This is a genomic window from Pseudomonas sp. 22526 (assembly GCF_052044735.1).
GTDB classification, from domain to species: Bacteria; Pseudomonadota; Gammaproteobacteria; order Pseudomonadales; family Pseudomonadaceae; genus Aquipseudomonas; species Aquipseudomonas piscium.
On record NZ_JBQENK010000008.1, the window covers coordinates 115,544 to 172,891 of the forward strand.

At 63.5% G+C, this 57,348-nt stretch carries 46 protein-coding genes and 1 pseudogene (2 of these 47 only partly in view); 23 read left to right on the forward strand and 24 right to left on the reverse strand.

Annotated features, from left to right (window positions below):
* From ACTJKT_RS14130 to ACTJKT_RS14180, 11 genes are all read right to left on the reverse strand, one after another.
* Nucleotides 1-188, reverse strand: the start of a protein-coding gene (locus ACTJKT_RS14130) for an outer membrane lipoprotein carrier protein LolA (protein ID WP_440787529.1). Its footprint begins 505 nt before the window's first position; the window shows 188 of its 693 coding nt (coding positions 1-188); it begins with the start codon at nt 186-188; the stop codon falls past the left edge of the window.
* On the reverse strand, nt 185-610 hold the full coding sequence (locus ACTJKT_RS14135) for an acyl-CoA thioesterase (RefSeq protein WP_440787530.1): 426 nt from the start codon (nt 608-610) through the stop codon (nt 185-187). Before ACTJKT_RS14135 ends, ACTJKT_RS14130 begins: the two co-directional genes overlap by 4 nt.
* Nucleotides 603-2,147: an HAL/PAL/TAL family ammonia-lyase gene (locus ACTJKT_RS14140; RefSeq protein WP_226305446.1), complete on the reverse strand. Its 1,545-nt coding sequence runs from the start codon at nt 2,145-2,147 to the stop codon at nt 603-605. Before ACTJKT_RS14140 ends, ACTJKT_RS14135 begins: the two co-directional genes overlap by 8 nt.
* Nucleotides 2,128-3,090 (reverse strand): LpxL/LpxP family acyltransferase, encoded by a 963-nt coding sequence (locus ACTJKT_RS14145; protein WP_210475647.1) that lies wholly within the window; start codon nt 3,088-3,090, stop codon nt 2,128-2,130. Before ACTJKT_RS14145 ends, ACTJKT_RS14140 begins: the two co-directional genes overlap by 20 nt.
* Nucleotides 3,087-3,821: a glycosyltransferase family 2 protein gene (locus tag ACTJKT_RS14150; RefSeq protein WP_097305898.1), complete on the reverse strand. Its 735-nt coding sequence runs from the start codon at nt 3,819-3,821 to the stop codon at nt 3,087-3,089. Before ACTJKT_RS14150 ends, ACTJKT_RS14145 begins: the two co-directional genes overlap by 4 nt.
* A gap of 140 nt (nt 3,822-3,961) precedes the next feature.
* The gene (locus tag ACTJKT_RS14155; protein ID WP_440787531.1) at nt 3,962-5,641 is read right to left on the reverse strand and encodes an AMP-binding protein; all 1,680 of its coding nucleotides are present in this window, start codon (nt 5,639-5,641) and stop codon (nt 3,962-3,964) included.
* Complete coding sequence (locus ACTJKT_RS14160) at nt 5,638-6,183, reverse strand: hypothetical protein (protein ID WP_440787532.1); 546 nt, start codon at nt 6,181-6,183, stop codon at nt 5,638-5,640. The genes ACTJKT_RS14155 and ACTJKT_RS14160 overlap by 4 nt, the downstream gene beginning before the upstream one ends.
* Nucleotides 6,180-6,434 (reverse strand): acyl carrier protein, encoded by a 255-nt coding sequence (locus tag ACTJKT_RS14165; RefSeq protein WP_007926835.1) that lies wholly within the window; start codon nt 6,432-6,434, stop codon nt 6,180-6,182. Before ACTJKT_RS14165 ends, ACTJKT_RS14160 begins: the two co-directional genes overlap by 4 nt.
* Nucleotides 6,435-6,443: 9 nt before the next feature.
* Nucleotides 6,444-6,704, reverse strand: a complete 261-nt coding sequence (locus ACTJKT_RS14170; RefSeq protein ID WP_025808152.1) for a phosphopantetheine-binding protein — start codon at nt 6,702-6,704, stop codon at nt 6,444-6,446.
* Nucleotides 6,679-7,494: a lysophospholipid acyltransferase family protein gene (locus tag ACTJKT_RS14175; RefSeq protein WP_440787533.1), complete on the reverse strand. Its 816-nt coding sequence runs from the start codon at nt 7,492-7,494 to the stop codon at nt 6,679-6,681. Before ACTJKT_RS14175 ends, ACTJKT_RS14170 begins: the two co-directional genes overlap by 26 nt.
* Entirely contained in the window at nt 7,470-8,201 is a 732-nt protein-coding gene (locus ACTJKT_RS14180; protein ID WP_440787534.1) for a beta-ketoacyl synthase chain length factor, read from the reverse strand. The genes ACTJKT_RS14175 and ACTJKT_RS14180 overlap by 25 nt, the downstream gene beginning before the upstream one ends.
* Nucleotides 8,202-8,533: 332 nt before the next feature.
* On the opposite strand from ACTJKT_RS14180, the gene ACTJKT_RS14185 reads away from it, so the two are divergent.
* Complete coding sequence (locus tag ACTJKT_RS14185; RefSeq protein WP_097305890.1) at nt 8,534-9,304, forward strand: ParA family protein; 771 nt, start codon at nt 8,534-8,536, stop codon at nt 9,302-9,304.
* Nucleotides 9,305-9,399: 95 nt separating this feature from the next.
* On the opposite strand, the gene trxC is transcribed toward ACTJKT_RS14185, so the two are convergent.
* Nucleotides 9,400-9,834: a thioredoxin TrxC gene (gene trxC, locus ACTJKT_RS14190; RefSeq protein WP_007926827.1), complete on the reverse strand. Its 435-nt coding sequence runs from the start codon at nt 9,832-9,834 to the stop codon at nt 9,400-9,402.
* Nucleotides 9,835-10,058: 224 nt separating this feature from the next.
* Between trxC and ACTJKT_RS14195 the strand changes: the two genes are divergently transcribed.
* Both ACTJKT_RS14195 and ACTJKT_RS14200 read left to right on the forward strand, forming a co-directional pair.
* Nucleotides 10,059-10,355, forward strand: coding sequence for a type II toxin-antitoxin system HigB family toxin (locus tag ACTJKT_RS14195; RefSeq protein WP_023970158.1), 297 nt, complete (start codon nt 10,059-10,061; stop codon nt 10,353-10,355).
* The gene (locus tag ACTJKT_RS14200) at nt 10,352-10,753 is read left to right on the forward strand and encodes a helix-turn-helix domain-containing protein (RefSeq protein ID WP_440787535.1); all 402 of its coding nucleotides are present in this window, start codon (nt 10,352-10,354) and stop codon (nt 10,751-10,753) included. The genes ACTJKT_RS14195 and ACTJKT_RS14200 overlap by 4 nt, the downstream gene beginning before the upstream one ends.
* Before the next feature lie 4 nt (nt 10,754-10,757).
* Here ACTJKT_RS14200 and selO read toward each other — a convergent pair whose 3' ends face one another.
* From selO to ACTJKT_RS14225, 5 genes and pseudogenes are all read right to left on the reverse strand, one after another.
* Complete coding sequence (selO, locus tag ACTJKT_RS14205) at nt 10,758-12,221, reverse strand: protein adenylyltransferase SelO (protein ID WP_440787536.1); 1,464 nt, start codon at nt 12,219-12,221, stop codon at nt 10,758-10,760.
* A gap of 48 nt (nt 12,222-12,269) precedes the next feature.
* A complete protein-coding gene (gene mscK / locus ACTJKT_RS14210) occupies nt 12,270-15,617 on the reverse strand; it encodes a mechanosensitive channel MscK (protein ID WP_440787537.1) in 3,348 nt (1,115 codons plus the stop codon).
* A gap of 35 nt (nt 15,618-15,652) precedes the next feature.
* Entirely contained in the window at nt 15,653-17,395 is a 1,743-nt protein-coding gene (locus ACTJKT_RS14215) for a potassium/proton antiporter (RefSeq protein ID WP_440787538.1), read from the reverse strand.
* Between the two features lie 208 nt (nt 17,396-17,603).
* On the reverse strand, nt 17,604-18,476 hold the full coding sequence (locus tag ACTJKT_RS14220; protein ID WP_440787632.1) for a methyl-accepting chemotaxis protein: 873 nt from the start codon (nt 18,474-18,476) through the stop codon (nt 17,604-17,606).
* Nucleotides 18,459-19,229: pseudogene (locus ACTJKT_RS14225) on the reverse strand (MCP four helix bundle domain-containing protein); the annotation flags it as partial. The pseudogene ACTJKT_RS14225 and the gene ACTJKT_RS14220, both read right to left, overlap by 18 nt.
* Before the next feature lie 281 nt (nt 19,230-19,510).
* On the opposite strand from ACTJKT_RS14225, the gene ACTJKT_RS14230 reads away from it, so the two are divergent.
* Together ACTJKT_RS14230 and ACTJKT_RS14235 are read left to right on the forward strand one after the other, a co-directional pair.
* Complete coding sequence (locus tag ACTJKT_RS14230; protein WP_440787539.1) at nt 19,511-19,741, forward strand: hypothetical protein; 231 nt, start codon at nt 19,511-19,513, stop codon at nt 19,739-19,741.
* On the forward strand, nt 19,738-20,040 hold the full coding sequence (locus ACTJKT_RS14235; RefSeq protein ID WP_009041856.1) for a cell division protein ZapA: 303 nt from the start codon (nt 19,738-19,740) through the stop codon (nt 20,038-20,040). The genes ACTJKT_RS14230 and ACTJKT_RS14235 overlap by 4 nt, the downstream gene beginning before the upstream one ends.
* Before the next feature lie 103 nt (nt 20,041-20,143).
* On the opposite strand, the gene ACTJKT_RS14240 is transcribed toward ACTJKT_RS14235, so the two are convergent.
* Complete coding sequence (locus ACTJKT_RS14240; protein ID WP_440787540.1) at nt 20,144-21,946, reverse strand: acyl-CoA dehydrogenase; 1,803 nt, start codon at nt 21,944-21,946, stop codon at nt 20,144-20,146.
* Nucleotides 21,947-22,285: 339 nt separating this feature from the next.
* On the reverse strand, nt 22,286-26,239 hold the full coding sequence (gene putA / locus ACTJKT_RS14245; protein WP_440787541.1) for a trifunctional transcriptional regulator/proline dehydrogenase/L-glutamate gamma-semialdehyde dehydrogenase: 3,954 nt from the start codon (nt 26,237-26,239) through the stop codon (nt 22,286-22,288).
* A gap of 461 nt (nt 26,240-26,700) precedes the next feature.
* On the opposite strand from putA, the gene putP reads away from it, so the two are divergent.
* Nucleotides 26,701-28,185, forward strand: coding sequence for a sodium/proline symporter PutP (putP, locus tag ACTJKT_RS14250; protein ID WP_440787542.1), 1,485 nt, complete (start codon nt 26,701-26,703; stop codon nt 28,183-28,185).
* Between the two features lie 161 nt (nt 28,186-28,346).
* Complete coding sequence (locus ACTJKT_RS14255) at nt 28,347-29,183, forward strand: 23S rRNA (adenine(2030)-N(6))-methyltransferase RlmJ (RefSeq protein WP_016704476.1); 837 nt, start codon at nt 28,347-28,349, stop codon at nt 29,181-29,183.
* A 58-nt stretch (nt 29,184-29,241) separates the two neighbouring features.
* Here ACTJKT_RS14255 and msrA read toward each other — a convergent pair whose 3' ends face one another.
* The 4 genes from msrA to aceE all read right to left on the reverse strand — a co-directional run bounded on the left by msrA (nt 29,242) and on the right by aceE (nt 37,570).
* A complete protein-coding gene (msrA, locus tag ACTJKT_RS14260; protein WP_097305871.1) occupies nt 29,242-29,889 on the reverse strand; it encodes a peptide-methionine (S)-S-oxide reductase MsrA in 648 nt (215 codons plus the stop codon).
* Between the two features lie 73 nt (nt 29,890-29,962).
* A complete protein-coding gene (locus tag ACTJKT_RS14265; RefSeq protein WP_440787543.1) occupies nt 29,963-32,656 on the reverse strand; it encodes a putative bifunctional diguanylate cyclase/phosphodiesterase in 2,694 nt (897 codons plus the stop codon).
* 310 nt (nt 32,657-32,966) lie between these two features.
* Nucleotides 32,967-34,913 (reverse strand): dihydrolipoyllysine-residue acetyltransferase, encoded by a 1,947-nt coding sequence (aceF, locus tag ACTJKT_RS14270; RefSeq protein WP_097305868.1) that lies wholly within the window; start codon nt 34,911-34,913, stop codon nt 32,967-32,969.
* 11 nt (nt 34,914-34,924) lie between these two features.
* Nucleotides 34,925-37,570, reverse strand: a complete 2,646-nt coding sequence (gene aceE / locus ACTJKT_RS14275; protein WP_025808132.1) for a pyruvate dehydrogenase (acetyl-transferring), homodimeric type — start codon at nt 37,568-37,570, stop codon at nt 34,925-34,927.
* A 381-nt stretch (nt 37,571-37,951) separates the two neighbouring features.
* Between aceE and glnE the strand changes: the two genes are divergently transcribed.
* From glnE to ACTJKT_RS14350, 15 genes are all read left to right on the forward strand, one after another.
* Nucleotides 37,952-40,891 (forward strand): bifunctional [glutamate--ammonia ligase]-adenylyl-L-tyrosine phosphorylase/[glutamate--ammonia-ligase] adenylyltransferase, encoded by a 2,940-nt coding sequence (gene glnE / locus ACTJKT_RS14280; RefSeq protein WP_440787544.1) that lies wholly within the window; start codon nt 37,952-37,954, stop codon nt 40,889-40,891.
* Between the two features lie 140 nt (nt 40,892-41,031).
* Entirely contained in the window at nt 41,032-42,066 is a 1,035-nt protein-coding gene (gene waaF, locus ACTJKT_RS14285) for a lipopolysaccharide heptosyltransferase II (RefSeq protein ID WP_440787545.1), read from the forward strand.
* Entirely contained in the window at nt 42,067-43,128 is a 1,062-nt protein-coding gene (gene waaC / locus ACTJKT_RS14290; protein ID WP_440787546.1) for a lipopolysaccharide heptosyltransferase I, read from the forward strand.
* Nucleotides 43,128-44,249, forward strand: coding sequence for a glycosyltransferase family 4 protein (locus ACTJKT_RS14295; protein ID WP_440787547.1), 1,122 nt, complete (start codon nt 43,128-43,130; stop codon nt 44,247-44,249). The genes waaC and ACTJKT_RS14295 overlap by 1 nt, the downstream gene beginning before the upstream one ends.
* Nucleotides 44,249-45,055: a lipopolysaccharide core heptose(I) kinase RfaP gene (gene rfaP / locus ACTJKT_RS14300; protein WP_009046648.1), complete on the forward strand. Its 807-nt coding sequence runs from the start codon at nt 44,249-44,251 to the stop codon at nt 45,053-45,055. Before ACTJKT_RS14295 ends, rfaP begins: the two co-directional genes overlap by 1 nt.
* A complete protein-coding gene (locus ACTJKT_RS14305) occupies nt 45,055-45,789 on the forward strand; it encodes a lipopolysaccharide kinase InaA family protein (RefSeq protein ID WP_063427959.1) in 735 nt (244 codons plus the stop codon). The genes rfaP and ACTJKT_RS14305 overlap by 1 nt, the downstream gene beginning before the upstream one ends.
* On the forward strand, nt 45,786-46,538 hold the full coding sequence (locus ACTJKT_RS14310) for a lipopolysaccharide kinase InaA family protein (protein WP_016704482.1): 753 nt from the start codon (nt 45,786-45,788) through the stop codon (nt 46,536-46,538). Before ACTJKT_RS14305 ends, ACTJKT_RS14310 begins: the two co-directional genes overlap by 4 nt.
* Complete coding sequence (locus tag ACTJKT_RS14315) at nt 46,538-47,992, forward strand: lipopolysaccharide kinase InaA family protein (RefSeq protein ID WP_440787548.1); 1,455 nt, start codon at nt 46,538-46,540, stop codon at nt 47,990-47,992. Before ACTJKT_RS14310 ends, ACTJKT_RS14315 begins: the two co-directional genes overlap by 1 nt.
* A 257-nt stretch (nt 47,993-48,249) precedes the next feature.
* On the forward strand, nt 48,250-50,007 hold the full coding sequence (locus ACTJKT_RS14320; protein ID WP_009041869.1) for a carbamoyltransferase family protein: 1,758 nt from the start codon (nt 48,250-48,252) through the stop codon (nt 50,005-50,007).
* Nucleotides 49,991-51,121: a glycosyltransferase gene (locus tag ACTJKT_RS14325; protein ID WP_440787549.1), complete on the forward strand. Its 1,131-nt coding sequence runs from the start codon at nt 49,991-49,993 to the stop codon at nt 51,119-51,121. The genes ACTJKT_RS14320 and ACTJKT_RS14325 overlap by 17 nt, the downstream gene beginning before the upstream one ends.
* Nucleotides 51,121-52,017, forward strand: a complete 897-nt coding sequence (locus ACTJKT_RS14330; protein WP_440787550.1) for an antimicrobial resistance protein Mig-14 — start codon at nt 51,121-51,123, stop codon at nt 52,015-52,017. The genes ACTJKT_RS14325 and ACTJKT_RS14330 overlap by 1 nt, the downstream gene beginning before the upstream one ends.
* On the forward strand, nt 52,014-53,420 hold the full coding sequence (locus ACTJKT_RS14335) for a PIG-L deacetylase family protein (protein WP_440787551.1): 1,407 nt from the start codon (nt 52,014-52,016) through the stop codon (nt 53,418-53,420). Before ACTJKT_RS14330 ends, ACTJKT_RS14335 begins: the two co-directional genes overlap by 4 nt.
* 84 nt (nt 53,421-53,504) lie before the next feature.
* Nucleotides 53,505-54,461: a glycosyltransferase family protein gene (locus tag ACTJKT_RS14340; protein WP_440787552.1), complete on the forward strand. Its 957-nt coding sequence runs from the start codon at nt 53,505-53,507 to the stop codon at nt 54,459-54,461.
* Between the two features lie 54 nt (nt 54,462-54,515).
* Nucleotides 54,516-55,277: a glycosyltransferase family 2 protein gene (locus tag ACTJKT_RS14345; RefSeq protein ID WP_440787553.1), complete on the forward strand. Its 762-nt coding sequence runs from the start codon at nt 54,516-54,518 to the stop codon at nt 55,275-55,277.
* 48 nt (nt 55,278-55,325) lie between these two features.
* Complete coding sequence (locus tag ACTJKT_RS14350; protein WP_440787554.1) at nt 55,326-56,429, forward strand: glycosyltransferase; 1,104 nt, start codon at nt 55,326-55,328, stop codon at nt 56,427-56,429.
* On the opposite strand, the gene ACTJKT_RS14355 is transcribed toward ACTJKT_RS14350, so the two are convergent.
* Nucleotides 56,415-57,020, reverse strand: a complete 606-nt coding sequence (locus ACTJKT_RS14355; RefSeq protein ID WP_009046658.1) for a hypothetical protein — start codon at nt 57,018-57,020, stop codon at nt 56,415-56,417. The genes ACTJKT_RS14350 and ACTJKT_RS14355 overlap by 15 nt on opposite strands.
* A 107-nt stretch (nt 57,021-57,127) precedes the next feature.
* On the opposite strand from ACTJKT_RS14355, the gene ACTJKT_RS14360 reads away from it, so the two are divergent.
* Nucleotides 57,128-57,348 carry the 5' portion of an O-antigen ligase family protein gene (locus tag ACTJKT_RS14360; protein WP_440787555.1) on the forward strand. 952 nt of this gene lie beyond the right edge of the window, so 221 of the gene's 1,173 nt are visible here — the first part of the coding sequence; its start codon is at nt 57,128-57,130; the stop codon falls past the right edge of the window.

Sequence of the window (57,348 nt, forward strand, 5' to 3'; positions counted from 1 at the left end):
GCCAACTGGTCGCTGAGCTGTTGCAGGTCGAAGGCATTGGCCAAGCCTGGAATGCCCAGCAGCACGAACACTGTAGGAGCGAGCTTGCTCGCGAAAAACCGCAGAGCGCCGTGACGTGTCAGGTAGCCCGCGCAATCGTTGACGATTTTCGCGAGCAAGCTCGCTCCTACAGGAAGCGGTCGGGTCATGGCAGAAGCCTCTCGACGGCGTCGGTGAACACCTTGGGCGAGGCCAGCTGCATCTCGCGGCTGGCGATTTCCACCGCCACCTGCACCGAGCTGGCGCGGGTCAGGCGTTCGCCGGTTTCCAGGTCGCTGATCAGGTAGTTGATCTTCAGGCGGTTTTCCCACTCCACCAGGCTGGCGCGGACATTGAGCTTCTGCCCGAATACCGCGCCGCGCACATAGCGCAGTTGCAGGTCGATCACCGGCCAGGCGTAGCCGGACTCGCGCATCTGGTTGTAGTTGTGGCCGAGCTTGTCGAGCAGGGCGCAGCGGGCCACTTCCAGGTATTTCACGTAATGCCCGTGCCAGACCACGTGCATGGTGTCGACGTCGAAAAACGGCACCTGGATCTCGGTGTCCGCGTGCAGCACGCCCTTACTACGCATGCAGCCTCCAGTGTTGCTCGGCAATGCGTTGCAGGCACAGGCGCAGTTCGCCTTCCAGGGCGCGGTCCTCGATCACCGGCGGGAAGTCCTTGGCCAGCTCTTGGTGCATGGCGGCCAGGGCCGGCGGCAATGGCCGTGCATCCTCGGCCTGGCCGCGCAGCCAGACGCCTTGATTGGCGGCCAGCAGGGTGGCGGCGGCGACCTGTTCGGTCAGCTCCAGCACGCGGATTGCATCGCGGGCGGCGATGGTGCCCATGCTCACCTTGTCCTGGTTGTGGCATTCGGTGGAGCGCGAGAACACGCTGGCCGGCATGGTGTTTTTCAGGGCTTCGGCGGTCCAGGCGCTGGTGCCGATCTGCACCGCCTTGAAGCCGTGGTTGATCATGGCGCGGTCCGCCGGGGCGCCGGACAGGTTGCTCGGCAGGCCGTGGTTGTAACGCTCGTCCACCAGCAGCGCGAGCTGGCGGTCCAGCAGGTCGGCGACGTTGGCCACCAGGTTCTTCAGGCTGTCCATGGCGAAGGCGATGTGCCCGCCGTAGAAATGCCCGCCGTGCAGCACGCGTTCGGCTTCGGCATCGATGATCGGGTTGTCGTTGGCGCTGTTCAGCTCGGTTTCGATGAAGCCGCGCAGCCAGCCCAGGCTGTCGGCCAGCACGCCCAGCACGTGGGGCGCACAACGCAGCGAGTAGCGGTCCTGCAGGCGGTGCAGCGGCGCGGTCGGTGCGTCGATGGCCAGGTCCTGGCGCAGCCAGGCGGCAACCTGCATCTGCCCCGGGTGCGGCTTGGCGGCGAACAGGCGCTCGTCGAAGTGCTCCGGGTTGCCCTGCAAGGCGACCACGTTCAGCGCGGTGATGCGCGTGGCCAGTTGCAGCAGGTAGTCGGCGCGGGCGAAGGCCAGGCAGGCCAGGCCGGTCATCACCGCGGTGCCGTTCATCAGCGCCAGGGCTTCTTTCGGTCGCAGTACCAGCGGTTCCCAGCCCAGCTCGCGGTGCACCTCGGCCGAGGTCCGGCGCTCGCCGCGGAACATCACTTCACGCTCGCCGGACAGGGTCGCGGCCACGTAGGACAGCGGCGTCAGGTCGCCACTGGCGCCCACCGAACCTTCTTCGGGGATCAGCGGCAGGATGTCGTGTTCGAGGAACGCCTGCAGGCGCTCCAGCAGCTCCACGCGCACCCCGGACACGCCATGGCACAGCGACTGCAAGCGCGCCGCCAGCACCGCGCGGGTGGCTTGCGCGTCCAGCAGCTTGCCCAGGCCGCAGCCGTGGAAGGTGTACAGATGACGGGGCAGCGCCTCGACGTGCTGCAGCGGCACCGCGACCACGCAGGAGTCGCCATAGCCGGTGGTCACGCCGTAGATCACGCCTTCCTTGTCCAGCAGCGAATCGAGGAATTGCGCGCCCTTGGCGATGCGCTGACGGAATGCGCTGTCGTCCTGCAGTCGGGTCGGCGCCTGACGGTTGGCCAGGGCCAGCACGTCTTCGATGCGCAAAGGGAGTTCGCCGAAGGTTACCGGCTCAAGCGGATGCGTCGTCATCGGTCTTCCAGAAAGGGTAAAAGTTGAACCATTGTTGGGGCGCTTCGAGGCAGTACTGGCCCAGGCGCTCGGCGTAGCGGGCAGTCCACTGGGCGATGACCTGTTCGCGGTCGCTGCGCTTCCACGCCACGGCCTCGGTGAAGGGTTCGAGGAACACTCGATAGCGGCCGTTGTTTTTCAGGCACAGCAGCAGGTTGACCGGGCATTTCAGCAGGCCCGCCAGCAGCCACGGCCCCTGGGGAAAGGGCGCCGGATGGCCGAGGAAGTCCACCCGCACGTTGCGCCCGCCATGCAGCGGCACGCGGTCGCCGGCAATCGCCAGCCACTCGCCGCGATCCAGGCGCTGGCTCAGTTGCAGCATGACCGCCGGATCCAGCTCGCTGACCTGGATCAGCCGCAGGTTGGTGGCCCCGGCCTCGCCCAGCAGGCGATTGAAACGTTCGGCGTGCTTGGTGTGCACCAGCACGTTCATGGTGACCTTCTCGCCCAGCTCGGCCAGGGCGCGGCAGACTTCGAGGTTGCCCAGGTGCGCACCCACCAGCATCTGTCCACGGGCGCCACGCAACTGGTCGCGCAGCCGGGCCGGGTCGACGATCTCGATCTGTTCCAGGCGCAGCTTGCCGTTCCACACGTCGAGCTTGTCCAGCAGGGAGTCGGCGAACGCCATGAACTGGCCGAAGACCCGCCAGTGGCTGGGGCGCAGCTCGGCCTTGCCGCTCCAATCGGCCAGGCGCTGCTGGTACAACCAGGCGCTGCGGCGGGCGCCGCGGCCGAACAGGAAAAAATAGAAAACGATGATGTACAGCACCGGGCTCAACACCCGGCGCCCGAGCACACGCACGCCGAAGGCGGTGAGTTTCATCAGCCAGAAGCTGCCGCGCTCTTTGTGCTCGGCCCAGTGTTGCTTGTCCTGCTTGTCCTGCTTGTCTGGTAGCGCCGTCATGCTTGCCACCGTCGCCAGAGGATCAGCGGCGCGCGCAGCAACATGCCGAAGAACAGCCGGGCGTGCATGCTGGAGATCAGCAGGTTGTCGTGGAACAGGCGAAAGTGCGACAGGCCATCCACCGGGTAACGGACCTTGGTCGGCAACCAGCGCATCGGCTGGTTGCGCCAGGACAGGCGCACCAGAATATCGGTGTCGAAGTCCATGCGCTGGCCGACCTTCACCGAGTCGATCAGCGCCAGGACTGGCGGCAGGGGGTAGACCCGGAAGCCGCACATGGAGTCGGGAATCTGCAACGACAGGGTATTGATCCAGACCCAGACGTGGGTCAGGTAGCGAGCGTAAAAGCGGCCCTTGGGCACGCTGGCGTCGTACTGTGGATAACCGCAGACCAGTGCTTCGGGGTGGGTGCGGGAGGTGGCGATAAAGTTATCCACATCGCGCAGGTCGTGCTGGCCGTCGGCATCCACTTGCAGGGCGTGGCTGAAGCCTTGGCGCGAGGCTTCGCGCAGCCCGGCCATGACCGCGCCGCCCTTGCCCTGGTTGACCGCGAGCTTGACCAGGAACACCTGTTCGCGCTCGGCCAGCTGCTCCAGCACGGCGGCGCAGGCCGGGCTGCTGGCGTCGTCCACCAGCACACAGGGCAGGCCGCTGGCGAGCAGGGCCTCGACCACCGCCGGCACGGCGGCTTCATGGTTGTAGACCGGGATCACGGCGCAGGGGTTATGCATCGGGGCTGTCTCCCAGGCGTCCGCTGTGCGGCCGATCGCAGCCTTCGGCAGCGGCTACAGGTATTGGCGTCGCTACGGGCTTTTGTAGCCGCTGCCGCAGGCTGCGATCGAGCGCGTAGCGCTCGCCGAGGGCCAATAACTTATCCACAGGCGTTCTCCAGCAGGATGCGGCCGCTGGAGCAGGCGGCGGTGTCATTGCGATAGGCAAAATAGAGTTTGCCGCGCTCATGATCGAAGCGCAGATGCAATTGCACCTGGTCTCCGGGGCGCACCAGTTGCTGGAACTTCAGCACTTCCATGCCGGCAAAGCGGCCCGGCAGGCCGAGGAACTGCTGGCCCAAGGCCAATGCCCAGTCCACCTGCACCACGCCCGGCAGCACCGGGGTCTGGGGGAAGTGGCCGCTGAAGTAGGCCAGGTCCGGCGGGATCGCCAGTTGCAGGCTCCATTCGCCGTCGGCCTCGAGCTGTTCCAGCACTTCCGGCGCCCGTGGACGCGGGGCCAGCAGCAGGGCTTCGACGTCGGCCTGGGGCAGCTTGCCCTGGCTGTTCAGGGGCAACTGGCGCAGCAGGCGCCAGCGGCGCGGCAGAGCCAGGGCCTCGCAATGCTGGCTCAGGTGCTGGCGCAGCGCTTGGGTGAGGGCCCGACGACCCTGATTGCGCAAGGCGTGCAGGCCTTGTTCGCTGAGGACCAGCAGCGCGCCGAGGGAGGCGCGGTTTTCCCGGACCACCCCAAGGCGCGCTTCGGCGACCCAGGCATGCCCGGCCAGGGCCTGTTCCAGCATCGGCAGGGAAATGCGTTTTTCTTCCAGCTTGACGATCCGGTCCAGGCGCCCGAGCAGCTCGAAACGCCCATCGGCGGCGATGCGCGCGGCATCGGCGGTATGTTCGACATGCCCGGCCGGCAGGTAGGGCGAGGCGATCAGCAAGGCACCGTCGCTGTCCTGGCTCAGTTCGACCCCGGCGAAGGCCTGCCACAGGCTGTCGCCCTGGCGCCAGGCGATGCCGCCGGTTTCCGAACTACCGAGGATCTCCGTTGGCCATTGTTGCAGGCGCTGGTGCAGGCCTAGCGCGGCGTCGGCGGGCAGCGCGCCGCCGGAGGAAAATACCCGGCGCACCGGGCTCAGGGCCGGCCAGTCGAGGTTGTCGCCCATGCGCTTGAGCAGCGCCGGGCTGGCGACCCAGGCAAAAGCCGGGTGTTCGCGGCTGGCGCGCTGCAGGTCTTCCGGGAACGGCAACTGCCGGCGGACGAAGGTGCGCCCGGCGCAGAGCGGCCAGAGCACACGGAACAGCAGGCCGTAGATATGTTGGGTGGCAACGCTGCCGATGATGCAGGCCTGGCCCAATCCCTCGCCCCACAATTGCTCCAGGGCCTCGACTTCGTTGGCCAGCTGGCGCAGGGATTTGTCGATGCGCTTGGGTTCGCCGCTGGAGCCGGAGGTGCACAGGCTCAGGCGACAGGTGTCGAGATCAAGTTCGGCGGCGGGCAATGGCGGCTGCTCGAAGTCGGCCAAGTGGGCGTCGCCGGGCTGGTCGGTCAGCCACAGATCGACCTGCGTCGACCAGCGTTGCCGGGTCTGGGGTTGCAGGTCGGCGGGCAGCAGCACGCTGACCCCGGCGCGCCAGGCGCCGAGCAGGGCGATGGCCAGCTCGGCGGCATCTTCCAGGTGCAGGGCCAGGCGCTGTACGCCCCTGGCCTGCAGGCCTGCGGCCAGGCTCAGGGCCTGGTGCTGCAGCTTGCTGTGATCGAGTGCCGGTTCGAGCGTGACGGCCCGTTCCGGCAGCGACTTGAGCAGCAGGTGCTCAAGTTTTATCCAATTCATGCGCGGCCTCGTACGCGTTGTCGTAACAGCCATTCAATGGCAAACAGCAAACCCATCAGCCCGTAGGCGATCAGGCCGTTGTACAACGTCCACCAGCTCAGCGGCGCCCACAGGGTCAGGGCGGCGGCGAGCAATCCGTTACAGAGGAAAAAAACACTCCAGGCGACCGTCACCTGGCGGGTGTAGCGAATCGCCTTTTCCGGCAGTTCCGGCTCACTCAGGCGGGCCAGGCGTTCGGCCACCGGCGGCCCGAATTTCAGGCTCAGGCCGAACAGCGTGAGCATGAAGCCGCTGACCAGTACCGGGTACCAGCGCAATAACGATGGGCTGTCGAACAGCGCCAGCAGCAGGCAGAAGACCAGGGCGGCGCCCGCCATCAACAGGCTGCCGGGGCGCCGTTCGCCAGTCAGGGCCCGTGCCAGCCACAGGCTGCCGAGCAGCAGGCCGAACTGCCACGGCGCGAAATGCTCCATGCCGAAATACACCGCAAAGGGATACAACAGGCCCGCCAGCAGCAGGCCAAGGCCGATCAGCCGGCTCATGCGGCCGGCTGGACCAGACGGTACACCGCCTCGACCACGTCATTGACGGTACGCACCGACTTGAATTCCTCGGCGGCGATTTTCTTGCCGGTCTTGCGCTTGATGTGATCAATCAGGTCGACGGCGTCGATGCTGTCGATTTCCAGGTCTTGATACAGGTTGGATTCCAGGCTTACGCGTTCCGGTTCCAGTTCGAAGAGTTCCACCAGGGCATCACGCAAGGTGTTGAAGATGTCGTCGCGAGTTTGCATGGTCCGGTCTCAAGCTGCCTGTTTTGCAGTGACGAACGCCGCAAGGCTCGCCACGTTGGTGAAGTGGTTGCGGGTGTCCTTGGCATCGGCGTCGATCTTGATGCCGTAGCGTTTCTGGATCGCCAGGCCCAGTTCCAGGGCGTCGACCGAGTCCAGGCCCAGGCCTTCACCGAAGAGCGTCTGCTCGTTGCCGATGTCTTGCACGCTGATGTCTTCGAGGCCCAGGGCATCGATGATCAACATTTTAATTTCTAGGTGCAGATCGCTCATCTTCGGCGAGCTCCTTAATGAAGTAGTGATGCAAATAATCGTTGAGCTTGCGCGAGGCCTGCGGTGCGGGGCCTTGGGCGGCAAAGGCATACGGGTCTATATCGGCTCCGACGCGAAAACTGAAGTGCACGCGGCGCATCGGGATGCGATACCAGGGTTCGGCCTTGGTCAGGGTGGTCGGGCTGACCTTGATGACCACCGGGGTGATGATTCTCGCACCCCGCAAGGCGATTGCCGCGCCCCCCCGATGAAAGGCCGGGGCCTGGCCCGGCTGGGTGCGCGTGCCCTCGGGGAAGATCACCAGGGTCTGGCCATTGCGCAGCGCTTCGCCGGCGGCGTCGAGCATGTCCATGCTGCCATCGTTGCTGATGTATTCGGCTTCGCGTATCGGGCCGCGGGTAAAGGGGTTCTGCCACAGGCTCTGCTTGACCACGCAGTTGGCATTGCGCACCAGGCCGATGAGGAACACCACATCGATCAGCGACGGGTGGTTGGCGATGATCATTTGTCCGGGGCGGCCGAGCTTTTCCGCACCCTCGACTTCATAGGTCAGCACGCCGCTGCGGGCCATGAAACGGATGAACAGCCAGAACAGCCGGCCAATGGTGCGCCGCGCGCGCTGGCGGTGCGCTTCGGCATCGCCCGGCAGGCAGGCGAGCAGCGGGAAAACCACCAGGCGCAGGCCCAGGCCGACCAGGCCGAACAAGGCGAAGCTCGCTGCCGTGGCGACCAGGCGCCAGTAGTAGGCGTCGCGGGGTTTTGTGTTTACAGCTTGCGTTGCCAGTTCCATACACGGTTCTTCCAGGCATGTTGGCAGGAGGTCTGCTCGCCGAGCAGGGTACGCAAGAGATTCAGGGCATGGGGCCACTCGGCGCGCGGTGCTTCCTCGGTGGCGGTGCCGAGCGTCAGTTGCCACTGCTTGCCGGGGGTCAGCAGCAGGCCCACCGCATAGGGGAAAGGCACGTCGTCGATCCAGGTGGCATAGGCTTCGGGCGGCTGCTCTTCGGTGACCACCAGCAGCACCGCCGGGGCGCCTTCCTCGAGCAGCGCCGCGGCCTCTAGCATGCCGTGTTCGAGGCCATCGCCGGCGGCGGCAAGGGCGGTCATTTCGCTGGTTTCGCCACGCATGATCGACCACAGGCCGATCACCGCGTTGTGCACCGAGAGGCTGAACTGGGTCGGCGACAATGGCTGGTCGGCCGCCAGGTCGCTGAGGATGTCGAAGGTCCGTGGCGTTTCGCCATGCCGGGAAATAAAGACCAACGGTAGCTGTTCCAGGCCTTCGGCCAGGGGCCAGCCTACGCTGAAGGCCATGCGGGCCAGACGGCTGAGGCGCCGGCGCTGCATGGCAGGTAGAAAGGACACGTCCGGGGCAGCATCACTGCTCTCGAGCACGACCGGCTGTCGGCTCCAGGCCTGCCAATCGTCCACGCTTTCGAGCCCAGGGGCCCACGCGCGCCATTGGGCGATGTTGAAGTTGATCACTTGAAGATTCATCCCGCCCCTGCGGGCTTCTTTGGCGTGTCAGTCGTTCCGAACGATGACTCACCGTGCACGGAGCTACAGCCGAATGGCGCGCATTATCCCGGTGTGACTGGCTTGTAGCAAACACTGGTTACGTTTCGCACAGTAAAAAACGACAAATCTGATAGGTGAAAAGTGTCATTTGGCCATTATTGGAAGGAGCGGGGCGAGAACGCGAACACTTTTAAAAAGTCTAGGCTGTTTCCGGCCATTGGAGCTGACTTGGCAGTCTGCCGTCGGCGAGGTAGCGAAGCAGCGCTGCTGGCTACTACACTCGGTGATCTTTGATGCAGGGAGGTTCTGACATGCGGCGCGTGGTGTTCAATCAGAAAGGGGGAGTCGGCAAGTCGAGCATTGCCTGCAATCTGGCGGCCGTGAGCGCCAGCGAGGGGTATCGCACGCTGCTGGTGGACCTGGATGCCCAGGCCAACTCCACTCAATACCTCACCGGCCTGACCGGCGACGACATCCCCATGGGGATCGCCGACTTCTTCAAGCAGACCCTGTCTTCCGGACCCTTCTCGAAAAAGAACCAGGTCGATATCTACGAAACGCCGTTCGACAACCTGCATGTGGTGACGGCCACCGCCGAGTTGGCGGATCTGCAGCCCAAGCTTGAGGCGAAGCACAAGATCAACAAGCTGCGCAAACTGCTGGACGAGTTGGCCGAGGACTACGACCGGATCTACCTGGACACCCCGCCGGCCTTGAACTTCTACGCGGTTTCGGCGCTGATTGCCGCCGATCGCGTATTGATCCCCTTCGACTGCGACAGCTTTTCCCGCCAGGCGCTGTACGGCCTGCTGGCTGAAATCGAAGAACTCAAGGACGACCACAACGAGGAACTGCAGGTCGAAGGCATAGTGGTCAACCAGTTCCAGGCCCGTGCCAGCCTGCCCCAGCAAATGCTCGATGAGCTGATCGCCGAAGGCCTGCCGGTATTGCCGGTGTACCTGGCCAGTTCGGTGCGCATGCGCGAGTCCCACCAGGCCAGCCTGCCACTGATCCACCTCGACCCCCGGCACAAGCTGACCCAGCAGTTCGTCGACCTGCACAACCTGCTGGAAAGCGCCTGACCCCCTTCTGTAGGAGCGAGGNTCGTCGTCGGTTGTCAGACCCTTATCGCGGGCAAGCCTCGCTCCTACGGTTCAAGGCGATTTCGAAATGGCGGTCAGATGCCCTGGCTGCGCAACCAACTCATCAGCTGCGGTAACGGGAAGGCGCCACTCTGGCGTGCCACTTCCCGTCCGTTCTTGAACAGAATCAGGCTCGGAATCGAGCGAATTCCCAACTGCGCCGACAATTGCTGATTGGCTTCGCTGTCGAGCTTGGCCAGTCGGCACTTGCCCGCCAATTGCGCGGCCGCCTGCTCGAACACCGGCGCGAAGGATTTGCACGGCCCGCACCAATCCGCCCAGACATCCACCAGCAACGGCAGGTCGCCCTTGATCTGGCTGGCGTAGTCGCCTTGTTTCAGTTCGAAAGGCTGGTTCAACAACACCTGGCCTTTGCAGCGCCCGCATTTGGGCTGGTCGCCGAGGCGCTCGGCGGGGATGCGGTTCAAACCGTTGCAATGGGGGCAGGGGATCAGCAGTGGATCGGACATGAGGGACTCCGGGACAAGTGGTCAATAGCCCCGATCTGGAGTCTGTGGGCTGGTTTATCAAGCTGTTGCATACGCTCATACATCTTTGCGCGGCAACCCTCTGCTCGGTTCTAGGCTGGAGAGAGGCGATGCTCCGTGCCATTGGTCCGAGAGCATTTATAGCAACTTGCGATAAGTTGTCTCACCCTCTAGGCTGCCATAGCAGTATGCGATAGGGACTTTGCATGCGTGTAATCACGGCTAAACGAATTTGGGATGCCAAGGAAAAATGGCCGCATTCGGCCAAGGCGTTGGATGATTGGTATCGTGCGCTTAAGCGCAATCGGCTTGCGGATTTTGCCGCGATGAAGGCGATGTTTCCGGCGGTGGACAAGGTCGGACCGCTGCATGTGTTCGATATCGGTGGCAACAAGATACGACTGATTGCATTGGTCCGTTACACGACGCAAAAGCTCTATATCCGCCATGTGTTGGACCACCGTGAATATGACCGGGGTAAGTGGAAGGAGGATCGAGGATGAGTGCGTTGATCGAGCAAGTGGCCGAACACTGGCAGTTCGTTGCGCCGTTGCTGCGCAAGCCGAAAACCGAGGCGGACTACGACAGGCTGGTTCAGGCCCTTGACGAGTTGCTGGACCTGACAGGGGAAGATGAAACCCATCCTCTCAACAGCCTGGTGGACATCATCGGGGACTGGATCGAAGCCTACGATCTCGAGCATCGCCCGATGCCTGTCGCCAGCGGAGTAGATGTGTTGCGCTACATGATGCGCGAACACGGCCTGACCCAAAGCGACCTGCCCGGTGTCGGTGCGCAGTCGGTGGTCTCGGAGATCCTGAGCGGCAAGCGCCAGCTCAACCTGCGGCAGATCCGCTGGCTGGCCGCACGTTTCAAGGTATCGATGGAGACCTTTACCTGACCCCTCAGGACGAGCAACTGATTTCCAGGTGCTTGCCCCATTCGGGCGGTCGTTCGGCGTAGCTGTCCATGCCAGCCTGTTGTTCGAACGGCTTGCTCAGCACCGCGTGCAGGCGGCGCACCTCGGAGTAATCCCCTTGCTCGGCGGCATCTATGGCCTTCTGCGCCAGGTAATTGCGCAGGATGTACAGCGGGTTGACCCCATGCATGCGCGCGCGGCGCTGTTCTTGAGTGTCGTCCTGCTCGCGGGCGACCCGGGCCTTGTACAGATCGGCCCAGGCATCGAAGCCCTGGCGGTCGACGAAGTCGTCGCGCAATCGGGCCACGGCCAGTTCAGCTGATTCATCCCCCAGGCGACGGAAGAACAGGCTGTAGTCCACGCCGCTGTCTTGCATCAATTGCAGCAGGCGCTCCACCAGCTTTTGATCCTCGTCTTCGGCGCTGGTCAGGCCGAGGCGGCGGCGCATCAGGTCCAGGTAATGGGCCTGGAACAGCGGCAGGAACAGACCGAGGGTTTCCCGCAGGGCCTCGACACTGATGAAAGACGTCAGCGCCTGGGCCAGGGCGCTGAGGTTCCACTGGCCGATCGGCACCTGGTTGCTGAACGAGTAGCGCCCCTGGTCGTCGGAATGGTTGCAGATGAAATGCGCATCGAAGTCGTCGAGGAAGGCGAACGGCCCGAAGTCGAAGGTCACGCCGAGGATCGACATGTTGTCGGTGTTCATCACCCCGTGGCAGAAACCGTAGGCCTGCCATTTGGCGATCAGTTCGGCATTGCGCTCCACCACTTCGCGGAACATCGCCAGGTAGGGCTCCGGCTGCTCCAGGCACTCGGGAAAGTGCATGGCCAGCACGTGCTCGCCCAGCTGTTTCTGCTGCTCGGGGCGTTTGGTGTAATAGAAGTATTCGAAGTGGCCGAAGCGGACATGGCTGGGCGACATGCGCAGCAGCATCGCCGCGCGCTCCTGTTTCTCACGCCAGACCGGGGTGTCGGAGCCGATCACGCACAGCGCCCGGGTGGTCGGAATACCCAGGGCGTGCAGCGCCTCGGAGGCGAGGAATTCGCGGATCGACGAGCGCAGTACGGCGCGGCCATCGCCCATGCGCGAGTAGGGGGTCTGGCCGGCACCCTTGAGGTGCAGGTCCCAATGTTCGCCGGCGGCGTTGTACACCTCGCCCAGCAGCAAGCCGCGACCATCGCCCAACTGGGGGTTGTAGGAGCCGAACTGATGCCCGGAATAGACCATCGCCCGGGGCTCCGCTTCGGCCCACAGCTTGTGCCCGCCGAACAGCTCGGCGAACACCGGGCTTTCGGCGGCCTCGGGGTCCAGGTCCAGCAGCGCCATGGCCGCCGGGCTGGCCACCACCAAGCGTGGATGGTCGATCGGCTCGGGCAGTACATGGGTTGAGAACGCATCGCCCAGGCGGGCGAAGCGATTGTCGAAGGTCAGTTCGTCGAGGGCTTTCAACGGCCATCTCCAGCAGAATGTCCGAGCATTCTGCTAGGGATAGCGCCCTTAGTCGAGCTTGCTGGAGGGTGGTTCCTGCAGCGGTTTGCCGTCGGGCAGCGGGACTATGGTCTTGGTCTCCGGCTCGATGGGCACCATCTTGTATTCCTGGCCATGGAGGTTCTTCAGGTAGACCTCCATCTGGCGGAACGAGATGTTGATGTGCTGCTTCTTGAACTCGCGGTTGATGAAGCGGTTGACCTCGTCGAGCACCGGGTTGCGGTCCCCCAGTTCGCGCACGTGCATGCGCAGTTCGTGGTCCAGGGTGCTTTCGCCGAAGTTGAGGAAGTACACGTGGGGCTCGGGTTCTTTCAGTACCCGCGGGTTATCGCGGGCCGCCTTGAGCAACAGCTCCTTGACCAGGTCCAGGTCCGAGCCGTAGTCGACGCCGAGCTTGAGGGTCACCCGGGTGACGGTGTCGGTCAGCGACCAGTTGATCAGTTGCCCGGTGATGAAGGTCTGGTTCGGGACGATGATGTCCTTGCGATCGAAGTCGGTGATGGTGGTGGCGCGGATGCGGATCCTGCTCACCGTGCCCGACAGGTTGCCGATGGTGATGGTGTCGCCGATGCGCACCGGCCGCTCGAACAGGATGATGATGCCGGAGATGAAGTTGGCGAAGATCGCCTGCATGCCGAAGCCCAGGCCCACGGACAAGGCCGCCACCAACCATTGCAACTTGTCCCAGCTGACGCCGAGGGTCGACAGGGTCGAGACGAAGCCGACGCCGGCAATCACATAGGACAGCAGCGTGGTGGTCGCGTAGGCGCTGCCCTGGGCCAGGTTCAGCCTGGACAGTACCAGTACTTCCAGCAGCCCCGGCAGGTTGCGCGCCAGGGCGAAGGTGATGCCGACGATGATCAGCGCGCCGAGCATGTCGCCGATGCTGATGGGCACCATGCTCATGTTGGCGCCAGCGCCGCTGGTGTATTCGTAGAGGGTGATGTTGTCCAGGTAGGAGAACACGCTGATCAGGTCCGACCAGACCCAGTACAGCCCGGCCATGAAGCCGCCGAGCAGGGCCAGGCGGATCAGGCGCAGGGACTGTTCGTTGACCTTCTCGATGTCCAGGGTCGGCTCTTCGACCACCGCTTCGCCGTCGCCGCTCTCCTTGGCGGCCTGGCGTTTGGCCAGGGCTCGCTGGTAGGCCAGGCGCCGGGCGGCGACGCCCAGTCCGCGGACGAAAGTGGCTTCGATCACCAGCCAGAACATCAGCAGGTACAGGGTATTGATCAGGCGGTCGCTGAGCTTCAGCGCGGTGTAGTAGTAGCCGAAGCACACGGCGATGAACAAGGCGATCGGCAGCGCGGTGAACAGCACCGCCACCGCCTTGCGGAACAGCGAGGCGTTCTGGTGCGTCGGGCTGCTCAGCAGGCGGCTGAGCAGCCAGGCCATCAGGGCGTAGCAGGCCAGGACCACGACGATGCCGAGTACGTCATCGGCCAGCGCCGCCGGTTGATGTTCGGCCACGGCGACCACGGCCACCAGGGCCATGACCACCAGCCCGAGGCGCCGGACCCAGCCCTGGAGGAATTCGACCTGGGGCTTTTCCCAGCGAAAGTGCAACTCCGCCACGCCGCCCGGGGCGAGGATCCGGTAGGCGGTGTAGAACACCATCCAGGCCTGGGCCATCTGCAACAGTGCCGCGCCGAGGTTGGCGTTCTGCCCGCGGGCGTCGATCTGCAAGGCCAGGCCGCACAGCGCCAGGCCAAGGGAGACCGGCATCGCCAGCAGGATGTTGACCAGGATCGCCTGCGGCGTGTGCCATTGGCTGTCGCGTTTGAAGTGACCGATGTCCTTGTGCACCTTGTTCAGGCGCAGGTACAGGTTCTTGCGCCGCCACAGCAGGGCCGCGATCAGCAACAGCAAGGGCAGGAACAGCAGCGGCCGTTGCGCCAGGCCGTCGGCCAGTTCGCTCAGGCTGGACGACCAGGGCAGGGTGGTGACCTGTTTGGCCAGGCGCAGCGGCACAGCTTGCAGCCATTCGCCGTCCAGCGGCTTGTTGCTGGGAATCCAGAACATCTGCTCATCGAGGGTCGCGCGCAGGCTTTGCGAGGTGCTCAGCAGTTGCTTCTGGTTGAGCTGCAGGGTGATGGATTCGTTGAGCAGCGCGCTCAGCTCGCGGCTCAGGCGTTCCAGCAGGTCGGCGCGGGTGATGGCCAGGTCCAGCAGGGTCTTGCGCAGTTGCGGGGTGACTTGCTCGGACGGCTGGGTGGCCAGCAGATTGTCGACGTAACTGCTGGGGCTGCTGATCAGCTCGCGCTGCTGGTTGATCTCGAACTGGTACAGGCGGATGTCGGCGATCTGGTCGGCCAGGTCGCGGTCGAGCCGCAAGTGCGGCAGCGCCTGCTTCTGTTTATAGAGGATCTTCGACAGCAGCAGGCTGCCCTTGAGCACGCCGATCTGCTCGTCCAGCGCGGCATCGCTCTGGGTCACGCTGTCGAGTTGCTGCTTGGTCTGCAGGTTCTGCTGGGTCAGCTCGTTGAGGCGGTCGGTGCTTTTGAGCAGGTAGTCGGAGAGCTTCAGGTTGGCCGCGCTTTCGGTGGCCAGGAGGCTGCTGCTGCCGGCCTTTTGCGCTTCGATCGATTGCTGGGTGACGGTTTCCTGGGACTGGGCCAGGCGCTTCTGGTTGATCAGGGTCTGCAGGTCCTGGATTTCCTGCTCCAGGCGCGCGGTCTTTTCCATCAGCAGGTCGTGCTGGCTGTTGCCCAGGTCCTGCAGCTGGCTGTTGCCGGCCAACTCCTGGCGGCGCAGCGGGATCAGCGCGTTGATCGCCGCCAGTTCGGCGTTGAGCTGATTGCGCTGGTCGGCGTTGATCGGTTTGCCGGCGTCCTTGCCGTTCTTGAGGATCGTATTGATCTGCTGGGTACGGGTCTGGCTGCTGCTGATCTCGGCCTGGGCGCGCTCGGGGCGGGTCTGCGCGGTAATGGCCAGGCTATTGGCCTCGGCCAGGGCTTTCTGCATGTCACCCTGCTGGGTGGTGCGCTCGGTCAGCAGTTGTTCGAGCTGCGACACCGGCAGGTTGGCGTAGCGCTGGGCCACCGGCACCACCTTGGTGGCCTTCAGGCGGGTCAGCTCGCGCTGGTTCTCGCTGGTCTGGCGCGGTGCATTGCTCAGCTGCTGCTTGAGATCGTTCAGGCGCTGCTCGTAATCCTGCTTGTTCGACAGCTGGGTCAGGGTCTGTTGCAGCACCGCTTGCAGGGCCTTTTGATCGGCCTCCGGCAATTTGCGCTCGGCGATTTTATCCAGGCTCTGCTGGACGGACTCGGCACTGGGCGGCTCGGCCGCTTGCAGTGGGCCGACAGAAAGGCTCAGGCCCAGCAGGGCAATGGCGAAAAGGGTACGCAGGGTTGGCATAGAGACCGGTCAAGCTGGATGAGAAGTTAGGCAGTTTAGAGGAAGAGTCCGGGGCCCGGGCGACTTCCTTCGGGGAATCTGACGCCCACTTTGCTGATCTTGTTCCCCTCCATCACGGCAACCGTCCAGATGGTGTTGTTCCATTCCACCTGGTCGCCGACCACTGGAGCACCCCCCACTTTCTGGGTGATGAAGCGGCTCAGCGGCATGTCCGGATCGAGCCCTTCGAGTTTCAGCCCGTACAGCGCCGAAACCGCGCCCAGCTGGGCGTCGCCTTCGAGAACGAAGTCGCCGAAGAAGCGCAGATCGAGGCCCCGTTGCGGTGCCTGGCTGAAGAGTTTTCCGAGGGCCAGCAGGTTGTGTTCATGGCCGATGACACAGAGCAAATCATCGGCTTCCAGCACCGTACTACCCGACGGATGGAGCAGTTGCTGGTGACGAAACAGGGCGGCGATACGGGTGCCTTCGGGCATTTTCAGCTCGCGCAACGCTGCGCCGATGCACCATTTCTCCGCGCCGAGGCGGTAGACGAACAGCTCCCATTCGCTGGTGACATGCACTTCCAGGGCGGAGCGGGAGATCGGCGCCGGCTCCGGTGGCACCGTGACTTTCAGCAGCTTGGCGACCCACGGCAGGCTGGTGCCTTGCACCAGCAGGGACACCAGCACGATAAAGAAGGCCAGGTTGAAGTACAGCTGGGCCTCGGGCAGCCCGGCCATCAACGGGAACACCGCGAGAATGATCGGTACCGCGCCACGCAGGCCGACCCAGGAAATGAAGGCTTTCTCGCGCCCGTGGAAGGCCTTGAACGGCAACAGGCCGACCATCACCGACAGCGGACGGGCAAACAGAATCATCCATAGCGCCAGGCCCAGCGCCGGCAGGGCGATGGGCAGCAGGTCGTGGGGCGTGACCAGCAGGCCGAGGACCAGGAACATGCCGATCTGCGACAGCCAGGCCATGCCGTCGAGCATATGCAGGATGCCGTGCCGGCTGCGCACCGGGCGGTTGCCGATCACCAGGCCGCACAGGTACACCGCGAGGAAGCCGCTGCCATGCAGGGCGTTGGTCAGGGCGAAAATCACCAGGCCGCCGGCGATCACCAGGATCGGGTACAGACCGGTGGCCAGGTTGATGCGGTTCACCAGTTGCAGCATCAGCCAGCCGCCGCCCAGGCCGACCAGGCCGCCGATGCCGAATTCGCGCAGCAGATGCCCCAGCAGGCTCCAGTGCAGGCCGGTCTGGCCGCTGGCGAGCATGTCGATCAGGGTCACGGTGAGGAACACCGCCATCGGGTCGTTACTGCCCGACTCGATCTCCAGGCTGGCGGTGACCCGTTCGTTCAGGCCCTTGCCGCCCAGCAGCGAGAACACCGCCGCGGCGTCGGTGGAGCCGACGATGGCGCCGATCAGCAGGCCCTGGATCAGGTTCAGGTCGAACAGCCAGGCGGCCGCCATGCCGGTCAGGCCGGTGGTGATCATCACGCCGACGGTGGCCAGCGACAAGGCGGGCCACAAGGCCACGCGGAAGCTCGAGACCCGGGTGCGCAGGCCGCCGTCGAGGAGGATCACCGCGAGTGCGAGGTTGCCCACCAGGTAGGCAGTCGGGTAGTTGTTGAAAATGATGCCGCCGCCGTCAACGCCAGCGGCCATGCCCACGGCCAGGATGATCACCAGGATCGGGATACCGAGGCGGGACGAAAGAGAACTTACAAGAATGCTCGCACCTACCAGCAACGCGCCGATCAAGAACAGGCTGTTGATGGTCGTTGCATTCAAAGGCTGTACTCCAGAAGCAGAAAGGCGGGCACAAACTGACCATGCAGTCTGCGTGCCAGCGATTCTAACCTGTTGAAATACGATGCTGTCAAAAAGCTTTTGCGCCTGTTTACAGGCGGCAAAAAATCGTCGCCTGGCGCCGGCCGCTGACGGACTTCATGGCAATCCATAGCGGCTGGCGCAGGCGGCGATCAGTGCTGTTGGCGAACTACAGCGTGAACCGCGCCACCATGTTGTTCAGGTCCACGGCCAGGCGGGACAGCTCGTGACTGGCGTCGCTGGTCTGGTTGGCGCCGGTGGCCGATTGCACCGACAGGTCGCGGATGTTCACCAGGTTGCGGTCCACTTCACGGGCCACCAGGGCCTGCTCCTCGGCAGCGCTGGCGATGACCAGGTTGCGCTCGTTGATCTCGTTGACCGCGGTGTTGATAGTGTCCAGGGCACCGCCGGCGCCACGGGCGATGCTCAGGGTCGAGTCGGCGCGCTCAGTGCTGGTGCGCATCGACTCGACGGCGTGCTCGGTGCCGCTCTGGATGCTGCCGATCATGCGCTCGATTTCGCTGGTGGACTGCTGGGTGCGGTGGGCCAGGGCGCGCACTTCGTCGGCGACCACGGCGAAGCCGCGGCCGGCATCGCCGGCCCGAGCGGCTTCTATCGCGGCGTTCAAGGCCAGCAGGTTGGTCTGGTCGGCCAGGCCGCGGATCACGTCCAGCACCTTGCCGATGTCCCGCGACTCCTCGGCCAGCTCGCTGATCCTGTTGGCCGAGCTCTGCACTTCGCTGCTCATGAGCTCTATGGCGCTGACGGTTTCCTGCACCAGGTTGCGGCCTTCGCTGGCCGACTGGGTGGCGTCGTTCGAGGCCTCGGCGGTGCTCACGGCGTTGCGTGCGACTTCCTCGACGGCGCAGGTCATTTCGTTCACGGCGGTGGCCGCCTGTTCGATTTCGTTGTTCTGCTGGGTCAGGCCGCGGGCGCTTTCGTCGGTGACGCTGTTCAGCTCCTCCGCGGCCGAGGCCAGCTGGCTGGCGGAGCCGGAGATATGCAGCAGGGTCTGGCGCAGTTTTTCCTGCATGCTCGCCATGGCCTGCAACAGGCGCCCGGGTTCGTCACGGCCGTTGACCCGGATGCTTTGGCTGAGGTCGCCTTCGGCGATGTTTTCCGCGGCATGCAAGGCGTTGGCGATGGGTTGGGTAATGCTGCGGGTCAGCAACCAGGCGAACACCAGGGTCAGGGTGGTGGACAGGACCAGCAGGGCGACCACCAGGTTGAACGCCGAAGCGTATTCCTCGGCGGCCTGTTCGTTGGCGTCATGGGAGCGCTGGCTGTTGATCTGCACCAGCAGGTTCAGGACCTTGTTGATCTGCTGCGAGTTCTTCATCAGCTCGTTGTTCAGCATCTCTTGCAGCTCACCCAGCTGATTGTTGCGCGACAGCTCTTTGATGCGCTCCTCGAGCTTGCGGTATTCGGCCAGCAGCTTGAGGTAGTGGTCGTAGGCTTCGCTCTCCTCCGGGCTGCTGACCAGCTTTTCATAGGTGGTGCGGATCTTTTCGATCTGCTGGTTGCCCAGCTCCAGCGACTCGCGGGTCTTGGCCTGCACCTCGGGACCGCGGTTGATCACCAGGCGATAGGACAGCACCTGCAGCCGCAGCATCTGCTGGGTGAACTCGTCGATGCTCTGGATGCTGGGCATGTTGTCGGTGGAAATGGTGACGGTCGCCGCGCGAATCTTGCTCATCTGGTTCAGGGCGAAAATGCCCAGGAACAACATCAGGCAGCCGATGAATGCAAAGCCGAGAAATGCCCTCGGTGCGATGTTCATGTTGCGAAGAGACATGGGGATCTACCTCGAGAATGCGCAATCCATGCCGCGGTGGTTGATAGGGCTCTCCTGACCTATCGCGCGGAAAAATGGATTCTTGAAGCAGGGGCGAGAGTTTCAGAAAGATCTGATGAACGACGAAGTGTCAGGAACCAGATGGGGGAATGACAGTCTTTAAAGTTCGCAGGCAAGGTCACCCACCAGGCAAATCAAGGCGTTGCGCCGGGATAACCCTGGCATCCAGGGTGACTTTTCTTTATCGTACGCGCCCTTTGAAAAATGCTCGGAAAATCAAAATGTTGGAAGCATCCCTAAGCCAATTGGAACAGCTTGTCAGTGACCTGGTGCAACAGAACCAGGAGCTGTCGGGCATGAACGAAACCCTCAAGGCAGAACTGGCCCAGGCCAAGGATGAGAACGAAAGCCTGCAACTGAGCCTGATGGAACAGGAAGAGAAGCAAGGCGCCACCGCGGCCCGTATCCAGGCCCTGGTCGAGCGCGTCAGCGCCGGTCCTGTCAGCGCATGAGGCAGGGTGCCGACGGGGTAAAAGTCGTCTCGATTCTCGGTGAGGACTACTCGATCAAGGCGCCGGCCGGGGAAGAGCAGACCCTGCTGGATGCCGCGTTGATGTTGAAGGCCACCCTGGCCGAGACCAAGAAGAAATACCCGACGCTGATCGGTGACCGCTTGCTGGTGCTGGCGGCGATGAACCTGTGTTCTCAGCAGCTGGAAATGCAAAAGCGTCATCAGCAAGAGCTCGACCGTTACCAAGAGCAAGTCAGCGCCACGGTCGAAGTGATCTCCAAGACCATCAGCCAGAACTGATGGGTATACCCGCAACCGGTTACGGTTGTGTCAAAGAAATCGTTATCGCGAGCAAGCTCGCTCCTACAGGTTCAATGCAGNCTCGCGATGCTGTTTCAGAGGTTCAGAACCACTCGTCCTGCATGCTCAGGCAGGTATCGTCCCGCGCTTCCAGCAAGTCCAGTTCGTGATGACAGGCCGGCACTTCCCAGGTCAGGAAGTAACGCGCCGCCTGCAGCTTGCCCTTGTAGAAACCCATATCCGCCGGGTTGCCCCTGGCCAGGCCTTCCTGTGCGCGAATCGCCTGTTCCAGCCAGCGCCAGCCGATCACCGCATGGCCGAAGGCTTTCAGGTACAGCGCCGAGTTGGCCAGGCTGCTGTTGACCTTGCCCTGGGCCAGGTCGGTGAGCAGGCCGATGGTCACGCCTTGCAGGCGCGTCACCAGTTTTTCCAGCGGCTGGCGCAGCGCGGTCAGGGCGTCGTGGGCCTGGGCCCGCTCGCTGGTGTCGGCGATCAGGCGGATCAGTTGCTTGAGGCCCGCGCCGCCGTTTTGCGCCAGCTTGCGCCCCAGAAGGTCCAGGGACTGGATGCCGTGGGTGCCTTCATGGATCGGGTTCAGGCGGTTGTCGCGGTAATACTGTTCCACCGGGTATTCACGGGTGTAGCCGTGGCCGCCGAGGATCTGGATCGCCAGTTCGTTGGCCTTCAGGCAGAACTCCGAAGGCCAGGACTTGACGATGGGCGTCAGCAGGTCCAGCAGTTCGTGGGCCTGTTTACGCTCATCCTCGGTGGCCAGGGTGGTGGTGTCGTCGAACAGCCGCGCAGCGTACAGGCCCAGGTCGAAAGCGCCTTCGACATAGGCCTTCTGGGTCAGCAGCATGCGCTTGACGTCGGCGTGCTGGACGATCGACACCGGCGCGGTAGTCGGGTCCTTGCTGTCCGGCAGGCGGCCTTGCGGGCGTTCGCGAGCGTATTCCAGGGAGTACAGGTAGCCGGCGTAACCGAGCATTACCGCGCCCATGCCGACGCCGATCCGCGCCTCGTTCATCATCTGGAACATATAGCTCAGGCCGTGGTGCGGTTTGCCCACCAGATAGCCGACACACTCCCCGTTATCGCCGAAGTTCAGCGCCGTGGAGGTGGTGCCGCGCCAGCCCATCTTGTGGAACAGCCCGGCCAGCAGCACGTCGTTGCGTGGGCCCAGGCTGCCGTCGTCGTTGACCAGGAACTTGGGCACGATAAACAGCGAAATGCCCTTCACCCCGGCCGGCGCGTCCGGCAGCTTGGCCAGCACCATGTGCACGATGTTCTCCGACAGCGGGTGATCGCCGCCGGAGATGAAGATCTTGTTGCCCTTGAGCCGGTAGGTGCCGTCCGCTGCGGGTTCGGCGCGGGTGCGGATATCCGACAGCGACGAGCCGGCATGGGGTTCGGTCAGGGCCATGGTGCCGAAGAAGCGCCCGTCGATCATCGGCTGCAGGAAGCGCTGCTTCTGCTCCTCGGTGCCGAAGCTTTCGATCAGGTTGGCTGCGCCCATGGTCAGGAAGGGGTAGGAGGTGGAGGCCGCGTTGGCCGCCTGGAAGTGAGCGAAGCAGGCCTGGGACAACAGCGTCGGCAACTGCATGCCACCCGCCTCGAAGCTGCGCGCGGCGTTGAGGAAGCCGGCTTCGAGAAAGGCGTCGACCGCGGGTTTCACTTCCGGAATCAGGATCGCCTTGCCGTCTTCATAACGCGGCTCGTTTTCATCGCCCTTGCGGTTGTGCGGGGCGAAGAACTTCTCCGCGATGCTGCGTGCGGTGCCGAGGGCGGCGTCAAAGGTTTCCCGGTTGTGCTCGGCGAACCGCTCACGCTGGGTCAGGCCCTCGGCATCGAGGACTTCATACAGCTCGAAAGCCAGATTGCGGGAACTGAGCAACGTCTCGGACATGGCGGTCTACCTGTTTTATAGGGAATGCCGCGAGTCTAGGCGGGTGAATAAACCCTGGATAGCAAGATTGATGAGGGTGATAAAGGTGCCAAACAGGCGTGGCTACAGAAAACGCAGAGCCTGTGTAGCCGCTGCCGAGCGCCAGCGAGGCTGCGATCGGCCGCGAAGCGGACGCCAGGCCAAGCGACACCATCCATCAGACATACCGCATCGCCTGGTTTTACGGGGCTACGCCCCGATCGCAGCCTCGCTGGCGCTCGGCAGCGGCTACAGGGGATTGTATGGGGCATGAAAAAGGGCGCCGGTGAGGGCGCCCTTTTCATGTCGCTGACCGACGGCTTAGCCGATGGTCATCAGGCTGGCATTACCACCAGCCGCCGCGGTGTTGACGCTCAAGGCGCGCTCGATCACCAGGCGTTCCAGGGCAATCGCGGTTTCGCCTTGCGACAGGCCGTGAACCCCGACGATGGCGCCGGCACGCTTGGCCACTTGCTGGCAGACCGCGCGCAGCTGGTCGGAGTGGCCGTGATGCAGGACCGCATCGAACACCACTTCGTCCTTGGTCCAGTCGGCCACGCGCTGGATGCGCGCTTGCACTTCCTTCGGCAGGCGGGCGTAGAGCGCCTTGCCCGGCTCGCCTTCCGGCCAGACCGCCGAACCGCCCACGGCCAGGACCGCAGCCAGTTGGCTCAGCAGGTCGCCCTCGACTTCCGCCAGGCACAGCACGTGTTCGCGCGGCAGGATGGCGTAGCTGTTGCGTTCGCCGGTCGGGCCGGCCAGGACGCGGGTGACACCGCTCTGCGACTGCGCCGCGAACTGCGCGCACAGGGCGCCGAGGTCCGCCAGCTTGTTGCTGTCGGCCCAGGCTTGCAGGGCGCCCAGCGGCTTGCTCATGGCATCGCGCAGGCGCACGTCCGGTGCGTTCAGGGCGTCGCCACGGGCGAACGACTGCTCGATGGCGTCGGTCGGACGGGTCGACAGCAGGCGGTACAGGTACAGCGGGCCACCGGCTTTCGGGCCGGTACCCGACAGGCCTTCGCCGCCGAACGGCTGCACGCCGACCACGGCACCGACGATGTTGCGGTTGACGTAGACGTTACCGGCGTTGACGTTGTCGATCACCTTGGCGATGGTCTCGTCGATGCGGGTATGCACGCCCAGGGTCAGGCCGTAGCCGGAGGCGTTGATCTGCGCGATCAGCTGGTCGATGTCCTTGCGCTTGTAGCGCACCACGTGCAGTACCGGACCGAAGATCTCCCGTTGCAGCTCGTCGAAGCTTTCCAGCTCGATCAGGGTCGGCATCACGAAGGTGCCGCGCTTGACTTCTTCGCCCTCGGCGATCGCCACCTGATACACGCTGCGGCCTTTGTCGCGCATGGCCTGGATGTGTTTCTCGATGCCGGCCTTGGCTTCGGCGTCGATCACCGGGCCGATGTCCACGGACAGGCGCTCGGGGTTGCCCAGGCGGCTTTCCGCCATGGCGCCCTTGAGCATTTCGATCACGCGGTCGGCGGAGTCTTCCTGCAGGCACAGTACGCGCAGGGCCGAGCAACGCTGGCCGGCGCTGTCGAAGGCCGAGGAAACGACGTCGATTACTACTTGTTCGGTCAGGGCCGAGGAGTCGACGATCATCGCGTTCTGGCCACCGGTTTCGGCGATCAGCGGGATCGGCCGGCCCTGGGCGTCCAGGCGACCGGCGACGTTGCGTTGCAGCAGGCGCGCGACTTCGGTGGAGCCGGTGAACATCACGCCTTTGACCCGATCGTCGCCCACCAGGCGGGCACCGACGGTTTCGCCACGGCCCGGCAGCAGTTGCAGCACGCCTTCCGGAATGCCGGCTTCGAGCATCAGGCGCACGGCCTGCGCGGCGACCAGTGGCGTCTGTTCGGCCGGCTTGGCCAGTACCGGGTTACCGGCGGCCAGGGCAGCGGCGACTTGGCCACTGAAGATGGCCAGCGGGAAGTTCCACGGGCTGATGCAGACCACCGGACCCAGCGGGCGGTGCGCGTCGTTGCTGAAATCGTTGCGTGCCTGCACCGCGTAGTAGCGCAGGAAATCCACGGCCTCACGCACTTCGGCGATGGCGTTGGCGAAGGTCTTGCCGGCTTCGCGGGCCAGCAGGCCCATCAGCGGCTGGATCTCGCCTTCCATCAGGTCGGCGGCGCGTTCGAGGATCGCGGCGCGCTCGGCCGGCGGCGTGGCCTGCCAGATTGGCGCGGCGTTCAGCGCGCACTGGATGGCGTTGTCGACGTCTTCGACCGTGGCTTCCTGGACATGGCCGACCACGTCGCGGTGATCGGAGGGGTTCAAGACCTGCGCCGGGGTTTCGCTGCTGGAGGCGCAACCGAGCATCGGCGCGGCTTTCCAGTGGTTGTGGGCAGTGGCCAGCAGGGCGCAGGACAACGACGCCAGGCGGTGTTCGTTGGCCATGTCGATGCCGGCGGAGTTGGCGCGCTCGCTGCCATACAGGTCACGCGGCAATGGAATGCGCGGATGCGGCAGGCCGAAGCCGCCTTCCAGGGTCGCCATCTGCTCGATCTGGCTGACCGGGTCGGCCACCAGTTCCTGGATGGAGATCGACTGGTCGGCGATGCGGTTGACGAACGAGGTGTTGGCGCCGTTTTCCAGCAGGCGGCGTACCAGGTAGGCCAGCAGGGTTTCGTGGGTGCCGACCGGCGCGTACACGCGGCACGGGCGGTTCAGTTTGCCATCGGCGACCTTGCCGACAACCTGTTCGTACAGCGGTTCGCCCATGCCGTGCAGGCACTGGAACTCGTACTGGCCCGGGTAATAGTTCTGACCGGCGATGTGGTAGATGGCCGACAGGGTGTGGGCGTTGTGGGTGGCGAATTGCGGGTAGATGACTTCCGGTACCGACAGCAGCTTGCGGGCGCAGGCGATATAGGAAACGTCGGTGTACACCTTGCGGGTGTAGACCGGATAGCCTTCCAGGCCTTCGACCTGGGCGCGCTTGATCTCGCTGTCCCAGTAGGCGCCTTTCACCAGGCGGATCATCAGGCGGTGACGGCTGCGGCGCGCCAGGTCGATCACGTAGTCGATCACGTACGGGCAGCGCTTCTGGTAGGCCTGGATCACGAAGCCGATACCGTTCCAGCCGGTCAGTTGCGGCTCGAAGCACAGGCGCTCGAGCAGATCCAGCGACAGCTCCAGGCGGTCGGCTTCTTCGGCGTCGATGTTCAGGCCGATGTCGTATTGCTTGGCCAGCAGGGTCAGCGACAGCAGGCGCGGGTACAGCTCGTCCATCACGCGCTCGTACTGGGCGCGGCTGTAGCGCGGGTGCAGGGCCGAGAGCTTGATCGAGATGCCCGGACCTTCATAGATGCCGCGACCGTGGGAAGCCTTGCCGATCGAGTGGATGGCCTGCTCGTAGGACGCCAGGTATTTCTGCGCGTCGTGCTCGGTCAGTGCCGCTTCGCCGAGCATGTCGTAGGAATAACGGAAGCCCTTGGCTTCGAACTTGCTGGCGTTGGCCAGGGCTTCGGCGATGGTTTCGCCGGTGACGAACTGCTCGCCCATCAGGCGCATGGCCATGTCGACGCCCTTGCGGATCATCGGCTCGCCGCTCTTGCCGATGATGCGGCTCAGGGACGAGGTCAGGCCGGCCTCGTTGTGGGTGGCGACCAGTTTGCCGGTCAGCAGCAGGCCCCAGGTGGCGGCGTTGACGAACAGCGACGGGCTGTTGCCCAGGTGCGGCTGCCAGTTGCCGGTGCTGATCTTGTCGCGGATCAGCGCGTCACGGGTGCCTTTGTCCGGAATCCGCAGCAGGGCTTCGGCCAGGCACATCAGGGCCACGCCTTCCTGGGACGACAGGGAGAACTCTTGCAGCAGGCCCTGGACGATACCGGCACGGCCGCCGGCGCTCTTCTGGTTGCGCAGTTTTTCGGCGATGGTCGCGGCCAGCTTGTTGGTGGCTTCGGCCATGGTGGCCGGCAGGCGCGCCTGCTCCAGCAGCATCGGCACCACTTCCGGTTCCGGGCGGCGATAAGCAGCGGTGATCGAGGCGCGCAGCACCGACTGCGGCAGGATGCTTTCGGCGAATTCGAGGAAGCACTGGTGGGCGTGGTCGCTCTGCACTTCGCCAGCGTCATCGCCGTCGGTGCGGGTCGAACCGCTCAGCTCGGTCAGGGTTGCACCACCCTCGAGTTTTTCCAGGTAATTGAAAATTGCCTGCTTGATCAGCCAGTGCGGCGTGCGATCGATCGAGGTCGCGGCAGCCTTCAGGCGTTCGCGGGTCGGGTCGTCGAGTTTGACCCCAAGGGTGGTGGTAGCCATATTTTTATCCTCATGTTTACCACGGTTGCGTGGCATCAGCTGGCGGCAAGATTAGCCGTGCGCCGAAAGAGGTGCAACCGGGTGCAACCTGTTTTTTATCGGAATAATCGGCAGCTCATCAGGAATTAATTTCCGGTTCCGGGGCGGCGCTTCTGCTTGGTGCTTTTAATTCGGTTGCGATGGGTTTTTGCTCCAAAAAGGAGCAAAAACGGGGCGTTCGCCGGAAAAATCGCTTAGGTGCAACTTATTCTCACGAAACAGGTTGCACCTTCTTTGAGTTGTTGAATAGCATTCGCGCCCAAGGTGCAACCGGTCCTCGCGACCGGTTCATCGGCTGATGGCTTTCCTGGGGAAACATCAGTCATAAATGCGCGGAGTACCAAGTCGTCTCTCAAACGTAGTCGTTTGATAGCGGTGGTGCTGACCGCCGCTACATAAAAACAAAGCCAGGGCGTAACTCAATGAGTGCAAGCAATCCAACCTTGATCACGTTCGTGATCTACATCGCAGCTATGGTGCTGATCGGCTTCATGGCCTATCGCTCGACCAACAACCTTTCTGACTACATCCTCGGTGGCCGCAGCCTGGGTAGCGTGGTGACCGCGCTGTCCGCCGGTGCTTCCGACATGAGTGGCTGGTTGTTGATGGGCCTGCCGGGCGCCATCTACATGTCCGGCCTGTCCGAGAGCTGGATCGCCATCGGCCTGATCGTCGGTGCCTACCTGAACTGGCTGTTCGTCGCCGGTCGTCTGCGAGTACAAACCGAACACAACGGCGATGCATTGACGCTGCCGGACTACTTCTCCAGCCGCTTCGAGGACAAGAGCGGGCTGCTGCGGATCATCTCCGCGATCGTGATCCTGGTGTTCTTCACCATTTACTGCGCTTCCGGCATCGTCGCCGGTGCCCGCCTGTTCGAAAGCACCTTCGGCATGTCCTACGAGAACGCACTGTGGGCCGGTGCCGCGGCGACCATCGCCTACACCTTCGTCGGTGGTTTCCTGGCGGTGAGCTGGACTGACACCGTACAAGCCACCCTGATGATCTTCGCCCTGCTGCTGACGCCGATCATCGTGCTGCTGGCTTCCGGTGGTATCGACACCACCTTCCTGACGATCGAAGCCCAGGATCCAAGTAACTTCGACATGCTGAAAAACACCACCTTCATCGGCATCATCTCGCTGATGGGCTGGGGCCTGGGCTACTTCGGCCAGCCGCACATCCTGGCGCGCTTCATGGCCGCGGATTCGGTCAAGTCGATCGCCAACGCCCGCCGCATCTCCATGACCTGGATGATCCTGTGCCTGGGCGGCACCGTGGCGGTGGGCTTCTTCGGTATCGCCTACTTCTCGGCGAACCCGGCGGTGGCCATGCCGGTGAGCGAGAACCACGAGCGGGTGTTCATCGAGCTGGCGAAGATCCTCTTCAACCCATGGATCGCCGGTGTGCTGCTGTCGGCCATCCTGGCGGCGGTGATGAGTACCTTGAGCTGCCAGTTGCTGGTGTGCTCCAGTGCCCTGACCGAAGACTTCTACAAGTCCTTCCTGCGTAAAAACGCTTCCCAGCTGGAGCTGGTGTGGGTCGGTCGTGCCATGGTGCTGCTGGTCGCACTGGTCGCCATCGCCATGGCCGCCAACCCGGAAAACCGTGTGCTGGGCCTGGTCAGCTACGCCTGGGCCGGTTTCGGCGCGGCCTTCGGCCCTGTGGTGCTGATCTCGGTGATGTGGAAAGGCATGACCCGCGACGGCGCGCTGGCCGGCATCATCGTCGGTGCGGTGACCGTGATCCTGTGGAAGCACTTCAACCTGCTGGGCCTGTACGAAATCATTCCGGGCTTCATCTTCGCCAGCGTTGCCATCCTGCTGGTGAGCAAGATGAGCGCGCCGAGCGCTGGCATGGTCCAGCGTTTCGAAGCGGCCGAGAAAGACTTCAAGCTCAACCACTGATCGGGAGCCGCTGAGGCGGCGCCCTTACAGTGACTCAAAAAGCCCGCATTCCCTGGGATGCGGGCTTTTTTTGTGGGCGCGTTTGCCCTATGCCGGTTCCCGACACGACCTGACGCCGGCCGTGGCACAGGGTAAACTTCGCCCCCTGCGCAGGAGCAACCATGAACTATCGTCACGCCTTCCACGCCGGCAACCACGCCGACGTCTTCAAACACCTGACCCTGACCCGCCTCATCGCCCTGATGTCGCGCAAGGAGCAGCCGTTCGCCTACCTCGACAGCCATGCCGGCATCGGCCTGTACGACCTCCAGGGCGATCAGGCCAACCGCACCGGCGAGTACCTGGAAGGCATCGCGCGCCTGTGGGGCGAGCAGGACCTGCCAGCGCTGACCGCCGATTACATGGCGGTGCTGCACAAGATGAACCCCGACGGCGAGCTGCGTTATTACCCGGGTTCGCCCGAGCTGGCGCGGCGCCTGACCCGCCCCCAGGACCGGGTGCTGCTCAACGAGAAGCATCCGGAAGACGGGCTGCTGCTCAAGGAAAACATGAAGGGCGATCGCCGGGTGGCGGTACACCTGGGTGAGGGCTGGCATGTGGCGCGGGCGCTGTTGCCGGTGGCCGAGAAGCGCGCGGTGATGCTGATCGACCCGCCGTTTGAACAGCTCGACGAGATGCAGCGTTGCGCCGCGTCATTGAAAGAAGCCATCGGTCGGATGCGCCAGACCGTGGCGGCCATCTGGTACCCGGTCAAGGATCAGCGGGCGCTACGCCGCTTCTACCAGGACCTGGCCGGTACCGGCGCGCCGAAGCTGTTGCGTGTGGAGTTGCTGGTGCATCCGCTGGACACCCCGAACAGCCTGAACGGCTCGGGCCTGGCGATTGCCAACCCGCCATGGGGGCTGGAAGAGGAGCTGCGCGAGCTGCTGCCGTGGCTGGCGCAGAAACTGGGCCAGACCCAGGGCGGCTGGCAGATGGATTGGCTGATCGCCGAATAATGTGAGGTCGTAGCCGCTGCCGNATCGCAGCCTCGTGCCTCGGCAGCGGCTACACAGGTCAGATCGGGCAGGTCACGCCAGTGCCGCCGATCCCGCAGTAGCCTTCCGGATTCTTCGCCAGGTACTGCTGGTGGTAGGCCTCGGCATAGTAGAAGGTCGGGGCTTCTTCGATTTCCGTGGTGATGGCGCCCAGCCCGGCTTTGGTCAGCTCGGCCTGGAACACTTTTTCGCTGGCCTTGGCCTGCGCCAGTTGCTCAGGGTTGGTGGCATAGATCACCGAGCGGTACTGGGTGCCGATGTCGTTGCCCTGGCGCATGCCCTGGGTCGGGTTATGCAGTTCCCAGAACATCGCCAGCAGTTCCTGGTAGCTGACTTTCTCCGGTTCGTAGACCACCAGCACCACTTCGCTGTGGCCGGTCAGGCCCGAGCAGACTTCTTCGTAGGTCGGGTTCGGGGTAAAGCCGCCGGCGTAGCCCACCGACGTGCTGAACACGCCCTCGCGCTGCCAGAACTTGCGTTCCGCACCCCAGAAGCAACCCAGGCCGAAGATGGCGAACTCCACGTTGCCCGGGAATGGGCCCAGCAGCGGGTTGCCGTTGACGAAGTGTTCGGCTGGCACGGTCATCGGGGTTTCGCGGCCAGGCAGAGCTTGTTCTTTGGTAGGTAGCACGTTTTTGTTCACCAGAATTTCCGAGCGCAGAACCATGATCAGTCCTCTCAGTCAGGGTGGGATTGAGTAATTAACCAGACTTGCAGTTTGCCCGAGTGTTACAGCGCTGTCAGGCGATTGGGCCGCGTGGATAACGTTTGAGCTTGTCGATCAGCTCCGAGCCGGGGATCGGCCGGTCGAACAGGTAGCCCTGGCCGACATCGCAGCGGTGGCGGCGCAGGAAGGACAGCTGCTCCGCAGTTTCGATGCCCTCGGCCACCACCTGGATTTTCAGGTTGTGGGCCATGGCGATCACCGCCGAAGTGATTTCCATGTCGTCCTGGTTGGCGGGGATTTCATGGATGAAGCTGCGATCGATCTTGATGATGTCGATCGGGAATTTTTTCAGGTAGCTCAGCGACGAATAGCCGGTGCCGAAGTCGTCCATGGCCAGGGTCAGGCCAAGCTTTTTCAGCTGGTCGAGTTGCTGGTGGGTGTCTTCGGTAGCCTCCAGCAGCAGGCCCTCCGTCAGCTCAAGCTCCAGCAGCGAGGCGGGCAGCTGTTCTTCCTTGAGGATGTTGGCGATGGAGGCCACCAGGTCCGGGTCGGAGAACTGCTTGGGCGACAGGTTGATCGCCACCTGCAGATTGCCCAGGCCGGCGGCGGTCAGTCGCTTGCTCATGCGGCAGGCCTGGCGCGCGATCCATTTGCCGATCGGGATGATCAGGCCAGTCTCTTCGGCGACGCTGATGAACTGGTCCGGGCGGATCATGCCCTTTTCCGGATGGTTCCAGCGCAGCAGCGCTTCCATGCCCAGCAAGCGTCCGCTGCGCAGGCACAGCTTGGGCTGGTAGAACACGTCCAGCTCGTTCTGGGTCAGGGCCCGGCGCAGGTTGTTTTCCACGAACAGCTTGTAGCTGGCTTCGGCGTTCAAGGCTTCGGTAAACACCTGCACCTGATGCTTGCCATTGGCCTTGGCCTTGTGCAACGCCAGGCCGGCGTTGCGCATCAGGGTCTGCGGGTCGCGGCCGTGCAGCGGCGCACAGGCCAGGCCCACGGAGCCGGTGACGCTGATGAGCTGGTTATCGACGAACATCGGCTTGTCGAGGGTCATCAGCAGCTGGCTGGCAATCTGTTGGCCGGCTTCCAGGTCGGTGTCGTCCAGCAGCACCGCGAACTCGTTACTGGCGAAGCGCGCCAGGCTGCCGCTCGGGCTCAGGCTGTTGCGCAGGCGCCGGGCCAGGCTGATCAGCAGCTTGTCGCCGGTCTGGTGGCCCAGGCTGTCGTTGATCCGCTTGAAGTTGTCGATGTCCACCAGCAGCAGGCTGATGGGGCTGTCGCTGTCGCGGGCGAAGCGTTCGTCGAGGTTGCGGATGAAGGCCGGACGGTTGCCCAGGTTGGTCAGGTTGTCGGTGTAGGCCAGGCGCTCGATGCGCTGCTGGGCGAGCTTGGTCTGGGTGATGTCTTCGTAGATGCCGATGTAGTGGGTCAGTTCGCGGTTGTCGCCATAGACCTTGGAAATCGACAGTTGGCCCCAGTACGGCTCCAGGTTCTTGCGCCGGCTCTTGAACTCGCCCTGCCAGCTGTTGCTCTTGGCCAGGCTGGAAGGCGCGTCGAACAGCAGTTCGCTGAGGTTCTCCAGCGCCGGCAGTTCCGCCAGCCGATGGCCGTGGACTTCCTCGGTGCTGTACTGGGTGATCGCGGTGAAGCTCGGGTTGACGTACTCCACCACGCCGTCGCAGTTGACCAGCAGAAAGGCGTTGGCGCTTTGCTCGACCGCCCGCTGGAACAGGTGCAGGGCGCTGGTGGCGGTACGGCGGTTGTGGTTGTTGATGACCTGGGCGAACTGGTCCGCCAGCTCGCCGGCAAAGGCGATTTCATCGGATTGCCAGGCGCGCGTGTTGCCCACTTGCTCCAGGCAGAGCACGCCGACCACCTGGCCGTCGATGCGGATGCTGGCGTCGAGCATGGCGTTGATATTGCGCGGGCGCAGGCTTTCGGCCATTTCCCGGGTGCGCGGGTCGCGCATGGCATTGTGCGCATCGATGGCCCGGCTGGTGTGCAGGGCTTCGAGGTAGTCGGGGAAATCGCTGGCGTCGATCGTCTCCGGCAGGATGTATTGCTGCAGGTCGCGGTGATACACGCAGATGGGCACCAGCAACTGGCCTTCGAGGTTCCAGATGCTGGCGTAGTCGATCTCGTAGATGTCGCAGGCGCTGCGCGTGATCAGCTCGGCGGCTTCCAGCAGGGAGTTGTTGGCGCTGTAGCGCTGGCGGGCCAGGAGCAGGATCAGGTCTTGCTGGGCGCGTACCCGTTCGAGGTGCTGGAGTTGTTCCTGCTGGGCCCGCTGGTTGAGTTCCAGGGCGATTTGCAGGCGGCTGTTCTGGGTTTCCAGGTCGGGCGCGGAGAGTTGCAGATCGTGGTCGAGCAGGCCGTCGACCACCAGGAAATAACCGCGCAGCAGGTGTCGATTGTGCTGTTTGTAGGCTTCGCCGAGCTCCAGCAGGCTGAGTGAGCCCTTGGCGGTGTGCAGGGTGTAGCGAATCAGGTAATGCGGGCTGTGGGTCAGTTGCTGCTGGATCGCATCGTGCAATTGATAGCGGGCTTCCGGTTCCATCAGGCTGGCATAGGGCGAGCCGACCAGGGCACAGAGCTCGACGGCGGGCAGGCCGAATTGGCGTTCACAGTTCGGGTCGAGAAACAGCAGGGCCCAGCTCGCTTCATTCAGCCGTTCGAAACGCAGCATGCCGAGCCGCGAGGGCACGGGCAACTGCGTCACTACCTCGGCCACCATACGGCTGGCGGCATCGGGTTGGCTTTTCATGGGGAAACTCGCTTGGTAAATGCTGATCGCGCCGGGCTCGCGCCCTCTTTACTGTTGCCTGCGGCAAGGTTGCATCATGCGGCACTGACTGACAAGTGAGATGAAGGCTAAGTGCTATAAGAATCTATCGGCAGAACGAGAGATTTCTGAAAACTAATATTTCCTGGTGTTTTACCGGGCTTTGGCTGCTGGTTACAGCGATTTTTCGGCAAAAAAAAGCCCCGCCAAATCGACGGGGTTGAGGTACGAGCGTGGCGCTCGAAAAGGGTGCAACGGCCGGCTTCCCCATGACAGGGAAGCCGGCCGAGTCTTACAGCAGGATGGTGCGGATGTCCGCCAGCAGATCGCTCAGACGCTTGGTGAAGCGTGCGGCAGCGGCGCCGTTGATCACACGGTGATCGTAGGACAGCGACAGCGGCAGCATCAGCTTCGGCTGGAAGGCTTTGCCGTCCCAGACTGGCTGGATGGTGGCCTTGGAAACGCCGAGGATTGCCACTTCCGGTGCGTTGACGATCGGCGTGAAGCCGGTGCCACCAATGTGGCCGAGGCTGGAGATGGTGAAGCAGGCGCCCTGCATGTCGTCTGCCGAGAGCTTCTTGGTCCGGGCTTTTTCAGCCAGGGAAGCGGCTTCGGCAGCCAGTTGCAGCAGGCTCTTCTGATCGACGTTCTTGATTACCGGTACCAGCAGGCCATCCGGGGTGTCGACCGCGAAGCCGATGTTCACGTACTTCTTGCGGATGATCGCTTTGCCGCTAGGCGCCAGCGAACTGTTGAAGTCCGGCAGTTCCTTGAGCAGGTGCGCGCAGGATTTCAGCAGCAGCGGCAGGATGGTCAGCTTGACGCCGGCCTTCTCTGCGACGGCTTTCTGAGCGATCCGGAAGGCTTCCAGCTCGGTGATGTCGGCCGAGTCGAACTGGGTGACGTGAGGCACGTTCAGCCAGCTGCGATGCAGGTTCGATGCGCCAGCCTGCATCAGGCGGGTCATCGGCACTTCTTCGATCTCGCCGAAGCGGCTGAAGTCCACCACCGGAATCGGCGGGATACCCGCGCCACCGGTTGCGCCGGCAGCTGCCGGAGCTTCCTTGGCCTTCTGCATCATGGCCTTGACGTAGACCTGCACGTCTTCCTTCAGGATGCGACCGTGCGGGCCGCTCGGGCTCACCGCGCTCAGCTCGACGCCGAACTCGCGCGCCAGTTGACGCACGGCAGGGCCGGCGTGAACTTTCGCGCCCGGTTGGGCCGGGGCGGCAGCTGGCGCTGCAACAGGTGCCGCTGCTGCCGCAGGAGCGGCTTCAGGCTTGGCGGCAGCCGGGGCTGCGGCAGGCGCAGGGGCGGCCGCTGGAGCAGCGCCCTTGACCTTCAGCTTGAGGATCAGGTCGCCGGTGCCGACTTCGTCGTCCAGCTTGATCGCAACGCTTTCCACGATGCCGGCGGCTGGCGATGGGATTTCCATGCTGGCCTTGTCGGACTCGAGGGTGATCAGCGACTGGTCGGCTTCAACGCTGTCACCAGCCTTGACCAGCACTTCGATGATCTTGGCCTTGCCGGCCGAGCCGATGTCCGGGACATGGATGTCTTGAACGCTGTCGGCTACCGGGGCGGCAGGTGCGGCAGCAGCCGGTGCCGGAGCAGCAGCGGCCGGAGCGGCGGCTTGGGCAGGCGCAGCGGCGGCAGGGGCAGCGCCCGCCACTTTCAGGGCCAGGATCAGGTCGCCGGTGCCGACTTCATCGTTGAGCTTGACGCTGATGCTCTCGACCACGCCGGCGGCTGGCGATGGGATTTCCATGCTGGCCTTGTCGGATTCGAGGGTGATCAGCGACTGGTCGGCCTCGACGGTGTCGCCGACCTTGACCTGGATCTCGATGATCTGAGCCTTGCCCGACGAACCGATATCCGGCACGTGGACCTGCTGGGTCGAAGCGGCGGCAGGCGCAGCGGCAGGAGCGGCAGGAGCCGGCGCTGCAGCTGGTTTTTCCTCGGCCTTGGCAGCCGGAGCGGCGGCCGCTGGCGCCGCGGCAGCGGCACCCTCGACTTCCAGTTCCAGCAGCTCGTCGCCTTCTTTCAGGCGATCGCCCAGCTTCACTTTCAGGCTCTTGATGATGCCGGCTTTAGGCGCCGGAACTTCCATGCTCGCCTTGTCCGATTCCAGCGTCAGGATGCTCTGGTCGGCTTCGATACGGTCGCCGACCTTCACAAACAGTTCGATTACTTCACCTTCACCGCTGCCGATGTCAGGTACGCGAATGAGTTCGCTCACAAAAAATCTCCTCAGCAGTCCAGTGGGTTGCGTTTTTCCGGGTTGATGCCGAACTTGGTGATGGCCTCGGCCACGACCTTAGGTTCGATGTCACCACGGTCAGCCAAGGCTTCCAGGGCTGCCAACACCACGAAATGACGGTCGACTTCGAAGAAGTGACGCAGCTTCTTGCGGCTGTCACTGCGGCCGAAACCGTCGGTGCCCAGGACTTTGAATTCCTTGGACGGGACCCACTGACGAATCTGTTCGGCGAACAGCTTCATGTAGTCGGTAGAAGCGATGACCGGACCCTTACGGCCGCTCAGGCACTCTTCGACATAGCTCAGCTTAGGCTTCTGGCCCGGGTGCAGGCGGTTGCTGCGCTCGACTGCCAGGCCATCGCGACGCAGTTCGTTGAAGCTGGTAACGCTCCAGACGTCCGCGCCCACGTTGAATTCTTCACGCAGGATCTTCGCCGCTTCACGGACTTCGCGCAGGATGGTGCCGGAGCCCATCAGCTGTACGTGGTGCGCCGCTTCGCGGGTGTCTTCCTCGAGCAGGTACATGCCCTTGATGATGCCTTCCTCTACACCGGCCGGCATGGCTGGCTGCTGGTAGGACTCGTTCATCACGGTGATGTAGTAGAAGACGTCCTGTTGCTCTTCGGTCATCTTCTTCATGCCGTCCTGGATGATCACCGCCAGCTCGTAGCCATAGGTCGGATCGAAGGTACGGCAGTTCGGGATGGTGCCCGCCAGCATGTGGCTGTGACCGTCTTCGTGCTGCAGGCCTTCACCGTTGAGGGTGGTACGGCCGGCGGTACCGCCGATCAGGAAGCCACGGGTACGGCTGTCGCCAGCGGCCCAGGCCAGGTCGCCGATACGCTGGAAGCCGAACATCGAATAGAAGATGTAGAACGGCAGCATCGGCTGGTTGTGGCTGGAGTACGAAGTACCGGCTGCAATGAAGGAGCTCATGGCGCCCGCTTCGTTGATGCCTTCTTCGAGGATCTGGCCCTTCTTGTCTTCGCGGTAGAACATCACCTGGTCTTTATCGACTGGCTCGTAGAGCTGGCCGACGGACGAGTAGATGCCCAACTGACGGAACATGCCTTCCATACCGAAGGTACGGGCTTCGTCCGGGATGATCGGCACGATGCGCTGGCCGATTTCCTTGTCCTTGACCAGCTGCGCGAGGATCCGCACGAAGGCCATGGTGGTGGAGATTTCGCGGTCGCCCGAACCGTCGAGGATAGCCTTGAGGGTTTCCAGCGGCGGGGTCGGAATGTTGAAGCTCTTGGCGCGACGCTGAGGCACGAAGCCGCCCAGTGCGGCGCGGCGCTCGCTCAGGTAGCGGGCTTCGGCGCTGCCTTCTTCCGGCCGGAAGAACGGCAGGTTTTCGATCTCTTCGTCCTTGACCGGAATGTCGAAGCGGTCGCGGAACAACTTCAGGCTGTCGACATCGACTTTCTTGGTGTTGTGCGCGGTGTTCTTCGCTTCGCCGGCGCCGGTGCCATAACCCTTGATGGTCTTGGCCAGGATGACGGTCGGTTGCTCTTTGTGGTTGACCGCCTCGTGGTAGGCCGCATAGACCTTGTACGGGTCGTGGCCGCCACGGTTGAGTTTCCAGATTTCGTCGTCGGACAGGTCTTCGACCATCGCCTTGAGTTCTGGCGTGTTGAAGAAGTGTTCACGCACGAAGGCGCCGTCTTTGGCCTTGTAGTTCTGGTACTCGCCGTCGATGACTTCGTCCATGCGGCGTTGCAGGATACCGTCGGTGTCCTTGGCCAGCAGTGGGTCCCAGAAACGGCCCCAGATGACCTTGTTCACATTCCACTGGGCACCACGGAACACGCCTTCGAGTTCCTGGATGATCTTGCCGTTGCCGCGAACCGGGCCGTCGAGGCGCTGCAGGTTGCAGTTGATGACGAAGATCAGGTTGTCCAGCTTCTCGCGGCCGGCCAGGGAGATAGCACCCAGGGATTCCGGCTCGTCGCACTCGCCGTCGCCCATGAAGCACCAGACTTTCTGCTTGCCTGGCTGGATGAAGCCGCGGGCTTCCAGGTACTTCATGAAGCGCGCCTGGTAGATCGCCTGGATCGGGCCCAGACCCATGGATACGGTCGGGAACTGCCAGAAGTCAGGCATCAGCCATGGGTGCGGGTAGGAGGACAGGCCGTTGCCGTCCACTTCCTGACGGAAGTTGTTCATCTGGTCTTCGCTGATGCGGCCTTCCATGAAAGCGCGAGCGTAGACGCCAGGGGACGCGTGGCCCTGGAAGTAGATCAGGTCGCCGCCATGTTCGTCGGTTGGCGCCTGGAAGAAGTAGTTGAAGCCGATGTCATACAGAGTCGCACTGGAAGCGAAGCTGGAGATGTGACCGCCCAGGTCAGAATCTTTCAGGTTCGTACGCATGACCATGGCCAACGCGTTCCAACGTACCAGCGAGCGAATGCGGCGTTCCATGAACAGGTCGCCAGGCATGCGTGCTTCGTGGGTGACGGGAATCGTGTTGCGGTACGGCGTGGTGATGGCGTAGGGCAGTTGCGAGCCGCTGCGGGTCGCGAGTTCGCCCATACGGGTCATCAGGTAGTGAGCACGGTCTTCGCCTTCTTTGTCGAGAACCGATTCCAGGGCGTCCAGCCATTCCTGGGTTTCGACGGGATCGAGGTCTTGCATGGCTTGCTCCAGGGCGGAAAGGCTTCCAGAATCGGTTGCCTGAGTTTGCGACTGGCCTTGTGGGCAGACGATAAAATTCTTGGATTGCCGGAGGTTGATACGGCGGCGTGTAGTTTTACTACAAATCGTCGGCCATTTCAGCCTTTCGAATGTATAGACGAGTAGTAAAACTACAGAAGATTGGCTTGTGGCCTCCTGCTGCGTTGTGAGAATAATCGTTACTGTTGGTCGATTTCCAACACCAATGGGTAAGAATTTGATGCTGGCTGCCAAAATAATAAAAATTTCAGCTATTTCTAACTTTTGTTCGACAGTCCTTCAAGGGCCGCGCCCGCAGAATTTGCCCCGACCGCCCCTTTCTACGCCGATCAAGGATAGCCCATGAGCCTGCCCGCGCTTGCCGAACTCCCAGCGATTCTCCTGCCTTTTGTCAGCCGTGCGGAGCAGTCGTTCCGTAACGCCGTGGCGACCCTGGACGACGATCACGGGCTCGCCGCCTGGACCCCCGAGCGCTGGGCCGAGTTCACCCGGGTGAGCGCTGCCAGCGACTTTTTCATTGAACAGAGCCTTCGTGACCCTTTGATGTTGCTGGAGCTGGTGCGCGGCGGCGAGCTCGACCGCGGCTTCGGCCCGGGCGAGCTGTGCGCGCAGATCGCCGCCGCGGTGCAGCAGGCCACCAGCGAGGATGAGCTGGGGCGAGTGCTGCGGCGTCAGCGCAATCGTCATCAGGTGCGGATCATCTGGCGCGACCTGACGCGTCAGGCGGATCTGGTGCAGACCTGTCGCGATCTGTCGGACATGGCCGACGCCTGCATCGACCAGGCCTATCAATGGTTGTACCAGCGCCACTGCGAGCAGTTCGGCGTTCCCACCGGCCGGCGCAGCGGCGAACCGCAGCAGATGGTCATTCTCGGCATGGGCAAGCTGGGCGCCGTCGAGCTGAACCTGTCGTCCGACATCGACCTGATCTTCGCCTACCCCGAAGGCGGGGAAACCGTGGGCGTGAAGCGTGCGCTGGATAACCAGGAGTTTTTCATCCGCCTGGGCCAGCGCCTGATCAAGGCGTTGGACCCGATGACCGTCGACGGTTTCGTGTTCCGCGTCGACATGCGCCTGCGGCCCTACGGTTCGGCAGGCGCCCTGGTGCTGAGCTTCAATGCGCTGGAGCAGTACTACCAGGATCAGGGTCGCGACTGGGAACGCTACGCGATGATCAAGGCGCGGGTGGTGGCGGGCGACCAGGTCGCCGGCGCGCAGTTGCTCGACATGCTGCGGCCTTTTGTCTACCGGCGTTACCTGGATTTCTCGGCGATCGAAGCGCTGCGCACTATGAAGCAGTTGATCCAGCAGGAAGTGCGGCGCAAGGGCATGGCCGACAACATCAAGCTGGGCTCCGGCGGGATTCGCGAAGTCGAGTTTATCGCCCAGGCGTTCCAGCTGATCCACGGCGGGCGCGACCTGAGCCTGCAGCAGCGTCCTCTATTAAAGGTGCTGACCACCCTGGAGGGGCAGGGCTATCTGCCACCCGCGGTGGTCGCCGAGCTGCGTGAAGGTTACGAGTTCCTGCGTTACACCGAGCATGCGATCCAGGCGATCGCCGACCGGCAGACGCAGATGCTGCCGGACAATCCACAGGACCAGGCGCGTATCGCCTTCATGCTGGGTTTTGCCGACTGGGCGGCGTTCCATGAGCGCCTGATGTACTGGCGCGGTCGGGTGGAATGGCATTTCCGCCAGGTGATCGCCGACCCGGATGAAGACGAAGGCAACGAGTGCGAAGTGGTGGTCGGCGGTGAATGGCTGCCGCTGTGGGAAGAAGCCCAGGACGAAGACGCTGCTTGCCGGCAGCTGCAGGAAGGCGGTTTCAATGATGCGCCCAAGGCGCTCAGGGCGCTGGCCGGCCTGCGTGGCAGCCCGCAATTGCGGGCCATGCAGCGTTTGGGGCGCGAGCGTCTCGACGCCTTTATTCCGCGCCTTTTGGCCCAGGCGGTAGAGCATGCCGACCCGGACCTGGTGCTGGAACGCGTATTGCCGCTGGTCGAGGCGGTGGCGCGGCGTTCCGCCTATCTGGTGCTGCTCACCGAGAACCCCGGGGCCTTGCGTCGCTTGCTGACCCTGTGCGCCGCCAGCCCGTGGATCGCCGAGCAGATCACCCGCTTCCCGCTGCTGCTCGATGAATTGCTCAACGAAGGCCGGCTGTTCAAGCCACCATTGGCGCCGGAGTTGGCCGCCGAGCTGCGCGAGCGCCTGACGCGCATCCCCGAGGACGATCTGGAGCAGCAGATGGAGGCGCTGCGCCACTTCAAGCTAGCGCACCGCCTGCGGGTGGCGGCTTCGGAAATCGCCGGCAGCCTGCCGTTGATGAAGGTCAGCGATTACCTGACCTGGCTGGCCGAGGCGATCCTCGAACAGGTGCTGGCCCTGGCCTGGCGCCAGACCCTGGCCAAATACGGCGCTCCGCAGCGCACCGATGGCACCTTGTGCGATCCCGGCTTCATCATTGTCGGTTATGGGAAAGTCGGTGGCCTGGAGCTCGGGCATGGTTCCGACCTGGACCTGGTGTTCATCCATGACGGCGATCCGCAGGCGGAAACTGATGGCCCGAAACCGATCGACGGCGCGCAGTTCTTCACCCGCCTGGGGCAGCGGATCATTCACCTGCTGACCACCCAGACCAACTCCGGCCAGCTGTATGAAGTGGACATGCGCCTGCGGCCGTCCGGGGCGTCGGGCTTGCTGGTGAGTTCGCTGGGGGCTTTCGCCCGTTATCAGGAGAACGAAGCCTGGACCTGGGAGCATCAGGCGCTGGTGCGCGCCCGGGTGCTGGTGGGTAGCCAGGATGTCGGCCAGGCCTTCGAGAAAGTGCGGGCGGCGGTGCTGGGGCGTGCCCGTGACCTGCCCAAGTTGCAGCAGGAGGTCAGCGAGATGCGGGCCAAGATGCGCGACAACCTGGGGACCAAGGCGACAGCTGCCGGAACCGCGGCAAATGCCTTCGAGGCCACGGCGCCGTTCGACCTCAAGCAGGACGCCGGAGGTATCGTCGACATCGAATTTATGGTGCAATACGCGGCCCTGGCGTGGTCGCAAGAGCACCCGTCATTGCTGCGTTACACCGACAATATCCGCATTCTGGAAGGTCTGGAGGAAGTCGGGCTGATGCCCGCGACCGACGCCAGTCTGCTGCGCGAGGTCTACAAGGCCTACCGTTCCGCGGCTCACCGCCAGGCCTTGCAGAACGAGGCCGGGGTCATCGCCGGCGACCAGTTCGCCAGCGAGCGACGGGAGGTATTGCGGATTTGGCGCGAGCTGGGGCTAAGCTAGGCAGCGTGCGCTGCGTTGCCACAAATGTATCCGGCGAGCCCTGTTGCGGCTCGTCCACAATGAGCTGGCGGTGAATGCCGCAGGGCTGGATTCTCGAGGCGGGGAGGCGTAAGCCTCCCCGGTTCGTTTTTGGAAACCACATGAATATTCTGATCGTTGGGCCCAGTTGGGTCGGTGACATGGTGATGGCGCAGACACTCTTCCAGTGCCTGAAACAGCGCCATCCTCAATGCGAGATCGACGTGCTGGCCCCCGAGTGGAGCCGGCCGATCCTGGAGCGCATGCCGCAAGTGCGGCGGGCCTTGAGCTTCCCGCTCGGCCACGGCGTGCTGGAACTGGCGACCCGCCGGCGCATCGGCAAATCCCTGGCCGGCCAGTACGACCAGGCCATCCTGCTGCCCAACTCGTTGAAGTCGGCGCTGGTGCCGTTCTTTGCCGGCATCCCGCAACGTACCGGCTGGCGTGGCGAGTTCCGCTACGGCCTGCTCAACGACGTGCGCACGCTGGACAAAGAACGTTATCCGCTGATGATCGAGCGCTTCATGGCGCTGGCTTACGAGCCGGGCGCCGAGCTGCCCAAGCCGTATCCGCGTCCCGACCTGCAGATCGACCCGGCCAGCCGCGAAGCGGCGCTGGCCAAGTTCGGCCTGACCCTGGATCGCCCGGTGCTGGCGCTGTGTCCGGGTGCCGAGTTCGGCGAGGCCAAGCGCTGGCCGTCCGAGCATTACGCCAAGGTCGCCGAGCTGAAGATCCGCGAGGGCTGGCAGGTCTGGCTGTTCGGCTCGAAGAACGATCACGTGGTCGGCGAAGACATTCGCGCCCGGCTGATTCCGGGGCTGCGCGAAGAGTCGGTCAATCTCTGCGGCGGCACCTCCCTGGCCGAGGCCATCGACTTGCTGTCCTGCGCCGATTCCGTGGTGTCCAATGACTCCGGGCTGATGCACGTAGCGGCGGCGCTGAATCGCCCGCTGGTGGCGGTGTACGGCTCGACGTCGCCGGGTTTCACCCCGCCGCTGGCCGACCAGGTCGAAGTCGTGCGCCTGGGCATCGAGTGCAGCCCATGCTTTGACCGCACCTGCCGTTTTGGCCATTACAACTGCCTGCGCCAGCTGCTGCCCGACTCGGTGGACCAGGCTTTGCAGCGGTTGCAAGGCACCGCGGTCGAGGTTCGGTAAGTGCGGGTACTGTTGATCAAGACCTCCTCCCTGGGTGACGTGATCCATGCGCTGCCGGCGCTGACCGATGCGGCGCGGGCGATCCCGGGGATCAAGTTCGACTGGGTGGTGGAAGAGGGTTTCGCGGAAATCCCGACCTGGCACCCGGCTGTGGATAAAGTGATCCCGGTGGCGATTCGTCGCTGGCGCAAGAACATCTGGCAGACCATCAAGAGTGGCGAGTGGCGACGCTTCAAGCAGAGCGTGCGTGCCACCAAATACGATCTGGTGATCGACGCCCAGGGCTTGCTGAAAAGCGCCTGGCTGACGCGTTACGTCAAGGCGCCGGTGGCCGGCCTGGACAAACAGTCCGCGCGCGAGCCCCTGGCGGCCCATTTCTACTCGCGGCGCCTGGCCGTTGCCCGAGGCCAGCATGCCGTGGAACGTGTACGCCAGCTGTTCGCCGTGGCCCTGGGTTATGACTTGCCCCAGGGCCTGGGCGATTACGGCCTGAGCGTCGAGAAACTGGTGGAGTTGCCGCGGCCCAAGCCGTTCGTGGTGTTCCTGCACGGCACCACCTGGGACACCAAGCACTGGCCGGAAGCCTACTGGCGCGAGCTGGCCGAGCGCATGGGCCAGTTGGGTGTCGAGGTCAAGCTGCCCTGGGGCAACCCGGCGGAGAAGGCCCGGGCCGAGCGTATTGCCAAGGGCCTGAGCAACGCCACGGTGCTGCCGAAGCTGAACCTGGCGGGTGTCGCCAAGGTGCTGGCGCAAGCCCAGGCCTGCGTTGCAGTGGATACCGGGCTCGGCCATCTCGCCGCGGCGCTGGATGTGCCGACCATTTCCCTGTTCGGCCCGACCAACCCGGGCCTGACCGGCGCCTATGGCAAGGCGCAGATCCATATGGCCAGCGACTTCCCTTGCGCGCCGTGCCTGCAGAAAAAATGCACCTATCAACCGACGGCTGAAGATCAGCGGCGGTTCGACCTGAAACGCGAGTGGCCGTTGTGCTTCACGCGTCTGAATCCTGAGCGTGTCGCCAGCCGGCTGAGCAGGTTGTTACTGGCTGAGGAGCTGCGCTGATGCAATTGGCTTTTGTCCTTTATAAATACTTCCCGTTCGGCGGCCTGCAGCGGGACTTCATGCGCATCGCCCTGGAGTGCCAGAAGCGCGGGCACCAGATCCGCGTCTATACGCTGATCTGGGAAGGCGATGTGCCGCCGGGTTTCGAAGTGCTGGTGGCGCCGGTCAAGGCGTTCTTCAACCATCGGCGTAACGAGAAACTCAGTGCCTGGATGGAGGCCGACCTGGCCAAGCGTCCGGTGGACCGCCTGATCGGCTTCAACAAGATGCCCGGGCTGGACGTGTACTACGCCGCCGATGGCTGCTTCGAAGACAAGGCGCAGAACCTGCGCCATTCGCTGTACCGCCGTTGGGGCCGCTACCGGCACTTCGCCGAATACGAGCGGGCGGTGTTCGCCCGGGACGCGAAGACCGAAGTGCTGATGATTTCCGAGGTCCAGCAGCCGCTGTTCATCAAACATTACGACACCCCGGTGGAGCGCTTCCACCTGCTGCCGCCAGGCATCGCCCAGGACCGTCGCGCGCCGGCCAACGCGGCCGAGATCCGCGCCGAATTCCGTCGCGAGTTCGCCCTGAAAGACGATGATTTGCTGCTGGTGCAGATCGGTTCCGGGTTCAAGACCAAGGGCGTGGATCGCAGCCTCAAGGCCGTGGCCGCATTGCCGCCGGAACTGAAGAAACGCACCCGGCTATTTGTAATTGGCCAGGACGACCCCAAAGTATTCCAATTGCAGAGCGCCGCATTGGGCCTTGGCGAGCATGTGCAGTTCCTCAAGGGGCGCAGCGATATCCCGCGTTTCCTGTTGGGCGCCGACCTGTTGATCCACCCGGCGTACAACGAGAACACCGGCACCGTGCTGCTGGAAGCGCTGGTGGCCGGCTTGCCGGTGCTGGTCAGCGCGGTCTGCGGTTATGCCCATTACATCGACGAGGCCGACAGCGGCCTGGTGCTGGACGAGCCATTGGAGCAGGGACAGCTCAATCAATACCTGAACACCATGTTGACCGACGACGCTGCACGCGCGACCTGGAGCCGTAACGGCCTGGCGTTCGCCGAGACGGCCGACCTCTATAGCATGCCGCAGCACGCTGCGGATGTGATTCTGGCGGAGCAGCACTGATGAAGTTGATTCTTGCCGAACCGTTCAAGACCCTTTGGGCCGGACGCGATGCGTTCGCCGAAGTCGAGCGTCTGGACGGCCAGGTCTACCGTGAACTGGAAGCCCGCCGTACCTTGCGTACCGAGGTGGCCGGCGAAGGGTTCTTCGTAAAGATTCACCGCGGTATCGGTTGGGGCGAGATCTTCAAGAACCTGCTCACCGCCAAGCTGCCGGTACTCGGCGCGGGCCAGGAATGGCAGGCCATCCAGCGCCTGCAGGAAGCCGGCGTGCCGACCATGACCGCGGTGGCCTATGGCGAGCGCGGCAGCAACCCGGCCAACCAGCATTCGTTCATCGTCACCGAAGAGCTGGCGCCGACCATCAGCCTCGAAGACTTCAGCATCGATTGGGTCAAGCAACCGCCGCAGCCCCGGCTCAAGCGCGCGCTGATCGCCGAAGTGGCGCGCATGACCGGCATGATGCACCGCGCCGGGGTCAACCATCGCGATTGCTACATCTGCCACTTCCTGCTGCACACCGACAAGCCGGTGACACCTGATGACTTCAAGCTCTCGGTGATCGACCTGCATCGCGCCCAGACCCGCCCGGCGATCACCCGGCGCTGGCGCGACAAGGACCTGGCGGCGCTGTATTTCTCGGCCCTGGATATCGGCCTGACCCGGCGCGACAAGCTGCGCTTTCTCAAGGGCTATTTCCAGCAGCCGTTGCGGCAGATCCTGAGCGACGAGGCGGCGCTGCTGACCTGGCTGGAGGGCAAGGCCAACAAGCTGTACGCACGCAAGCAGCGATATGGAGATGCGCTCTGATGGCGGGTTGGAACCTTGAACCTGGGTATCAGGAGCTGGCGCAGGACTTCGGCAGTCTGGATGCGGTCTTTGCCCTCAAGGGCGAACACCTGACCCGCGACCCGTTGTCGGAGGTCATCCGTGTCGAGCTCAATGGCATCAACTATTACGTCAAGCGCTACACCGGCGCCGGCAAGAACCTGCGGCGCTACCTGGGCAAGCCGCGGGTCAAGTCCGAGTGGCAGAACCTCAAGCGTTTCGCCAAGTGGGGCATTCCCACGGCGGAGGTGGTGGCCTGGGGCCTGGAGCGCCGTGGCCTGGCCTACGACCGTGGGGCGATGATCACCCGCGAGCTGCCGCGCACCGAAGACCTGTCGGCCCTGGCCGAGCGCAACGATCCGCTGCTGGCCGATCGGGCCTGGGTGGACCGGGTCAGCCAGCAGCTGGCACGCTACACACGGATCATGCATGACCACCGCTTCACCCATAACGACCTGAAGTGGCGCAACCTGCTGATCGACGATGAGGCCCGGCTGTACCTGATCGATTGCCCCAATGGCGATTTTTGGCGCGGTTTCTGGCTCAAGTACCGGATTACCAAGGACCTGGCGTGCCTGGATAAGGTGGCGAAATATCATTTGTCCGCCACCCAGCGCCTGCGCTTCTATTTGCAGTACCGCCAGCGCACCCGGCTGAATGCCGCGGACAAATGCCGCATCCGGCATGTGCTGAGATTTTTCGAGGGACGCGAATGACCGATTTCCTGGCGGCTCAGGACCGTGCGTTGCTGGAGCGCCACGGCCTCGACAGCTTCGACGCGTTGTGGGCCAAGCAACTTGAGGCAGTGGACGAGCCCAACACCGACGGTGGGGGTTGGAGCAGCGTGTATCGCCTCGACCTGGAGGGCCACGGCTACTACCTCAAGCGCCAGAGCAACTACCTGACGAGGACCCTGCACCGGCCCTTTGGCGAGCCGAGCTTCGCCCGCGAGTTTCGCAATATCAGCCGCTATCAGCAGCTGGGCATTCCGGCGCTGCAGGCGGCCTTTTTTGGCGAACGCAAGGTGGCTGGCGAAACCCGGGCGATCCTGCTGACCCGGGCGCTGGACGGCTGGAACGACTTGGACTCGCTGCTGCAGCAGTGGGCGCAGCTCAGCCCGGACCAGCACGCGGCGATCCTGCGAGCCTGCGGCCTGCTGGCGCGCCAGCTGCACGCGGTGCGCCAGGTGCACGGCTGTTTTTATCCCAAGCATATTTTTCTGCGGGCCACCGGCGACGGTTACCAGGCGCAATTGATCGACCTGGAAAAGACCCGTCCGCTGCTGTTCGGTCAGCGTGACCGGGTCAAGGACCTGGAGCCGCTGTTGCGTCGCGCCCCGGTCTGGAGTGAGGGCGATGTGCGCGCCTTGCTCGCGACCTATCTGGATCAGCCCCAGGACAGCTCGCTGGTCGATGCCTGGCTGAACCGCCTGAGTGCCCGCCGCAGCCACAAGGAGACTCGCTGATGCGCCTGTCCGAACTCAAACAGGCCGGCCGCTCGCCAAGCCTGCCGTTGAGCCTGGAGCTGGCCGATGCTGCCGGACCTGCGACGTTGCAGTTGCTCAGCCTGTTGCGGGTGCTGCCAGGGCAGAGATATGTCGGCGCCGGTGTATGGCGCGGGCGTCCGGTGCTGGCCAAGTTGCTGGTAGGCGCCAAGGCGGCGCGGCATTTCCAGCGCGAGTTGCAAGGCGTGCGCTTGCTGGAAGAACAGGGCATGACCACGCCGCTGTTGCTGGCCGACGGCCTGAAGGAAGGCGAGGGCGGCTGGCTGTTGTTCGAATTCCTGGAAGGTTCCGAGAGCCTGGGCGATGCCTGGAAACAGGTGGAGTCGTTGCCGGCGTTGGCCGATGAGCAGCAGGCGGTACTTGCCGAGGCCCTGGCCGCCATCGCCGAATTGCACGGCAAGGGCCTTTGGCAGGAAGACCTGCACCTGGACAACCTGCTGCGTCATCAGGGCAAGCTGTACTTGATCGACGGCGCCGGGATCTGTGTGGAACAGGCGGGCAAACCGCTGTCCCGGCAGAAGGTCCTGGAAAACCTCGGAGTGTTTTTCGCCCAGTTGCCCAAGGGCCTGGAGCCCTTCACTGAAGAATTGCTGGTGCATTACCTGCTGAACAATGCCGAGCATGCCTTGCCGCTGGAGGCCTTGCAGAAGCAGGTGGACAAGGTGCGCAGCTGGCGCTTGAAGGATTTTCTCAACAAGGTCGGTCGCGAGTGCACCTTGTTCAGCGTGCTGCGTGGCCCCTTCGCCTTGCGGGCGATTCGGCGCGAAGAAGAGGCGGCGATGCTGCCGGTGCTGGAGCAGGCCGACGCGCTGCTGGATCAGGGGCACCTGTACAAGACCGGCGGCGCCGCCAGCGTCGGCCGGGTCGAAGTGGCGGGCCGCACCCTGGTGGTCAAGCGCTACAACATCAAGGGTTTTGCCCATTGGCTCAAGCGCTTCTGGCGCCCCAGCCGGGCCTGGCATTCGTGGCAGGAGGGCAATCGCCTGGCATTCCTCGGCATTGCCACGCCCAAGCCGCTGGCCTTGCTGGAGAAGCGTTTTCTCTGGCTGCGCAGTCGGGCCTACCTGGTGACTGAGTACCTGGCGGGGCCGGACATCATCGAACGCTTCGCGCCCTATATCGACAGCGGCGCGGCTCCGGAGGCCGAGTTGCAGGCGCTGGACCGGCTGTTTGCCGAGTTGATCCGCGAACGTATCAGTCATGGTGACTTCAAGGGACACAACCTGTTCTGGCAAGAGGACCGCTGGGCGCTGATCGACCTGGACTCCATGTGCCAGCACCACAGCCTCGGCAGCTTCGCCCCGGCCTACGCCCGCGACCGCGCGCGCTTCATGCGCAACTGGCCGCAGAGCAGCGCGTTGCATCAGGTCATTGACCAGCGCCTGCCTAAAACCACCGAAGAGCAAATGGGCTGACGCCTGTAGCCGCTGCCGCAGGCTGCGACCGAGCGCGCAGCGGTCGTGCTCTTGAGATCGCAGGAAGGCCCTTCGGGCCTTATCGCAGCCTGCGGCAGCGGCTACAGATCCTTCAGAAGCAGGATTCAGCACCAGGGATCATCCCGCGGCAGGTTTACGCTATAATCCCGCCCTTTAGCTGTTTCTCGCCCGTGGCGGGGAGCACATTAATTCCAGGCGCACGTCGCCTGCATGCAGACTTAAGAGGCTAGACCCCTGTGGCATTGACGATTCTTGGCCTGTCCGGCGCCCTTAGCCATGATCCTTCCGCAGCGCTGTATATCGACGGCAAGCTGGTGGCGGCTGCCGAAGAAGAGCGCTTCGTACGCGATAAACATGCAAAGAACCGCATGCCCTACGAATCGGCGAAGTTCTGTCTGGAACAGGCCGGCATCAAGCCTTCCGACGTTGACGTGGTGGCGATTCCGTTCGCGCCGATCAGCCTGTTCGGCAAGGCCCGCTGGCACTACGCCAAGCGTTACTGGTACGCCCCGGACCGCGCCCTCGACGCGATCCTGATGGGCAACCGTCGCTACAAGCGTTATCGCAACAAGATCGTCTGGTGCCTCGAGCAACTGGGCTTCGATCCGAAGAAGATCAAGATCGAGCCGGTCGAGCACCACCTGGCCCACGCTTCCAGCGCCTACCACTGCTCCGGCTTCAAGGAGAAAACCGCGATCCTCGGGATCGACGGCAAGGGCGAGTACGCCACGACCTTCTTCGGCTACGGCGAAAACGGCAAGATCCACAAGATCAAGGAATTCTACGATCCGGACTCCCTGGGCGGCCTGTATGGCGCGATCACCGAGTTCCTCGGCTTCGAAATGCTCGACGGCGAGTTCAAGGTCATGGGCATGGCGCCGTACGGCGATGCCAGCAAGTACGACTTCTCCCGTCTGGCCAGCTTTGAAAACGGCGAACTGGTGATCAACACCGATTACGCCAACGTCATCGGCCTGCGTCGCTATAAAGAGAAGGGCAAGGGTTTCTACTTCTCGCCGAAGCTGATCGAGTGGCTGGGCCCGAAGCGCGAAGGCGATATCGCCGACGAGCCGTACATCCACTACGCGGCCAGCATGCAGGCGCTGTTCGAGAAGCTGGCGCTGCAGATGATCGACCACTACCTGGGCGACATCCTCAAGGAAACCGGCAAGCTGGCCTTCGCCGGCGGCTGTGCGCTGAACGTCAAGCTGAACCAGAAGATCATCGCCCGTCCGGAAGTCAAAGAGCTGTTCGTGCAGCCGGCGTCCGGCGACGCCGGTACCGCGGTCGGTGCCGCGGCCTATGTTTCCCACGCTCGCGGCGTGCCGGTGGAGAAGATGGAACACGTCTATCTCGGCCCGTCCTACAGCAACGAAGACGTGATCGCTGCCTGTGCCCGGCACCCGAACAAGCCGGCCTGGCGCCAGATCGATAACACCCCGGAGCGTATCGCCAAGATCATGGTCGACGGCAATCCGGTGGCCTGGTTCCAGGGCCGCATGGAGTTCGGCCCGCGCGCCTTGGGCGGTCGTTCGATCATCGGTTGCCCGAGCGCTACCGGCGTGGCCGACCGTATCAACGAGCAGATCAAGTTCCGCGAGCGCTGGAGGCCTTTCTGCCCGTCGATGCTCGACACCGTCGGCCCGCAGATGATCAAGGTCGATCATCCGGCGCCGTTCATGACCTTCACCTTCGAAGTGGCGGAAGAGTGGAAGACCCGCGTGCCGGAAGTGGTCCATGAAGACGGCACTTCCCGGGCCCAGGTGCTCAAGCGCGAATACAACCCGCGCTACTACGACATGATGAAGGCCCTGGAAGTCCTGACCGGCAACGGCGTGTCGCTGAACACCTCGCTCAACCGCCGTGGCGAGCCGATGATCTGCTCGCCGACCGACGCCCTGAACATGTTCTTCGGCTCCGATCTGCAGTACCTGATCATGGAAGACATCCTGGTGGTCAAAGACGGCGTGGATCCTTATGACACGCTCGGCTGAGCGCCGCGTCCTGCAGTTCTGCCACGGCTATGACGGGCCGTTCCTGGACTGTGCCCGGCAATACGCCAGCCTGTTCGCGGGCAGCGGCTATCGCGTGACCACGGTGTTCCTCACCGGGGTCGCCGATGCCGAGGTGGCCGATGGCTGTGCCAGCGACGAAGTGCTGTTCATGGAATACAGCTCCAAGGCCATTCGTGGCCTGAAGCTGGGGGCGATCCGCGATCTGCGCAAAATCGCCGCGTCGCGCAATTTCAGCTTCTGCATCGCCCACCGTTTCAAGCCGATCTACATCGCGTTGCTGGGCACTTCGTTGCCGGTGATCGGCGTGCATCACGCGTTTGGCGATTACCAGCGCGGCAGTCGCCGTCTGTTTGCCAACCTGTTCCGCAAGCGTTTGAGCCTGCTCGGCGTGTCCGACGCGGTGCGTGACGACATGCGCGGCTGCTTGCCGCAGTGGCCGGCGGCGCGGATCCAGACGCTGTACAACCGCATCGACGTCGAAGCCTTGCAGGCTACCCAGCTGCCCAAGGCCGAAGCGCGCCGGGAGCTGGGGCTGTCGTCTTCCGCCTGGATCGTCGGTAATGTCGGGCGTCTGCACCCGGACAAGGACCAGGCCACCCTGTTGCGCGGGTTTGCCGCGGCATTGCCGGGGCTGCCTCGGGAAAGCCAGTTGGCGATTCTCGGCAGCGGGCGCCTGGAGCAGAACCTCAAGGACCTTTCCCGCGAGCTGGGCATTGCCGACCGCGTGCTGTTCCTCGGCCAGGTCACAGAAGCCCGGCGTTACTTCCGTGCTTTCGATGCTTTTGCCCTGAGTTCCGATCACGAGCCATTCGGCATGGTGCTGCTGGAGGCCATGGCCGCTGGCGTGCCGCTGCTGGCGACGGCGTGTGGCGGGGCCAAGGAAGTGGTGGAAGGCGTCGGCATCCTGTTTCCGCTGGGCGATGCCGAACATATGGCCCAGGGCCTGCAACACCTGGCCGGGATGGACGAGAACCAGCGCCTGCTGTGCGCCGAGCTGATGTTCGAGCGCCTGCGCGAGCGATTCTCCGACCGCGCCGTACGCGATGCCTTCTGGCGTCTGCCGCAAGTTACCGATCTGACCGCGAGGCCCTGATGCTCAATCGATTCCAAGGCTGGCGCGAGCGTGGCTGGTCGGTCGTCGACGCCTCGACTTATGCCGCCGCCTGGCAGCGTTTTGGCGGCAGCGTTGCTACCCATCCGCTGGTGGTGGAGCGCCTGGCGAACCTGGCAGGCATTCCGGTCCGCTACCTGGCCTGGGAACAAGCCGGCGAACTGCAGGCGGCGATACCGACCTGGGGGCGCGACCTGGCGTTGTCCAAGGACGTGCTCAAGCGTCGTGGCAAGAAAGGCCTGTTCGATCTGGGCAACGCCGAGCTGATCCTGCCGGCCGCGCCTGAGACTCAGGCCCCGCTGCGCCATCGTGGCCGTTATCTGTCGGCCTTGAACCAGGGCCGATTCAGCGCCCTCAAGCTCCAGGCCGAACAGCTGGCCATGGCCCGCACGCCTGAAGAGCTATCGAAGAAGTTTCGCTACAACCAGCGCCGCGAATTGCGTCTGCTGGAAGAGGCGGGCGGTGTGGTGCGTCCGGTCAGCGAGTTCTCCAGCCAGGAGCTGGCGGCCATCTACTGCGATCTGTTCCAGCGGCGCTGGGGTTTCCCGGCCACCGGTGCCGAGCGCATGGCCGAAGTCATCGAGTTGCTGCGCGAGTTGCTGATCGGTTCGGTGATTTTCCTCAACGATGCGCCCATCGCCATTCAACTGGTGTACCGGGTCGAAGCGCCAGAGTGGATCAGCGTCGAATACATCAACGGTGGCGTCGATCCTGAAACCCGTGAGTTCAGTCCCGGCAGCGTGTTGAGTTTCCTCAATACGCAAAGTGCCTGGGAACAGGCGCGGGCTATCGACAAGCCGCTGCGTTTCTCCTTCGGTCGCGCCGATCGCGAGTACAAGGATCGCTGGTGCAACCCTGTTCCGGTGTTCACTGTATGAATCAGCCACCGAGTCGCAAGCAACAGTTGCTCAAGCGCCATCGCCGGCAGAAGCGCCTGGGCCTGTTGATCGGCCTGCTGCTGTTGGTGGCCGTCGGTGTGCTGGTGGCCTGGTGGTTGCCGCTGCTGCTCGCAGTGCTGGCCTGGATGGCCCATGAGGCCTGGTTCGCCGACCATCTGTTTTATTCGCCCCGGGACGATTATCAGTACAGCTTTCCGTTCGGCACCGAGCAGCCCAAGGTCCATCTGGACAAGCAGCGGCTGGTGCTGGACCAGGCGATCGACCTGGCGGGGGATGAAACCCTGATCCTCGCGATAAAGGTCAGCAGCACCTGGCTGGGGCGCTTTTTCGATCCTTGCGTCTCCTTGGCGGGGCAGGATCGGCAGACGTTCGAACGCGGCGTGAACGGCTTGCGTTACCTCAATCTCAGCGGGCTGGCGCGGCCTCTGGCCAGCGGCGAGCTGCAACTGCGCGGGCGTTTCTGCCGGGTGCAGGGCGAGCCGCTGTTGTCGGTGTTCCGTGAGCCGGACTATCGCCACCAGCGGGTGATGGTCATCGCCCCTCACGCCGACGATGCCGAGCTGGCCGCCTTCGGCCTGTACAGCCAGGCCGACGAAACCTGGATCGTCACGCTGACCGCGGGCGAGATCGAGGCCGAGTATTACCGGCAGATGGGCATGAACGGCGCCGATGCGGCGCGGATCAAGGGCCGGCTGCGGGCCTGGGACAGCATCGCGGTGCCGCGCTGGGCCGGGGTTGCCGAGGCGCGTTGTGTGCAGCTGGGGTATTTCTGCCTGCAATTGTCGGCCATGCAGGCGGCGCCGAATCGGCCTGTGGCATCCCGCGAGGCCGAGCTGTCGGATATCCGCCTGTTCCGCCAGTTCAATCCGTTCCCCTTGCCGGCGGATGCCGATGGCGCGCCGACCTGGAACAATCTCTTGGCCGACCTGCGGGCGCTGTTGCTCCAGGCCCGCCCCGAGGTGATAGTGCTGCCGCACCCGACCCTTGACCCGCACCCGGACCATATCTGCGCCCAGCAGGCGGTATTGGAAGCGTTGCAGGGGCTGGAGTGGCAGCCGACCACCTTGCTTGGTTATGCCAACCACTTGCATGACAACGACCGCTGGCCGATGGGCGATTCGGGGACGGGCATCGCTCTGCCGCCGGTGTTCGATCCGGCCCAGGTGCTCAGGCCCTGCAGCTTGCCGCTGTCGATCGAACAGCAACGCGACAAGGCGATGGCCCTGGGCATGATGCACGACCTGCAGCCGCGAGCGCCGTTCAAGCGCCGCCTGCGCCGGGTCCTGCAGCGTATGCTGGCCGGTCGCGCCGGTTCGCCTTATGGCGAGAACGAGTTTTTCCGCAAGGCGGTACGCCGGCATGAGCTGTTCTGGCGTTTGTAAATTGATATTGCATGACACCCTTTTGCCTATCGGCCAGGGTAGTTTCGCTCTTTTGTCCGGTTGCTCACGGCTGCAAGGAAGATGATGAAGGTTCTATTTCTGGTGCAGAAAGAACAGCGGGCCATCCTGGACCGCCTGTACGAAGGCGTTGCCGCTCATTGCGAATTCGACCTGCGGTGGTTGAGCAGCGACGAGCAGCGCAACCTGCGTGGCTACTTCCGCCGTGAGGTGGATGTATCGCGCTACGACCGTATCGTGTTCTTCCTGCGTTTCAAGCAGGAGATCCGCCAGGCGAGCTTTATCCGCAGCATTCCCAACCTGGTGATCCTCGAGCACGACGCCTACCAGAACTACATCCCCTGCAAGTACACCGGCAAGTTCAGTGCCCATTACCGGCGCCTGCCGTGGGCACGGGTGATCAGCTCGGGGTTCATGGTCAGCGAGCGCTTGCGCCAGGAGGGTTTCGACGCGGTATTCGTGCCCAAGGGCTACGACCAGACCCTGCTGCAGGATCAGGGGCGTGAGCGGGACATCGAGCTGGCCTTCGTCGGCAGCACCAACAGCGTGGCCTACAGCGGGCGCAAGGCGCTGCTCGACGAGCTCGGCCAGGTCGAACCCTTGGTGGTAACGCGGACCAAGTCGGGCGAAGAGTATTGCGACACGCTCAACCGCATCCGCTTTTTCGTCAGCGCCGATGTCGGCATGGGCGAATACATGATCAAGAACTTCGAGGCCATGGCCTGTGGCTGTGTGTTGCTGGCCTTCGACCAGGGCGAGGCGGAAAACCGCGCGCTGGGCTTGCAGGATCTGCACAACGTGGTCTTTTATCAGAACATCCCGCAATTGCAGGAAAAGCTCGCCATGTTGCGCGCCGATCCGGCCCTGGCGCAGAGCATCGCGCGAAACGGGCGCGATCTGGCGGTCTCCCAATTCAGCTTCGCCCGTATCGGTCAGCGTATCGTCGAGGAACTTCAGCCCGCATTGCGGCCTCGTGCACCCTTGAGCTTCATCGAGCGCGTACGCTCGAAACTGGGTGTTTGACAGCGATCACTGAGCCCTTAATAGTGATCGCACTTTGTCGTAGGTGAGAATCAAGTGCAGTTTAGTCAAGAGAGTGACATCACGCTGGTGGTCACCAGTTGCGGTCGTCTGGACCTGCTCAGGCTCACGCTGGAGAGTTTCGACCGCTTCAACAGCGCGCCGATCCGCGAAGTCTTCATCACCGAAGATGCGGGCGACGAGCGGGTGCGCACGGCTGTGCCCGCCCATTGGAAGGATCACTGTACCTTCTTCGTCAACCGGCCGAAGCTCGGACAGTTGGCGTCGATCGACCTGGCCTACGAGCAGGTCAAGACCCCCTATATCTTCCATTGCGAAGACGATTGGGAGTTCTACCGCCCGGGTTTTGTCGAGGATTCGAAAGCGATTCTCGAGCAGCGCCCGGACATCCTGCAGGTCTGGTTGCGCAGTTATGCCCATGATCTGCGAATCCATAGTCCTTACATCCACTTGGGGGCCCGCGAGTTGATCGGTGGTGTGCCTTGCTATCCGCTGAACTCCGACAAACCCGAGTGGCAGAGCTTTTCCCTGAACCCGGGGCTGCGCCGGATGGCGGAATATCGACTGTGCGCGCCTTTTGCCGGGCACGGCGGCGAGAAGGCGCTATCCAAGCGCTATGCTGAGTTGAACCTGACGGCTGTCAGCCTGGAAGGTGACGCGGTGTTGCATACCGGCTTCGGTCTGCATGTGGAGACTGCCGCCGAGCGGCAGCGTAAGGCTCGGCGCAGTCGTCGTGAGCAAATCAAGCTTGTTTTAGTCCTGTTGGTTGGAGTCGGTATTGGCTGGTTTATCAATTAGTTCTACCGGTTTCACTTTCCCGGATAGCGCGAAAGGGCTATGTGCCCAATGAGCATTCTCAACGTCATGTGGGCAGGCGGCAGTGCGTTTGCCTCCGTTCACAAGGTTCACCAGCAGATCCTCTCTCAGTCCGAGCCAGGCACTGTGGTCAAGACCTGGCTGCTGCAAGGCCAGTCCACCGGGTGTGTTGCCGAGGTGGGGGAGTGCCGGGAGTGGAACCTGTCGTCGGCGCGTCTGAAGGGCAAGCATTTCTGGCGTTTGCTCAAGCCCTGGCTGCGGGCTCGCTTTCGCAAGGCGCTGCAAGAGAGTGATGCCCAGGTGCTGTTGCTCGATGGCCTGGGGGTGGCGCGTACCTTGCTACCGGTCCTCAAGTCATTGCCGCACATGCGTGCGGTGGTGGTGATCCATGGCTCCACGCGCTTGCACCGCAAGGATCAGCAGCTGTTCCGGCAGTTCCCCGCCTCGCAACTGACTCTCGCGGCCGTTTCGCAGACCCTGGCTTCATCCCTCGAATACGATTTGCAGATGCCGGTGACGGCCTTGCGCAGCGCATTCGATCCGCAGGAGTTCAACGCCAGACTGCTACCGCGTGCCGAGGCACGAGCGACCCTCGGCTTGCCTGCAGATGATGCTCCGGTATTCGGCGCGGTTGGGCGTCTGGTGGACGATAAAGGTTTTGCTTGCCTGCTGGAGGCTTTCGCCAAGGCCTTGGCGAGTCGGCCGGAGATGCGTCTGGTGATTATCGGCGAGGGCTCGAATCGCACAGCGCTCGAGGCTCGCATCAACCAGCTGGGCCTGCAGGACAAGGTTTCGTTGCCGGGACATCTGAAGCATGCGGCGATGCTTTACAAGGCATTCGACTGGGTGGCCATCCCGTCGCTGGACGAGGGCCTGGGGCTGATCCTGCAGGAAGCCGTGATGTCAGGTGTGCCGGTGCTAACCAGCGATTTGCCAGTGTTCCGTGAGCAATTGGCGGAAACCGGGCGTTATGCGCCGGTGAATGACATCGACGCCTGGCAGGAGGCCATTCTTCAGGCCCTCGGCCTGCCCGCCCAGAGCATTGCGGCGGATCAGTACGCTGTGCTGGCTCCCGACTTGGCCTGGCAGCGCTTCAGCCAGGCCGCCACCAGCCTGCTGTCATGCCGAAAGTAGGGCCTGCTCCAGCGCTTGTATCGGAAAGCTTCCGTTCAGCTTCTCCCGGGCAATATAACGGGCGAAGTGTTGCAGGTTGCGTTTGACCAGATGGCGCGGTAATGGCCCGCGGAAAAAACGCATGTCGGCCACATCGATCAGGCCGAAGCGGTTATCCGGGGTAATGACGATGTTGCCCAGGTGCAGCGAGCGAAAGTAGATCCCTGAGTTATGCAGGCTACGAATCAGCTCGACCAACGCCGGCAAGGTCTGTTGCCAGTCGAAGCCTTCCTTGCTGGCGACCTGGCGCAGGGTTTCACCTGGCAGCGGTCGGTAGAGCACCGCGGTCATGCCGGGTTGTTCCAGGCGGTAGAAGTCCAGAACCTGCAGCGTGGGAACGCCGAGTTGTTCCAGGCGTGCGGCGTTGTCGATGAAGCGCCTCGAATAGGGCCGAAACAGGGCGGATGAGAAAAGACGCTTGCGCCGGAACAGTTTCAGAATATTCCCATCCTGCAACAGGTAGACTTTCGGGCCGTAACTGTCGGCCTCCAGAATTCTGGCGCCTTCAATCATCTGATTCAAAGTGGCTTGGGGAAGCCGGGAGCATTGCATCGTAGGAAGCCTTGTCGAAGTGGCGGGCACAGTGGCGGGCAATGATGCCGAAAAGTTGTTGTTTTAACCATGCCGGGTTGGCTGGTGAACCATTTAGGAGTGTATAGATGCAGGCCACACGTTGGGCGCAAGTATGGATGACAATCGGGTTGCTATGGTTTTTGCTGGCCATTGCACTAGCGCCCACCAACAAGCTCTACCAACAGGGGCTGGTGGTCTTTTTGTGGCTGCCGGCGATGATTCTGGCCTGGTCCGCGCGTGAGCGCCTGATTGAGTGGTGGCATGCCCAGCGCTGGCTTGGCCTGGCGTTGCTGGGGTTGGCGATATG

What these genes read in the sequence shown, in the direction of transcription:
- ACTJKT_RS14315 (WP_440787548.1), top strand. Translation starts at nt 46,538, where the DNA reads ATGCGCCTGTCCGAACTCAAACAGGCCGGCCGCTCGCCAAGCCTGCCG.
- mscK (WP_440787537.1), bottom strand. Translation starts at nt 15,617, where the DNA reads ATGCCAACCCTGCGTACCCTTTTCGCCATTGCCCTGCTGGGCCTGAGC.
- ACTJKT_RS14140 (WP_226305446.1), bottom strand. Translation starts at nt 2,147, where the DNA reads ATGACGACGCATCCGCTTGAGCCGGTAACCTTCGGCGAACTCCCTTTG.
- aceE (WP_025808132.1), bottom strand. Translation starts at nt 37,570, where the DNA reads ATGCAAGACCTCGATCCCGTCGAAACCCAGGAATGGCTGGACGCCCTG.
- ACTJKT_RS14160 (WP_440787532.1), bottom strand. Translation starts at nt 6,183, where the DNA reads ATGAGCCGGCTGATCGGCCTTGGCCTGCTGCTGGCGGGCCTGTTGTAT.
- ACTJKT_RS14355 (WP_009046658.1), bottom strand. Translation starts at nt 57,020, where the DNA reads ATGCAATGCTCCCGGCTTCCCCAAGCCACTTTGAATCAGATGATTGAA.
- ACTJKT_RS14175 (WP_440787533.1), bottom strand. Translation starts at nt 7,494, where the DNA reads ATGGAACTGGCAACGCAAGCTGTAAACACAAAACCCCGCGACGCCTAC.
- ACTJKT_RS14265 (WP_440787543.1), bottom strand. Translation starts at nt 32,656, where the DNA reads ATGAAAAGCCAACCCGATGCCGCCAGCCGTATGGTGGCCGAGGTAGTG.
- ACTJKT_RS14330 (WP_440787550.1), top strand. Translation starts at nt 51,121, where the DNA reads ATGCTCAATCGATTCCAAGGCTGGCGCGAGCGTGGCTGGTCGGTCGTC.
- ACTJKT_RS14170 (WP_025808152.1), bottom strand. Translation starts at nt 6,704, where the DNA reads ATGAGCGATCTGCACCTAGAAATTAAAATGTTGATCATCGATGCCCTG.
- trxC (WP_007926827.1), bottom strand. Translation starts at nt 9,834, where the DNA reads ATGTCCGATCCACTGCTGATCCCCTGCCCCCATTGCAACGGTTTGAAC.
- ACTJKT_RS14235 (WP_009041856.1), top strand. Translation starts at nt 19,738, where the DNA reads ATGAGGCAGGGTGCCGACGGGGTAAAAGTCGTCTCGATTCTCGGTGAG.
- ACTJKT_RS14180 (WP_440787534.1), bottom strand. Translation starts at nt 8,201, where the DNA reads ATGAATCTTCAAGTGATCAACTTCAACATCGCCCAATGGCGCGCGTGG.
- putP (WP_440787542.1), top strand. Translation starts at nt 26,701, where the DNA reads ATGAGTGCAAGCAATCCAACCTTGATCACGTTCGTGATCTACATCGCA.
- ACTJKT_RS14255 (WP_016704476.1), top strand. Translation starts at nt 28,347, where the DNA reads ATGAACTATCGTCACGCCTTCCACGCCGGCAACCACGCCGACGTCTTC.
- ACTJKT_RS14185 (WP_097305890.1), top strand. Translation starts at nt 8,534, where the DNA reads ATGCGGCGCGTGGTGTTCAATCAGAAAGGGGGAGTCGGCAAGTCGAGC.
- ACTJKT_RS14195 (WP_023970158.1), top strand. Translation starts at nt 10,059, where the DNA reads ATGCGTGTAATCACGGCTAAACGAATTTGGGATGCCAAGGAAAAATGG.
- rfaP (WP_009046648.1), top strand. Translation starts at nt 44,249, where the DNA reads ATGAAGTTGATTCTTGCCGAACCGTTCAAGACCCTTTGGGCCGGACGC.
- glnE (WP_440787544.1), top strand. Translation starts at nt 37,952, where the DNA reads ATGAGCCTGCCCGCGCTTGCCGAACTCCCAGCGATTCTCCTGCCTTTT.
- ACTJKT_RS14240 (WP_440787540.1), bottom strand. Translation starts at nt 21,946, where the DNA reads ATGTCCGAGACGTTGCTCAGTTCCCGCAATCTGGCTTTCGAGCTGTAT.
- ACTJKT_RS14325 (WP_440787549.1), top strand. Translation starts at nt 49,991, where the DNA reads ATGACACGCTCGGCTGAGCGCCGCGTCCTGCAGTTCTGCCACGGCTAT.
- ACTJKT_RS14220 (WP_440787632.1), bottom strand. Translation starts at nt 18,476, where the DNA reads ATGGCGAGCATGCAGGAAAAACTGCGCCAGACCCTGCTGCATATCTCC.
- ACTJKT_RS14350 (WP_440787554.1), top strand. Translation starts at nt 55,326, where the DNA reads ATGAGCATTCTCAACGTCATGTGGGCAGGCGGCAGTGCGTTTGCCTCC.
- ACTJKT_RS14230 (WP_440787539.1), top strand. Translation starts at nt 19,511, where the DNA reads ATGTTGGAAGCATCCCTAAGCCAATTGGAACAGCTTGTCAGTGACCTG.
- msrA (WP_097305871.1), bottom strand. Translation starts at nt 29,889, where the DNA reads ATGGTTCTGCGCTCGGAAATTCTGGTGAACAAAAACGTGCTACCTACC.
- ACTJKT_RS14135 (WP_440787530.1), bottom strand. Translation starts at nt 610, where the DNA reads ATGCGTAGTAAGGGCGTGCTGCACGCGGACACCGAGATCCAGGTGCCG.
- ACTJKT_RS14150 (WP_097305898.1), bottom strand. Translation starts at nt 3,821, where the DNA reads ATGCATAACCCCTGCGCCGTGATCCCGGTCTACAACCATGAAGCCGCC.
- ACTJKT_RS14340 (WP_440787552.1), top strand. Translation starts at nt 53,505, where the DNA reads ATGAAGGTTCTATTTCTGGTGCAGAAAGAACAGCGGGCCATCCTGGAC.
- waaF (WP_440787545.1), top strand. Translation starts at nt 41,032, where the DNA reads ATGAATATTCTGATCGTTGGGCCCAGTTGGGTCGGTGACATGGTGATG.
- ACTJKT_RS14145 (WP_210475647.1), bottom strand. Translation starts at nt 3,090, where the DNA reads ATGACGGCGCTACCAGACAAGCAGGACAAGCAGGACAAGCAACACTGG.
- ACTJKT_RS14305 (WP_063427959.1), top strand. Translation starts at nt 45,055, where the DNA reads ATGGCGGGTTGGAACCTTGAACCTGGGTATCAGGAGCTGGCGCAGGAC.
- ACTJKT_RS14295 (WP_440787547.1), top strand. Translation starts at nt 43,128, where the DNA reads ATGCAATTGGCTTTTGTCCTTTATAAATACTTCCCGTTCGGCGGCCTG.
- ACTJKT_RS14335 (WP_440787551.1), top strand. Translation starts at nt 52,014, where the DNA reads ATGAATCAGCCACCGAGTCGCAAGCAACAGTTGCTCAAGCGCCATCGC.
- putA (WP_440787541.1), bottom strand. Translation starts at nt 26,239, where the DNA reads ATGGCTACCACCACCCTTGGGGTCAAACTCGACGACCCGACCCGCGAA.
- ACTJKT_RS14200 (WP_440787535.1), top strand. Translation starts at nt 10,352, where the DNA reads ATGAGTGCGTTGATCGAGCAAGTGGCCGAACACTGGCAGTTCGTTGCG.
- ACTJKT_RS14165 (WP_007926835.1), bottom strand. Translation starts at nt 6,434, where the DNA reads ATGCAAACTCGCGACGACATCTTCAACACCTTGCGTGATGCCCTGGTG.
- ACTJKT_RS14310 (WP_016704482.1), top strand. Translation starts at nt 45,786, where the DNA reads ATGACCGATTTCCTGGCGGCTCAGGACCGTGCGTTGCTGGAGCGCCAC.
- ACTJKT_RS14155 (WP_440787531.1), bottom strand. Translation starts at nt 5,641, where the DNA reads ATGAATTGGATAAAACTTGAGCACCTGCTGCTCAAGTCGCTGCCGGAA.